The 56452-nt window shown below is 71.4% G+C and carries 52 protein-coding genes (2 of these 52 cut by a window edge); 29 read left to right on the plus strand and 23 right to left on the minus strand.

Annotation, left to right across the window (positions count from 1 at the left end; genetic code table 11):
- Positions 1–87: the 5' end (the start) of a hypothetical protein gene (locus tag ACSUPV_RS24360; protein WP_382617322.1), read on the minus strand. Its footprint begins 336 nt before the window's first position; 87 of the gene's 423 nt are visible here — the first part of the coding sequence; it begins with the start codon at positions 85–87; the stop codon falls past the left edge of the window.
- A 153-nt stretch (positions 88–240) separates the two neighbouring features.
- Here ACSUPV_RS24360 and ACSUPV_RS24365 point away from each other — a divergent pair, with 153 nt between their 5' ends.
- A complete protein-coding gene (locus ACSUPV_RS24365; RefSeq protein WP_037758795.1) occupies positions 241–1083 on the plus strand; it encodes a MurR/RpiR family transcriptional regulator in 843 nt (280 codons plus the stop codon).
- 104 nt (positions 1084–1187) lie between these two features.
- The gene (locus tag ACSUPV_RS24370; protein ID WP_436948547.1) at positions 1188–1769 is read left to right on the plus strand and encodes a hypothetical protein; all 582 of its coding nucleotides are present in this window, start codon (positions 1188–1190) and stop codon (positions 1767–1769) included.
- A 71-nt stretch (positions 1770–1840) separates the two neighbouring features.
- On the opposite strand, the gene ACSUPV_RS24375 is transcribed toward ACSUPV_RS24370, so the two are convergent.
- Positions 1841–3202: a diaminopimelate decarboxylase gene (locus ACSUPV_RS24375; protein WP_436948548.1), complete on the minus strand. Its 1362-nt coding sequence runs from the start codon at positions 3200–3202 to the stop codon at positions 1841–1843.
- 135 nt (positions 3203–3337) lie between these two features.
- Here ACSUPV_RS24375 and hutU point away from each other — a divergent pair, with 135 nt between their 5' ends.
- The 7 genes from hutU to ACSUPV_RS24410 all read left to right on the plus strand — a co-directional run bounded on the left by hutU (position 3338) and on the right by ACSUPV_RS24410 (position 12434).
- Positions 3338–5002 carry a urocanate hydratase gene (gene hutU / locus ACSUPV_RS24380; RefSeq protein WP_382617305.1) on the plus strand — a complete coding sequence of 555 codons (1665 nt, stop codon included), beginning with the start codon at positions 3338–3340 and terminating at the stop codon, positions 5000–5002.
- Positions 4999–6216 (plus strand): allantoate amidohydrolase, encoded by a 1218-nt coding sequence (locus ACSUPV_RS24385; RefSeq protein WP_031119248.1) that lies wholly within the window; start codon positions 4999–5001, stop codon positions 6214–6216. Before hutU ends, ACSUPV_RS24385 begins: the two co-directional genes overlap by 4 nt.
- Complete coding sequence (locus ACSUPV_RS24390) at positions 6213–7547, plus strand: formimidoylglutamate deiminase (RefSeq protein WP_436948549.1); 1335 nt, start codon at positions 6213–6215, stop codon at positions 7545–7547. The genes ACSUPV_RS24385 and ACSUPV_RS24390 overlap by 4 nt, the downstream gene beginning before the upstream one ends.
- Positions 7544–8833 carry an imidazolonepropionase gene (gene hutI, locus ACSUPV_RS24395; RefSeq protein WP_031119246.1) on the plus strand — a complete coding sequence of 430 codons (1290 nt, stop codon included), beginning with the start codon at positions 7544–7546 and terminating at the stop codon, positions 8831–8833. The genes ACSUPV_RS24390 and hutI overlap by 4 nt, the downstream gene beginning before the upstream one ends.
- 327 nt (positions 8834–9160) lie before the next feature.
- Complete coding sequence (locus ACSUPV_RS24400; protein ID WP_359786814.1) at positions 9161–11365, plus strand: glycoside hydrolase domain-containing protein; 2205 nt, start codon at positions 9161–9163, stop codon at positions 11363–11365.
- Between the two features lie 34 nt (positions 11366–11399).
- The gene (locus tag ACSUPV_RS24405; protein ID WP_436948550.1) at positions 11400–11705 is read left to right on the plus strand and encodes a hypothetical protein; all 306 of its coding nucleotides are present in this window, start codon (positions 11400–11402) and stop codon (positions 11703–11705) included.
- A 15-nt stretch (positions 11706–11720) separates the two neighbouring features.
- On the plus strand, positions 11721–12434 hold the full coding sequence (locus ACSUPV_RS24410; protein ID WP_436948551.1) for a hypothetical protein: 714 nt from the start codon (positions 11721–11723) through the stop codon (positions 12432–12434).
- A gap of 77 nt (positions 12435–12511) precedes the next feature.
- Here the strand turns inward: ACSUPV_RS24410 and ACSUPV_RS24415 are convergent, their stop codons facing one another.
- Positions 12512–13438, minus strand: a complete 927-nt coding sequence (locus ACSUPV_RS24415) for an RNA polymerase sigma factor SigF (protein WP_031119242.1) — start codon at positions 13436–13438, stop codon at positions 12512–12514.
- A gap of 238 nt (positions 13439–13676) precedes the next feature.
- Between ACSUPV_RS24415 and ACSUPV_RS24420 the strand changes: the two genes are divergently transcribed.
- The 4 genes from ACSUPV_RS24420 (at position 13677) to ACSUPV_RS24435 (ending at position 17000) form a co-directional block, all read left to right on the plus strand.
- On the plus strand, positions 13677–14054 hold the full coding sequence (locus tag ACSUPV_RS24420) for an STAS domain-containing protein (protein WP_031119241.1): 378 nt from the start codon (positions 13677–13679) through the stop codon (positions 14052–14054).
- Positions 14055–14296: 242 nt separating this feature from the next.
- Positions 14297–14851, plus strand: coding sequence for an ATP-binding protein (locus ACSUPV_RS24425; protein WP_031119240.1), 555 nt, complete (start codon positions 14297–14299; stop codon positions 14849–14851).
- 214 nt (positions 14852–15065) lie between these two features.
- Positions 15066–15764 carry an LPXTG cell wall anchor domain-containing protein gene (locus ACSUPV_RS24430; RefSeq protein WP_436948552.1) on the plus strand — a complete coding sequence of 233 codons (699 nt, stop codon included), beginning with the start codon at positions 15066–15068 and terminating at the stop codon, positions 15762–15764.
- Positions 15765–15986: 222 nt separating this feature from the next.
- Positions 15987–17000: a hypothetical protein gene (locus tag ACSUPV_RS24435; protein WP_436948553.1), complete on the plus strand. Its 1014-nt coding sequence runs from the start codon at positions 15987–15989 to the stop codon at positions 16998–17000.
- A 62-nt stretch (positions 17001–17062) separates the two neighbouring features.
- Here the strand turns inward: ACSUPV_RS24435 and ACSUPV_RS24440 are convergent, their stop codons facing one another.
- On the minus strand, positions 17063–18601 hold the full coding sequence (locus tag ACSUPV_RS24440) for a peptide MFS transporter (RefSeq protein WP_031119237.1): 1539 nt from the start codon (positions 18599–18601) through the stop codon (positions 17063–17065).
- A gap of 516 nt (positions 18602–19117) precedes the next feature.
- Between ACSUPV_RS24440 and ACSUPV_RS24445 the strand changes: the two genes are divergently transcribed.
- Both ACSUPV_RS24445 and ACSUPV_RS24450 read left to right on the plus strand, forming a co-directional pair.
- Complete coding sequence (locus ACSUPV_RS24445) at positions 19118–19795, plus strand: response regulator transcription factor (RefSeq protein ID WP_010034575.1); 678 nt, start codon at positions 19118–19120, stop codon at positions 19793–19795.
- A gap of 28 nt (positions 19796–19823) precedes the next feature.
- Positions 19824–21101 carry an ATP-binding protein gene (locus ACSUPV_RS24450; protein ID WP_436948554.1) on the plus strand — a complete coding sequence of 426 codons (1278 nt, stop codon included), beginning with the start codon at positions 19824–19826 and terminating at the stop codon, positions 21099–21101.
- 22 nt (positions 21102–21123) lie between these two features.
- On the opposite strand, the gene ACSUPV_RS24455 is transcribed toward ACSUPV_RS24450, so the two are convergent.
- Entirely contained in the window at positions 21124–21630 is a 507-nt protein-coding gene (locus ACSUPV_RS24455; RefSeq protein ID WP_031119233.1) for a GtrA family protein, read from the minus strand.
- A gap of 163 nt (positions 21631–21793) precedes the next feature.
- Here ACSUPV_RS24455 and ACSUPV_RS24460 point away from each other — a divergent pair, with 163 nt between their 5' ends.
- The 4 genes from ACSUPV_RS24460 to ACSUPV_RS24475 all read left to right on the plus strand — a co-directional run bounded on the left by ACSUPV_RS24460 (position 21794) and on the right by ACSUPV_RS24475 (position 25098).
- Positions 21794–22933 (plus strand): 5-(carboxyamino)imidazole ribonucleotide synthase, encoded by a 1140-nt coding sequence (locus tag ACSUPV_RS24460; protein WP_031119232.1) that lies wholly within the window; start codon positions 21794–21796, stop codon positions 22931–22933.
- Positions 22930–23457 (plus strand): 5-(carboxyamino)imidazole ribonucleotide mutase, encoded by a 528-nt coding sequence (gene purE, locus ACSUPV_RS24465; RefSeq protein WP_359794359.1) that lies wholly within the window; start codon positions 22930–22932, stop codon positions 23455–23457. The genes ACSUPV_RS24460 and purE overlap by 4 nt, the downstream gene beginning before the upstream one ends.
- A 5-nt stretch (positions 23458–23462) precedes the next feature.
- Complete coding sequence (locus ACSUPV_RS24470; RefSeq protein WP_382618430.1) at positions 23463–24641, plus strand: dipeptidase; 1179 nt, start codon at positions 23463–23465, stop codon at positions 24639–24641.
- Between the two features lie 241 nt (positions 24642–24882).
- Positions 24883–25098, plus strand: a complete 216-nt coding sequence (locus ACSUPV_RS24475) for a DUF397 domain-containing protein (RefSeq protein WP_078650664.1) — start codon at positions 24883–24885, stop codon at positions 25096–25098.
- Positions 25099–25326: 228 nt separating this feature from the next.
- Here ACSUPV_RS24475 and ACSUPV_RS24480 read toward each other — a convergent pair whose 3' ends face one another.
- The gene (locus ACSUPV_RS24480; protein WP_031119229.1) at positions 25327–25659 is read right to left on the minus strand and encodes a hypothetical protein; all 333 of its coding nucleotides are present in this window, start codon (positions 25657–25659) and stop codon (positions 25327–25329) included.
- A gap of 173 nt (positions 25660–25832) precedes the next feature.
- Entirely contained in the window at positions 25833–26687 is an 855-nt protein-coding gene (locus tag ACSUPV_RS24485) for a helix-turn-helix domain-containing protein (RefSeq protein ID WP_037758813.1), read from the minus strand.
- Between the two features lie 359 nt (positions 26688–27046).
- Here ACSUPV_RS24485 and ACSUPV_RS24490 point away from each other — a divergent pair, with 359 nt between their 5' ends.
- The gene (locus ACSUPV_RS24490) at positions 27047–28180 is read left to right on the plus strand and encodes a dipeptidase (RefSeq protein WP_436948555.1); all 1134 of its coding nucleotides are present in this window, start codon (positions 27047–27049) and stop codon (positions 28178–28180) included.
- Between the two features lie 18 nt (positions 28181–28198).
- On the opposite strand, the gene ACSUPV_RS24495 is transcribed toward ACSUPV_RS24490, so the two are convergent.
- Positions 28199–28591, minus strand: a complete 393-nt coding sequence (locus ACSUPV_RS24495; protein ID WP_436948556.1) for a VOC family protein — start codon at positions 28589–28591, stop codon at positions 28199–28201.
- Between the two features lie 14 nt (positions 28592–28605).
- Positions 28606–28977, minus strand: coding sequence for a VOC family protein (locus ACSUPV_RS24500; RefSeq protein ID WP_436948557.1), 372 nt, complete (start codon positions 28975–28977; stop codon positions 28606–28608).
- A 132-nt stretch (positions 28978–29109) separates the two neighbouring features.
- Here ACSUPV_RS24500 and ACSUPV_RS24505 point away from each other — a divergent pair, with 132 nt between their 5' ends.
- Entirely contained in the window at positions 29110–29619 is a 510-nt protein-coding gene (locus ACSUPV_RS24505) for a CGNR zinc finger domain-containing protein (protein WP_031119224.1), read from the plus strand.
- 105 nt (positions 29620–29724) lie between these two features.
- On the opposite strand, the gene ACSUPV_RS24510 is transcribed toward ACSUPV_RS24505, so the two are convergent.
- Positions 29725–31068, minus strand: a complete 1344-nt coding sequence (locus tag ACSUPV_RS24510) for a UDP-glucose dehydrogenase family protein (RefSeq protein WP_031119223.1) — start codon at positions 31066–31068, stop codon at positions 29725–29727.
- Positions 31069–31256: 188 nt separating this feature from the next.
- On the opposite strand from ACSUPV_RS24510, the gene ACSUPV_RS24515 reads away from it, so the two are divergent.
- Both ACSUPV_RS24515 and ACSUPV_RS24520 read left to right on the plus strand, forming a co-directional pair.
- Positions 31257–32414, plus strand: coding sequence for an acyl-CoA dehydrogenase (locus ACSUPV_RS24515; RefSeq protein WP_436948558.1), 1158 nt, complete (start codon positions 31257–31259; stop codon positions 32412–32414).
- 406 nt (positions 32415–32820) lie between these two features.
- Complete coding sequence (locus tag ACSUPV_RS24520) at positions 32821–33099, plus strand: tyrosine-type recombinase/integrase (RefSeq protein WP_436949936.1); 279 nt, start codon at positions 32821–32823, stop codon at positions 33097–33099.
- A gap of 27 nt (positions 33100–33126) precedes the next feature.
- On the opposite strand, the gene ACSUPV_RS24525 is transcribed toward ACSUPV_RS24520, so the two are convergent.
- Positions 33127–33684 (minus strand): acyl-CoA thioesterase, encoded by a 558-nt coding sequence (locus ACSUPV_RS24525; protein WP_037758822.1) that lies wholly within the window; start codon positions 33682–33684, stop codon positions 33127–33129.
- Between the two features lie 119 nt (positions 33685–33803).
- On the opposite strand from ACSUPV_RS24525, the gene ACSUPV_RS24530 reads away from it, so the two are divergent.
- A complete protein-coding gene (locus tag ACSUPV_RS24530) occupies positions 33804–35105 on the plus strand; it encodes an LCP family protein (RefSeq protein WP_051648407.1) in 1302 nt (433 codons plus the stop codon).
- Between the two features lie 60 nt (positions 35106–35165).
- Here ACSUPV_RS24530 and ACSUPV_RS24535 read toward each other — a convergent pair whose 3' ends face one another.
- The gene (locus tag ACSUPV_RS24535) at positions 35166–35531 is read right to left on the minus strand and encodes a four-helix bundle copper-binding protein (protein WP_031119218.1); all 366 of its coding nucleotides are present in this window, start codon (positions 35529–35531) and stop codon (positions 35166–35168) included.
- A gap of 200 nt (positions 35532–35731) precedes the next feature.
- Positions 35732–37207 (minus strand): LCP family protein, encoded by a 1476-nt coding sequence (locus ACSUPV_RS24540; RefSeq protein WP_078650666.1) that lies wholly within the window; start codon positions 37205–37207, stop codon positions 35732–35734.
- A gap of 127 nt (positions 37208–37334) precedes the next feature.
- Between ACSUPV_RS24540 and ACSUPV_RS24545 the strand changes: the two genes are divergently transcribed.
- The gene (locus ACSUPV_RS24545) at positions 37335–38378 is read left to right on the plus strand and encodes a glycosyltransferase family 2 protein (protein WP_031119216.1); all 1044 of its coding nucleotides are present in this window, start codon (positions 37335–37337) and stop codon (positions 38376–38378) included.
- A 52-nt stretch (positions 38379–38430) separates the two neighbouring features.
- Here the strand turns inward: ACSUPV_RS24545 and ACSUPV_RS24550 are convergent, their stop codons facing one another.
- Entirely contained in the window at positions 38431–39978 is a 1548-nt protein-coding gene (locus ACSUPV_RS24550) for an LCP family protein (protein WP_436949937.1), read from the minus strand.
- Between the two features lie 76 nt (positions 39979–40054).
- Between ACSUPV_RS24550 and ACSUPV_RS24555 the strand changes: the two genes are divergently transcribed.
- Positions 40055–40792: a hypothetical protein gene (locus ACSUPV_RS24555; protein WP_436950001.1), complete on the plus strand. Its 738-nt coding sequence runs from the start codon at positions 40055–40057 to the stop codon at positions 40790–40792.
- 34 nt (positions 40793–40826) lie between these two features.
- Here ACSUPV_RS24555 and ACSUPV_RS24560 read toward each other — a convergent pair whose 3' ends face one another.
- From ACSUPV_RS24560 to ACSUPV_RS24580, 5 genes are all read right to left on the minus strand, one after another.
- Positions 40827–42599, minus strand: coding sequence for an LCP family protein (locus ACSUPV_RS24560; protein WP_436948559.1), 1773 nt, complete (start codon positions 42597–42599; stop codon positions 40827–40829).
- Between the two features lie 221 nt (positions 42600–42820).
- A complete protein-coding gene (locus ACSUPV_RS24565) occupies positions 42821–44509 on the minus strand; it encodes an LCP family protein (protein WP_436948560.1) in 1689 nt (562 codons plus the stop codon).
- A gap of 90 nt (positions 44510–44599) precedes the next feature.
- Complete coding sequence (locus ACSUPV_RS24570) at positions 44600–46342, minus strand: LCP family protein (protein WP_436948561.1); 1743 nt, start codon at positions 46340–46342, stop codon at positions 44600–44602.
- A 239-nt stretch (positions 46343–46581) separates the two neighbouring features.
- The gene (locus ACSUPV_RS24575; RefSeq protein ID WP_436948562.1) at positions 46582–47796 is read right to left on the minus strand and encodes an LCP family protein; all 1215 of its coding nucleotides are present in this window, start codon (positions 47794–47796) and stop codon (positions 46582–46584) included.
- A gap of 169 nt (positions 47797–47965) precedes the next feature.
- A complete protein-coding gene (locus ACSUPV_RS24580; RefSeq protein WP_436948563.1) occupies positions 47966–48721 on the minus strand; it encodes a TIGR03089 family protein in 756 nt (251 codons plus the stop codon).
- Positions 48722–48871: 150 nt separating this feature from the next.
- On the opposite strand from ACSUPV_RS24580, the gene ACSUPV_RS24585 reads away from it, so the two are divergent.
- Both ACSUPV_RS24585 and ACSUPV_RS24590 read left to right on the plus strand, forming a co-directional pair.
- Positions 48872–50332: an N-acetylmuramoyl-L-alanine amidase gene (locus ACSUPV_RS24585; RefSeq protein WP_436948564.1), complete on the plus strand. Its 1461-nt coding sequence runs from the start codon at positions 48872–48874 to the stop codon at positions 50330–50332.
- 144 nt (positions 50333–50476) lie between these two features.
- Positions 50477–51559, plus strand: a complete 1083-nt coding sequence (locus ACSUPV_RS24590; RefSeq protein WP_436948565.1) for a sugar phosphate nucleotidyltransferase — start codon at positions 50477–50479, stop codon at positions 51557–51559.
- Positions 51560–51664: 105 nt separating this feature from the next.
- On the opposite strand, the gene ACSUPV_RS24595 is transcribed toward ACSUPV_RS24590, so the two are convergent.
- The 4 genes from ACSUPV_RS24595 to ACSUPV_RS24610 form a co-directional block, all read right to left on the minus strand.
- Positions 51665–52666: a DNA-3-methyladenine glycosylase family protein gene (locus tag ACSUPV_RS24595; protein WP_436948566.1), complete on the minus strand. Its 1002-nt coding sequence runs from the start codon at positions 52664–52666 to the stop codon at positions 51665–51667.
- Between the two features lie 75 nt (positions 52667–52741).
- Positions 52742–54058, minus strand: a complete 1317-nt coding sequence (locus ACSUPV_RS24600; RefSeq protein WP_382618310.1) for a coenzyme F420-0:L-glutamate ligase — start codon at positions 54056–54058, stop codon at positions 52742–52744.
- Positions 54055–55014: a 2-phospho-L-lactate transferase gene (cofD, locus tag ACSUPV_RS24605; RefSeq protein ID WP_359794425.1), complete on the minus strand. Its 960-nt coding sequence runs from the start codon at positions 55012–55014 to the stop codon at positions 54055–54057. Before cofD ends, ACSUPV_RS24600 begins: the two co-directional genes overlap by 4 nt.
- A 55-nt stretch (positions 55015–55069) precedes the next feature.
- Positions 55070–55576 (minus strand): cysteine dioxygenase, encoded by a 507-nt coding sequence (locus ACSUPV_RS24610; RefSeq protein ID WP_031119202.1) that lies wholly within the window; start codon positions 55574–55576, stop codon positions 55070–55072.
- A gap of 659 nt (positions 55577–56235) precedes the next feature.
- Between ACSUPV_RS24610 and ACSUPV_RS24615 the strand changes: the two genes are divergently transcribed.
- Positions 56236–56452, plus strand: partial view of a WhiB family transcriptional regulator gene (locus tag ACSUPV_RS24615; RefSeq protein WP_010034659.1) — the 5' portion only. It continues 47 nt past the right edge of the window; 217 of the gene's 264 nt are visible here — the first part of the coding sequence; it begins with the start codon at positions 56236–56238; its stop codon lies off the right edge, out of view.

The raw sequence follows: 56452 nt of genomic DNA on the forward strand, positions 1-56452 counted from the left end.
CGCGGACTCGTACTCCTCGCCCAGTTCCCTGCGCGCGTGCAGGGTGGCGTCGAGTTCCTTCTTCAGGTCGGTGTCCCGCGCGTCCATTCCGGTCATGTCACCCACGGTAGGAAGCGCCGGCGCCGGCCGCACTGGGGTTAGCCCCCCTGTCGGACTGGGGGAACGCCCTGCCGTCGCTTGCCGGGCTGCATATGCTCATGCAGAATCCTCAGCTACTGAATAGGCGAGGGGGAGCACGCCATGAGCGCGACCGACAGCCCTGCCGCGCGGCTGCAGGCGCTCTTCGAGGGCCACCGGCTGACGCCGACCCAGCGGCGCATCGCGCACAGCATGGTGCGCCGCGCCGCCGACGTGCCGTTCCTGTCGAGCGTGGAGCTGGCCGAGCTGGCCGGGGTCAGCCAGCCCTCCGTGACCCGCTTCGCCGTGGCCCTGGGCTTCGACGGCTACCCGGCCCTGCGCCGCCACCTGCGCGAGGTCGCCCCGGCCGAACCCGCGGCGGAGGCGGGGTCCGCCAACGAGTACCAGCAGGCCGTCGAGGCCGAGATCGAGAACCTGCGGCACCTCGCGGAGGCGCTGGCCGACCCGGGGCCCGTGCAGCGGGCCGGGCGCCTCCTCGCGGCCTCCCGCCCGCTCCCCGTCCTCGGGCTGCGGGCGGCGGCCGCCCAGGCGCACGGCTTCGCCTACTTCGCCGCCAAGGTCCACCCCGACGTGCGGCTCCTCAACGAGGGCGGCACGATGCTCCACGACCGCATCGACGCCGCCGCCCGGGCCGGCGCGACCGCACTGCTCTGCTTCGCGCTGCCGCGGCATCCCCGCGAGGTCGTCGACACCCTCGCCTACGCCAAGGAGGCCGGGCTGACCGTCGTCACGGTCGCCGACTCCGCGTTCGCGCCCGTCGCCAAGGTGTCCGACCTGCTGCTGCCCGCCGCCGTGGGCACCGGCCTCGCCTTCGACACGGCCTGCGCCCCGATGCTGCTCGGCCGGGTCCTGCTGGAGGCGATGTGCGACGACCTGCCCGAGGCCCAGTCCCGCCTGGAGGAGTTCGACACGAAGGCGGCGGCACGGGGCCTGTTCGTCGACTGACGCACCCGCTCCCGGTTCTCATCCTCGTCTCACGTTGCGTCGCTAATCTGCGTCTTCTACAACACTCTTCAGACGCTTCGGGTACCGGACGGAGGCTGATCGACATGCGCGGAGGACATGGACTGGCCCGGGTGGCCGTCGTCGTACGGGCGGGTGCCGCACCGTTGTGGTGGCTGGGAGTGCTGGCGGCCGGCATCGGCCTGCTGCCCGAAGGACTCACCGGCCGCCGCATCGGGGTGCTGACGGGAGCGGCCCTCTTCCTCCTGGCGGCGGCCGTGGTGGGCGCCGCAAGGAGGAAGCGCTACACGGCCCTGGCCGCCTCGGCCGCCCGGGCCGGCAAGCACGACGTGCTCCAGGACCGCGCGGTCACGGCACGCAACTGGCGTCGCGCCCACCGCTGGTGGCTCCTGCTGGCCTTCCTGGCCGCCCTGGGCACCTCCTTCGCGCTGCCGGCCGCGGGCGGCATGCTGCTGGCCGGCTGGGGAGCGGGCCTGTGGCTGAAGGCGGCGTGGCTGGGCCGCCGCGAGCGTGCGGACGAGGTCCTGCTGTGGGTCCGCGTGGACTGGCTGCGCGCGGGCGTGGCCCGCCCGACGGGCAAGCAGGTCAAGGCGTTCCGCAGCACGGGCATCGCGGCGGGCGACGCGGCCCCCGGCGGAACGCGGCGGAGGACACCGGCCCTCGTCTGACCCCCTTGGGGGCGCGGGGAACCGCGCGACCGGCCACCACGAGGCCCGCACCCCGCGCCCCACGGCACCTTTCACGGCGACCCCGTCAGCCCGTCCGCCCGCGCCCCGCCGGACTCGGCGACGACCTCTGCCACGGTCTGGGCCTCCCGCACCACGGCGAACCGCCCCCCGGGCCAGAACCCGTACACCGCGGGCCGCACCAGCGAGTTGTACGCGTAGTGATGCGCGAAGTAGTACGCCCCCGTGTCCAGCGCCGCCGCGTAGTCCCCCTGCTCCAGCAGCGGCATGGACCGCCCTTCCGCCAGCAGGTCCCCGGCGAAGCACGCCGGCCCCGCCACGTCCTGCACCACGACGGGCCCGTCCTTCGCCCGCCCCTTCGCGTCGTACGCAGCGATCCGCAACGGCCAGCTGCCCGGCGCGTACACGGTCCGCGCGGCCACCTGCACCCCGGCGTGCGTCACCGCGACCGCCCGCCCGCCGGAGGTCTTCGCGTACTCGACCCGCGCCACCACCGTCCCGTGCTTCGCCAGCAGGGACCGCCCGAACTCGGTGACCAGCCCGTACCGCCCGTCGAACAGCCCCGGCACCGCCTCGGCCAGCATCCGCGCGTACTGCGCGTACGTCGGTGTCGTCGCGTCCGACGCGAAGTTCACGGGCAGTCCGCCGCCGATGTCGAGCGTGTCGACCTGCTGCCGCCCGGCCCGCCGGTTGATCTCCTCGGCGAGCCCGTACGTCTCCGTCACGCCTTGCACCATCAGCGACAGCGGGATCCCCTGGGAGCCCGTGTGCGCGTGCAGCCGGGTCAGCCACGGCCGGTCCAGATACGCCTGCACCACCCACTCCCGGGCCCCCTCGTCGCGCAGCGCCACCCCGAACTTCGAGGTGGCCGTCGCCGTCGACAGCGCCTCGATGGAGCCCCCGCCGACCTGCGGGTTCACCCGGATCCCCAGGGATGAGCGGCTGGTCCGCGACCGCATCAGCGCGTCGAGGCGCGCCAGCTCCTGCGGATTGTCCGCGTTGACGGCGATGCCCAGGGACAGTGCCTCGCGCAGCTCGGCCGGCGTCTTCGCCGGTGAGTCGAGCACCGTCCGCTCCGCCGGCAGCCCGGCCGCCCGGGCCAGCGCCAGTTCGCCCGGACTCGCGACCTCCGCGCCGATGCCCTCCTGGTGCAGCAGCCGCAGCACCGGTACCAAGGGGGTCGCCTTCACCGCGAAGGCGTGCAGCACGGGAGTGCCCGGTGCCGTCACGGCGTCGAACGCCGCCCGCAGCTGTGCCGCCGACTCCCGGATGCCGGTGACGTCCAGCAGCCCGACGATGGGGCTGTCGGGCCCGAGCAGCCCCTGCTCCACGGCGGCCCGCACCGCCTCGTCCCGCCGGGCCGCCCGACCGGCTGCAAAGTCGCGTGCCTCTTCTTCCGCGATGTGTGCGCCCATGCGTCCAGCCAAACACCCACGGCACCGCCGCGCCGACCCCCGGACGTATTGACTAGCACTATTCAGGCGACCAGGATGTGAATAACCGCAGCAACAACCCGCCGGGAGCACCACGCACCCACCAGGAGGCAGACCATGTCCGGACCCCGCCCCGTCCGAGCGCCGCGCGGCACGGAACCGAGCGCCCTCGGATGGCAGCAGGAAGCCGCCCTGCGGATGCTGCAGAACAACCTCGACCCGGAGGTCGCCGAGCACCCCGACCAGCTCGTCGTCTACGGCGGCACCGGCAAGGCGGCCCGGGACTGGCGCTCCTTCGACGCGATGGTGCGCACGCTCAAGGGCCTGAAGCAGGACGAGACCATGCTGGTCCAGTCCGGCCGCCCGGTCGGCGTCATGCAGACCCACGAGTGGGCCCCGCGCGTCCTCATCGCCAACTCCAACCTCGTCGGCGACTGGGCCACCTGGGAGGAGTTCCGCCGGCTCGAACAGCTCGGCCTGACCATGTACGGCCAGATGACCGCCGGCTCGTGGATCTACATCGGCACCCAGGGCATCCTCCAGGGCACCTACGAGACCTTCGCCGCCGTCGCCGCGAAGAAGTTCGGCGGATCGCTGGCGGGCACGATCACGCTGACCGCCGGCCTCGGCGGCATGGGCGGCGCCCAGCCCCTCGCCGTGACCATGAACGACGGCGTCGCCCTGTGCATCGACTGCGACCCGCGCGCCATCGAGCGGCGCATCGAGCACCGCTACCTGGACGTGAAGGCCGACAGCCTCGACCACGCGCTCCGGCTGGCGACCGAGGCCCGCGACGCCCGCCGCCCGCTGTCCATCGGCGTCCTCGGCAACGCCGCCGAACTCGTGCCGCAGCTCCTCGCCATGGGCGCCCCCATCGACATCGTCACCGACCAGACCTCGGCGCACGACCCGCTGTCCTACCTGCCGCTCGGCGTCGACTTCGACGAGATGGCCTCCTACGCCGCCAAGGACCCGGCCGGCTTCACCACCCGGGCCCGCGAGTCCATGGCCCGGCACGTCGAGGCCATGGTCGGCTTCATGGACGCCGGCACCGAGGTCTTCGACTACGGCAACTCCATCCGCGGCGAGGCCAAGCTCGCCGGATACGACCGGGCCTTCGCCTTCCCCGGCTTCGTCCCCGCCTACATCCGCCCGCTGTTCTGCGAGGGCAAGGGCCCCTTCCGCTGGGCGGCCCTCTCGGGCGACCCGGCCGACATCGCCAAGACGGACAAGGCGATCCTCGACCTCTTCCCGGAGAACGAGTCCCTGGCCCGCTGGATCAAGATGGCCGGGGAGCGGGTGCACTTCCAGGGCCTGCCCGCCCGCATCTGCTGGCTCGGCTACGGCGAGCGGGACAAGGCCGGTGAGCGGTTCAACGACATGGTCGCGAGCGGGGAGCTGGCCGCCCCGGTCGTCATCGGCCGCGACCATCTCGACTGCGGCTCCGTCGCGTCCCCCTACCGGGAGACCGAGGCCATGCTCGACGGCTCCGACGCGATCGCCGACTGGCCGCTGCTGAACGCCATGGTGAATGTGGCGTCCGGCGCCTCCTGGGTGTCCATCCACCACGGCGGCGGCGTCGGCATGGGCCGGTCGATCCACGCCGGGCAGGTGACGGTCGCCGACGGCACCCCGCTCGCCGGGGAGAAGATCCGCCGCGTCCTCACCAACGACCCCGGCATGGGCGTCATCCGGCACGTCGACGCCGGGTACGACATCGCCGAGTCGGTCGCCGGCGAGCGCGGTGTCCGGGTCCCGATGCGCGAGGGTGACGAGGCGTGACCTTCCACAGCATGTGGGCGGAGCTGCTGCCGATCGGCCGGAGCTCCGCCTCCGGCGGCTACCGCCGCTTCGCCTGGACCGGCGCCGACCGGGACTGCCGGGCCTGGTTCGAGGAGCAGGCCACGGCACGCGGGCTGACGTACGAGGTCGACCGGAACGGCAACCAGTGGGCCTGGCTCGGGGACCCCGCCCGGGGCGACGCCGTCGTCACCGGGTCGCACCTCGACTCCGTACCGGACGGCGGCGCCTTCGACGGGCCCCTCGGAGTGGTGTCCGCCTTCGCCGCGCTGGACGAACTGCGCGACCGGGACGCGCGGATCACCCGCCCCCTCGGCATCGTGAACTTCGGCGACGAGGAGGGCGCCCGGTTCGGCCTCGCCTGCGTCGGGTCCCGGCTCACCGCCGGGCAGCTCACCGTCGCGGACGCCCACCGGCTGACCGACGGGGACGGGATCACCCTGCCCCGGGCCATGGAGGCCGCCGGACACGACCCGGACGCCATCGGGCCCGACCCCGAACGGCTCGCCCGCATCGGCGCCTTCGTCGAACTGCACGTCGAGCAGGGCCGGGCTCTGGACCTGTCCGGCGACCGGGTCGGCATCGCCAGCGCCATCTGGCCGCACGGCCGCTGGCGGTTCGACTTCCGGGGCGAGGCCAACCACGCCGGCACCACCCGCCTCGCCGACCGGCGCGACCCCATGCTGTCCTACGCCGAGACCGTCCTCGCGGCCCGCCGGGAGGCCGAACTCGCCGGGGCCGTCGCCACCTTCGGCAAGATCGCCGTCGAGCCGAACGGCGTCAACGCCATCCCCTCCCTCGTGCGCGGCTGGCTCGACTCGCGCGCCGCCGACCAGGACAGCCTGGACGCCGTGGTCGCCGGCGTCGAGAAGGCGGCCGGGGAGTACGCCGCCGCCCACGGCGTCGATCTCGCCGTCACCCGGGAGTCCTTCACCCCGGTCGTCGAGTTCGACCACGCCCTGCGCGACGAACTCGCCCGCATCCTCGGCACGGACAGCGACCTCAAGGTCCCCGTCCTCGGCACCGGCGCCGGACACGACGCCGGGATCCTGTCCGGGAGCATCCCGACCGCCATGCTGTTCGTGCGCAACCCCACGGGCGTCTCGCACTCCCCGGCCGAATCCGCGACCGAGGACGACTGCGTGGCCGGAGTGCTCGCCCTCGCCGACGTACTGGAAGGACTGGCGTGCAGGTGACGCAGACGTACTGGCTGGAGCACGCCTGGCTCGACACCCACGTCGAACCGGGCGTCGCCCTCGACGTGGGGGACGGGCGCGTCACCGCCGTCCGGACCGAGGTCACCGCCCCGCCACCCGGCGCCGAGATCCTCCGCGGACTCACCCTGCCCGGCCTGGCCAACGCCCACAGCCACGCCTTCCACCGCGCCCTGCGCGGCACCGCCCAGGTCGGCTCCGGCACCTTCTGGACCTGGCGCGAGGTCATGTACTCCGTCGCCGACCGGCTGACCCCGGACACCTACCACGCCCTCGCCCGGGCCGTGTACGCCGAGATGGCCCTGGCCGGCATCACGGCCGTCGGCGAGTTCCACTACGTCCACCACGCCCCCGGCGGCACCCCCTACGCCGACCCCAACGCGATGGGCGAGGCCCTCGTCGCGGCCGCCGCCGAAGCCGGCATCCGCATCACCCTCCTCGACACCGCCTACCTCTCCTCCGGCTTCGGACAACCGCCCACCGCCCACCAGCTCCGCTTCTCCGACGGCACCGCGGACGCCTGGGCCGAACGCTGTTCAGTTCTCAAGGAACGGGATCACGCGCGGATCGGAGCGGCGATCCACTCCGTACGGGCCGTGCCCGCGGAGCAGTTGGCGACCGTGGCGCGCTGGGCCGAGGAGCGGCGGGCCCCGCTCCATGTGCACCTGTCCGAGCAGACCGCCGAGAACGACGCCTGCCGGGAAACCCACGGGTGCACCCCGACCCAGCTCCTCGCGCTGCACGGCGTGCTCGGCCCGCGCACCACCGGCGTCCACAACACCCACCTCACCGCCGAGGACATTTCCCTCATCGGCTCCAGCGGCACCGGCACCTGCATGTGCCCGACGACCGAACGGGACCTGGCCGACGGCATCGGACCCGCCGTCGCCCTGCAGAACGAGGGCTCCCCGCTCTGTCTCGGCTCCGACAGCCACGCCGTGATCGACCTGCTCGAGGAGGCGCGGGCGATGGAGCTGAACGAGCGGCTGCGCACCCGCACGCGCGGTCACTGGACGGCGGCGGCCCTCCTGCGGGCGGCCTCCGCCGACGGCCACGCCGCCCTCGGCTGGGACGACGCGGGCGCCCTGGAGCCCGGCGCGCGCGCCGACTTCACGACGATCGCCCTCGACTCGGTCAGGACGGCAGGGCCGCTTCCGCGGCTCGGGGCCGAGACGGCCGTATTCGCCGCGTCGGCAGCAGACGTGTCGCATACGGTCGTGGCAGGTCGGCACGTCGTACGGGACGGGGTCCACCGCCTCGTCCCCGATGTGCCGCGAGCCCTCGCGGACGCCGTCGCAGCCCTGCGCGGCTGACCCCGGGCCGCGTCTCCGCGCGGCCCGCCCCCGGACCCGACCCCACCGCCGACCAGGCCACCAAGGACGCCATGAGCAACGCGACGACCGTCAGCCCCGCCCACTCCGCGAGCACCGCAAGCACGCTCATCACCAACATCGCCGCCCTGGTCACCAACGACCCCTCCCTAGGTGACGGTTCCCCCCTCGGACTGGTCCAGGACGCGGCCGTCGTCATCGAAGGCGACCGCATCGCGTGGACCGGTGATCACAGCAAAGCACCCGCCACTGACAATCGCGTCGACGCCGGCGGCCGGGCCGTCGTCCCCGGCTTCGTCGACTCCCACTCCCACCTCGTCTTCGCGGGCGACCGGACGCAGGAGTTCAACGCCCGGATGTCGGGACGGCCGTACAGCGCGGGCGGCATCCGCACCACGGTCGCGGCCACCCGGGCGGCGAGCGACGAGGAACTCGAGGCCAACCTCACCCGTTACCTCGACGAGGCCCTCCGCCAGGGCACCACCACGCTGGAGACCAAGTCCGGCTACGGCCTGACCGTCGAGGACGAGTCCCGGGCCCTGCGCATCGCCGCCGCCCACACCGACGAGGTCACCTACCTCGGCGCGCACATCGTGTCGCCGGACCACGCCGAGGACCCGGCGGCGTACGTCGCCCTCGTCACCGGCGAGATGCTCGACGCCTGCGCCCCGTACGCCCGCTGGATCGACGTCTTCTGCGAGCGGGGCGCCTTCGACGGCGACCAGGCCCGCGCGATCCTCACCGCGGGCAAGGCCAAGGGGCTGCACCCGCGCATCCACGCCAACCAGTTGTCGTACGGCCCCGGCGTGCAACTCGCCGTCGAACTCGACGCGGCCAGCGCCGACCACTGCACCCACCTCACGGACGAGGACGTCGACGCGCTCGCCAACAGCGACACCGTCGCCACCCTCCTGCCCGGCGCCGAGTTCTCCACCCGGGCGGAGTGGCCGGACGCCCGCCGTCTGCTCGACGCGGGCGCCACCGTCGCCCTGTCCACCGACTGCAACCCGGGCTCGTCCTTCACCTCGTCCGTGCCGTTCTGCGTCGCGCTCGCCGTACGGGACATGGGGATGACCCCGGACGAGGCCGTCTGGTCGGCCACGGCGGGCGGCGCGGCGGCCCTCAGGCGCACCGACATCGGCCGCCTCACCCCGGGCGCCTACGCCGACCTGGCGCTCCTCGACGCCCCGAGCCACGTGCACCTGGCCTACCGGCCGGGCGTCCCGCTGGTCACCGGCGTGTGGCGGCGTGGCGAGCGGGTGCTCTGACCACCGAACCCGTCCGAAGGTTGTGCACGTTTTCCATACCGAGTGGGTCACGAACCCACGACAAAGAGGAGTTTACGGTCCGCCACACCAACACCTCCCGCACATAAGGGACTTGACCCCCCTCGGATCGCAGGCGGAAGATCGCGCTCAGTCGCTCCGCGCACCGTGACCCGTGCGTCGGCCGATGGCGACGAGGGGGGTTTCTTCGCTGTTCCCCCCGAAACGGGGGGTGTCGTCTGGTGTGCGGACCGTTCGGCGTGTGCCGCGGCGCACTCGATGACAGCGCTTTCCTCCCCGCCTCACCTTCCGGACGACAGGAGGAAGCCCATGGCAGACGAGATGGTCCAACGCGCCCAGAGATTCATCAACACGACCTACAACAACGGCGCCACACTGGGCATATCCAAGCTGGACGAGAACGGCCAGACCGGCTGGCCCGTGATGTACGCCCTGACCCGGGCGCTCCAGTACGAGATGGGCATCACCGCCCTGTCCAACTCCTTCGGCCCGACCACCCTCGGGAAGCTGGGGGAGCTGTACGGCAAGCTCGACGAGACGACCATCCCGTCGGCCAACTTCTGCCGCATCATCCAGTCCGCCCTGTACTGCAAGGGATACGACGGCGGCGAAATCGACGGACAGTACAACGACCGGGTCAAGGACGCGGTCGTGAAGCTGCACCAGAACATGGGCGTGTCCGGCGTCTACCCGGGCAGCTCCCTGTGGCCGAAGGTGGTCAAGGGCCTGTTCAACATGGACGCCTACGTCACCGTGAACAACGGCTCGGACACCATCCGGTCCATCCAGCAGTGGTTGAACGGCAAGTACATCCTGCGCAAGGACTTCTACGTCATCCCCTGTGACGGCCACCACTCCCGCGACGTGGCCAAGTCGATGCTGTTCGCGATCCAATACGAACTGGGCATGGCGGACGGCGTCGCCAACGGCGTCTTCGGGCCCGGCACGCAGTCCGGTCTGAAGTCCCATACCGTCTCACTCGGTTCCACCGGCGTCTGGGCACAGCTGTTCACCGCGGCCATGATCCTGAACAAGCGGAACGTAGCCTTCGGCAGCTTCACCTCGGCGGTGCAGTCCGGTGTGGAGACCTTCCAGTCCTTCAGCAAGCTCCCGGTCACCGGCAAGGGCGATTTCCAGACCTGGGCCTCGCTGCTCGTCTCCTACGGCGACCAGTCCCGCAAGGGCACGGCCTGCGACGGCGTCACCATGATCACGCCCGCGCGGGCGCAGGCCCTGAAGGACGCCGGCTACAAGTACATCGGCCGCTACCTCTTCAACCCGTCCACGACGGACCTGCCGGAGAAGCAGATCCAGCCCGGCGAGCTGGCCACCATCAAGGAATACGGGCTGAGCTGCTTCCCGATCTTCCAGACGTGGAGCCGGTCCGCCGACTACTTCAGCCCCAGCCAGGGCGCCGCCGACGCGTTCCGCGCGATCGAGTGGGCGAAATACCACGGTTTCAAGCCCGGCACCATCATCTACTTCGCCGTCGACTACGACGCCATGGACGGCGAGGTGACGGACTACGTCATCCCGCACTTCCGCGGGGTCATGCGCACGATCGGCGAGAACTCCAGCTACGGGGTGGGTGTCTACGGCCCCCGCAACGTCTGCCAGCGCGTCGCCGACGCCGGCTACGCGGCGACGAGCTTCGTGTCCGACATGTCCAGTGGCTTTTCCGGCAACCTCGGCTACCCGCTGCCGACCAACTGGGCGTTCGACCAGATCTCGACCATCAAGGTCGGCTCCGGCGCCGGTCTGATCGAGATCGACAACAACATCGTCTCCGGCCGCGACTTCGGCCAGAGCGACTTCGACGCCGGCGCCGACCTCGGCGGCTTGGACACCCGGCTCGACGAGGCCGCGTACCGGAGCCTGATGCTCCAGGACGTGAAGGCCTATCTGGAGTCGATCGGTGTCCCCGAGACCGGCGGCGACGGCTGGACCGACAAGGACTGGGCCACGCTGGGCGGCATCTCCACCACGGAGGCGTTCAACGAGGTGGTGGGCGCGGACTGGCTCTTCACCTCACTGGCCCGCACGCTGCGGATGCGCAAGGCCCTCATCCAGGCCCCGGTCCTGTGGGAACTGCGCAAGCTCAACCCCCTGGACTTCGCCTCCGACGCGGCGGTCAAGGCAGGTCAGCTGGACGACTGCAGCACCGGGTGGGGACAGATCTTCGCCGCGACCGCCATCAAGGCCCGTAACTACTGCATCGGCGAAGGCATCATCAACGGCGAGGGCCTGGACTACAACTCCAAGACCGACCTCCGCACCGTCTGGGACAAGCTGCACAACGACGAGGAGTACAACGTCCGCACCGTCGCGTACGTGCTGCTCTGGAACTCGGAGCTGCTCGGTATCGACCGGCCGGACCTGAGCGGCGACATCCATGTCACGGAGGCGGTGCTCGCCCAGTACAACGGCACCGGACCGGACGCCGAGCAGTACGGACGAGAGCTGATGGGCCTGTACAACGTCCTCGAGCAGTACAACGCGTTGTCGCGCGCCTAGCGGCACCACCGGCGAACGAAGGAAGGCTGGACCGATGACCAGACGGTGGCAGGTGGCCCTGGGAGTCAATGTCCTTCTCGGCATCCCGGGCGTGATACCGATCTGGATGCTGTGGTTCCTCGCAGCGAGTTGGGCGAGCGGCCCCGAGCCGACGGACAACGACCCGATGGTGCTCTGGCTGCCGATCGCGGCCATCGTCGTCGTCCCCTACCTCCTGCTCTGGCTGTCCGTGAACCGCTCCCTCGCACGCCGGAGTTCGCTCACCCCACGGATCTACTGGTGGATCAGCGCCCTGGCCACCTTCCTGCCGACCACGGCGCTGATCATCTACTCACCGTAAGAAGGGAACCAAGACGTGCACACCGACAGGCGCGACAGCGTGAACGGGATATCGAGACGAACCCTGGTGAGAACCGCCGGCGTGATCACGGCCGCGGCCGCGGCCGGCTCCGTCGCCCCCGTCGCGGCGACGGCCGCTCCCGCCCACGCCCCCGTGACCGCACCTGGGAAAGCCCCCACCTCGGCCAACGGCTGGCCCCTGGAGAAGCAGGCCAACCACGTCTCCACCGTCTGGACGCGCCCCGTCTCGGGCACGGGCCTGGAGGTCGACGTCCGGATCGGCGACGTGGAGGCGATCCTGCTCCATGTCGTACGGCGCTACCACTACGAGGTCGAGCAGCTGCCCCGCGTGGACCTCGCGGGCTGGCAGCCGATCGGCGGCCTGAAGAAGAACGAGCCGGAGTCCAACCTCGCGTCGGGCACCGCGGTGCGGATCCGCCCGGGCGCGGGCGCGAGCGGCAGCCTCTTCCCGCTCCAGGTGCTGACGGTGCGCGACATCCTCGCCGACTGCGACGGCGTGGTGCGCTGGGGCGGCGACGACGACCCGGCCGACGAGTCGCTGTTCTACATCGACCGCGGCCCGGACGACGCGTCGGTCCGCGAGCTCGCCGACCGGCTGCGGCTGGCCGAGGCCACGCCCGGCGAGGGCGCCGGCGTCACGGTGGACGTGCTGGCCCCGTCCCGGCGCGACCGCGCGAAGCGACTGGCGAGGGAGCAGCGGGCGGGCTGAACCCGTACGGCACGCGCCTGGGGGCGGGCCCTGAGGCCCGCCCCCGAAGGACGGCGTCACCCGGTGAGGATCCGAGATCACTCCTCGACGGTCAGCCCCTTGCGCAGCCGTACCAGCGTCCGCGACAGCAGACGCGAGACGTGCATCTGGGAGATGCCCAGTTCCTCGCCGATCTCCGACTGGGTCATGCCGGCGACGAACCGCAGCGACAGGATCTTCCGGTCGCGCGGGGGGAGTTCGGCTATCAGCGGCTTCAACGACTCGACGTACTCGATGCCTTCGAGTCCGTGGTCCTCGTAGCCGATACGGTCCGCGAGCGCGCCCTCGGAGTCGTCCTCCTCCGGCTGGGCGTCCAGCGAGGAGGCGGTGTAGGCGTTCGACGCGGCCATGCCCTCGACGACCTCGTCGTTGGAGATGCCGAGCCGCTCGGCCAGTTCGTGCACCGTCGGGGCGCGGTCCAGCTTCTGCGCCAGCTCGTCACCGGCCTTGGCCAGGTCGAGCCGCAGCTCCTGGAGCCGCCGGGGCACGCGCACGGACCACGAGGTGTCGCGGAAGAAGCGCTTGATCTCGCCGATGATGGTCGGCATGGCGAACGTGGGGAACTCGACACCGCGGGACAGCTCGAAGCGGTCGATCGCCTTGATCAGGCCGATGGTGCCGACCTGGATGATGTCCTCCATCGGCTCGCTGCGGGAGCGGAAGCGGGAGGCGGCGAACTTGACCAGCGCGAGGTTCAGTTCGACGAGCGTGTTGCGGACGTACGAGTACTCGGGTGTCCCTTCCTCCAGCGACTCCAGCCGCTCGAAGAGGGTCTTGGACAGGGCCCGTGCGTCGACCGCGTCGACTTCCTCGTACGGGGGGATGTCCGGAAGTCCGGAGAGAAGGTCGTCCTGTGTGACGAGCATCTCGTCCTGCTCGATGGGATCCAGATGTTCCGGAGGGGGTGTCGACGTCGCTTTCTGGGTACGCGATGCGTCGAGCCGGGGTGACATGATGTCCTCCATCGTTCTCGGCATATGGCTGCCGGAGCCAGTACGTGCACTGCGGTGTGCGGCGCCTCCAAAGCCGGCCGTGTCGGTTACGTGTCCTTACTAGGCCTACCCGCTTTCCCGAGCCCACCGCAAGTGCGTTCTGTGGGCATATGTCCGTTTGTGTGTAGTTGTTCGGGTGTCGAAGCGTGGCGGGAAGGCGTAGTGTTCGAGGGCGTCAGTAACAGCCACGACGTCGGGAGAGAGAGACGGCATGGACCGCGGGACGGTCGGCAGCGCACAGTCTGGCCGGCTTCTGGTGGAGGTGCGGGAAGAGGGCTCTAACGCCGTCGTGACCCCGGCGGGTGAATTGGATCACCACACCGCCGATCTGTTGCGCGAGCCGCTCGACGACTGCCTCGCCAAGGGATTCAAGCGCCTGGTCATCGACTGCGCGCGCCTGGAGTTCTGCGACTCCACGGGGCTGAACGTGCTCCTCGGCGCCCGGCTGAAGGCGGAGGCCGCCGGTGGCGGCGTGGCGCTGGTCGGCATGCAGCCGGTAGTGGCACGCGTGTTCGAGATCACGGGAGCGGATGCGGTCTTCAGCGTCCATGACACCCTTCAGGCGGCCCTGGCCGACGAGTCGGGCTGACCGGCGGTGCGTCGGCGCGCCGCGACCCGGCCGTCCCTCTGTGACCCGCCTCCCACCCCCGTCACGCCCTTCCTGCCGAATACGGGGGTGTTCTGCCGGTCCGCCCGGGCAGGAGACATCCTGAACCTGTCGGATGCCAGGGGTGTGGGGGCGCCGTGAAACCGACCTGCCGCGCACTGCGTGACTGACTGTGTACTGAATTTTTCAATCGTGAACTGGTGAATCGGTGAGGTGAAGCGCTGATGAGCACCACCCGGCCTTACTCGCCGGGCGACCGCGGGCCGGAGCCCAGCGGCGCTTCCGGGGCGTCCGAGGGTGGCGTGGCGGCGGCCGGTGCGGCCGGCGAGGGCGTGGCGGAGCCGTCCGGAGCCGCGACGCCGCCGGGGGGCCGGCAGGTGCGCCGGCTGAGCTTCGAAGGCGAGAGCGGCGTGGTCCCGCTCGCGCGCGACTTCACCCGTCAGGCCCTGTACGCGTGGGGCTGGCTGCCCGCGGCCTCCGCCGACCAGCGGGCCGCCGCCGAGGACGTGCTGCTCGTCGTCTCCGAGCTGGTCACCAACGCCTGCCTGCACGCCGAGGGGCCGGACCAGCTCTGGATCACCTGCGACAACAAGGTGATCCGCATCGAGGTCTCCGACCGGGGCACCGGCCAGCCGGCCCCCCGGACGCCCCACCGGGCGGGACGTCCGGGCGGCCACGGCATGTTCATCGTCCAGCGGCTGTGCCTGGACTGGGGCGTCGTGCGCACGCCCGGGGTCGCCGGCAAGACGGTGTGGGCCGAACTGGGCGCACCCGCCTGACCCGGCAGCCCTGTGGGTGTGACGGGCCTTCGCGGTCGATCCGGATCCCCGACTTCCCACCGAATCTCCTCCGCGCATCCCCTCACGCGTCACTCACCACACCCCGGATCGCCACAGATCCGGAGTGCCCTGTGTCTTCCTTCCTCAACTCCCCGGGCGTACCTTGACGGCCCGATCTGATACGCCGTCAGAAAACAGGAAGGGGAGCGGCACCGTGTCGTACCGGAAACGAACCGCCGCGCTCGCGTCCGCCGCGGCCCTGGCCGGCTCGGCGGTGTGGATGGCCGCCCCCGTGGCCCGGGCCGAGGTCGTCGACGTCAACTACCAGTGCAAGACGCCGATCGGTGACAAGAGCGCCGTCTCGCCCATCGACATCAAGGGCGTGAAGAGCGGCAGCGGCTACCGGATCACCATGTCCTGGCAGAAGGGCGTCTCCTCCAGCCCCGTCGAACTCGGCAAGGGCGCGATGACGCCGAGCGCCACCGTCGCCCTGGGCGGTGCCGACAGCGGCACCCTGACAGTGACCGGCCCGGCCAACGACGCCGCGATCCCGGCCAACACGCCCATCAAGATCAACGACCTGAGCGGGACGTACACGCCGAAGAAGAGCGGGGCAGTCACCTTCACGGCGGGCGTGCTCACCATCAAGGCGCTCGGCACGACGACCACGTGCACCCCGACGAACGACCCGGGTCCGTCCCTGACCCTCGACGTCACGGCCGCGGGTGGCGGCACCACGGGCTCCGCCCAGGGCGGCGGCTCCGGCTCGGGCTCCGGCGACGAGCTCCCGCAGACCGGCCCGGAGGACTCGGCCGTCGCCCTCGGCACCCTCGGCGGCACGGTGCTGCTCGCCGGGGCGGCGGGCGCGCTGTGGCTGACGCGACGCCACCAGGGCGCGCGGACGGGTCGTTGAGCGCAGGCCCGGGCCGGTGAGCACTCGCCCAGACCGGTGAGCGCGGACGTACGCCCGGCCGACCGTCCGCCCGGCCCCGAGGTCGGGTCCGCCGAAGCCGACACCCACACCGAAGCGAACGCCCGCCGAGGCCGAACGCCCGCCGAAACGGCACTCACCCACCGAAGCCGTACCCACGCCACCCCCGGTCCCCCGCCGTCCGCCCGCCCGCAGGAGCCGCCGATGCCCCACGCCGGCCGCCTTTTCCGTCTGTCACTGCCGGTTCTGCTGGCGCTCCCGCTGGTCCTGGTGGGCGCCGGGCCCGTGGGCGCGGTGGATCGGCCCGTCGTCGAGCTGTCCAGGTCTCAGGCCGGGACGGGTGGGTCGATCACCGTCACCGGGAGCGGCTGGCGGCCGCGTGCCCTGCTGACGCTGCTGGTGTGCGGGCAGGCCGAGCCGGACCGGGGCGTCACCGGCGGCACCAACTCCTGCGCCAACGCCGACGGCCGGGCCGTCACCACCGACGCCGAGGGACGCTTCCGCCGGGAACTGCCCGTCGTGGAGCCGCCGGTGCCGTGTCCCTGCGTGGTGCACGTGGCGACGGTGACCGGAGCCGGGGCCGAGGCCGACGCCGCTCTCCACGTCGCCGGGCACGCGGTCGAGCCGCTGCCCGCGGAACGGTCCGGCGGGCGGCTGTCCCTGCTCGCGGACACCCGGCTGCGCGGCTCAGACGGGCTGCTGACCTGGTTCGGCTCCCCACCCGCCCGGACCCTGGAGGTCACCGTCGGCAACGTCGGCACGTCCCCCGTACGGAACCCCGTCTTCCAGGTCGGCACCTCGCACGGCGTGTTCGCCCCGCAGTGGCAGGACCAGCGCTGGCGCGGCACGATCCGGCCCGGCGGGAAGGCGCGCATCGAGCTGCCGGTGGAGCTCGCCGCCGGGGCGCACGGCGACTACACCGTGTCCCTGAAGTACGGCGGCAAGGTCCTCGCCGAGCACCCCTGGGGCGTGGGCCGCCCGTGGGGCGTGACGCTGTTCTGGGCCCTGGTCCTCCTGGTCGTGCCGGCGGCGCTGTTCCGCGCGGGGCTGGCCGTGGTCGACCACGTACGGCCACGCCACCCCGGCCACGCGGCCCGCCCCGCCCGCCGTCTGCGGCTGCCCGCCGCCCGCCGGCCCTCGGCCCCGCCGTGGTTCGCCCCGGACGCCGACCCTCCGGGACCGGGAAACCATGAAGCGGAACGGGAAACCATGAAGTAGGGCCGCCGCACCCCGAGGTGCGGCGGCCCTACTTCATGGTTTCCCCGGTCCGGTGAGGCGCGTCAGTGGACGTCGCCCATCAGGGACTTGACCTTCCTGCGGTACATGTACACCGCGACACCCGCGAGGGCGGCGAGCACCGCCTCCACGGCGACCGCGCCGGTGCCGCTCAGGTCCACGCCACCGACGGCCGGGTTGGAGAGCAGGCCCGTCACCGAGTCGCCCGCCGTGACCGCGAGGAACCAGACGCCCATCATCTGGCTGGCGTACTTGGCCGGGGCCATCTTCGTCGTCACCGACAGGCCGACGGGGGAGAGGCACAGCTCGCCGACGGTCTGGATCAGGTAGATGCCCACCAGCCACATCGGGCTGACCAGCGTGTCGCCGTCGGCCATGCCCATCGGCAGCAGGAAGAAGAAGAACGAGACGCCGATGAAGAACAGCGCCGCGGCGAACTTGGCGACGGTGCTCGGCTCCTTGCCCTTGCGGTTCAGCCACAGCCAGAACCAGGCGAAGACCGGGGCCAGCGCCATGATGAACACCGGGTTCAGCGACTGGTACCAGGAGGACGGGAAGTCGAACCCGAGCAGCGAGCCGGAGGCCTTCGTCTCACCGAACGCCTGGACCGTGGAACCGCCCTGGTCGTAGATCATCCAGAACACGGCGGCGGCGACGAAGAACCAGATGTAGCCGGTCATCTTCGACTGCTCGACGTCGCTGAGCTCCTTGTCCCGCTTGATGCGGATCAGCACGCCGGCCGGGATGATCAGCCCGATCACCGTCAGCGGGATCATCGCCCAGTTGAGCGTGAAGTGGCCGGTGAAGCCGACGACGCCGTAGAAGACGGCCGCGACGATCAGCCACAGCAGGCCCTTGCGCAGCCAGGACGCGCGCTCCTCGGCCGCCAGCGGCTTCGGCACGACGTTGCTCTGCGGGCTCAGGTTGCGGGTGCCGATGAGGAACGCCGCGAGACCGATGCCCATGCCGACCGCGGCCAGGCCGAAGCCGAGGTGCCAGCTGACCTGCTGGCCGACGGTGCCGATGATCAGCGGCGCGAAGAAGGCACCCATGTTGATGCCCATGTAGAAGATCGTGAAGCCGCCGTCACGGCGCGGGTCGTCCGGCCCGTCGTAGAGGTGGCCGACCATCGTCGAGATGTTGGCCTTCAGCAGGCCGGAGCCGAGCGCCACCAGGGCCAGACCGGCGAAGAAGGGCGCCTGGCCGCCGGGCAGGGCCAGCACCAGGTGGCCCGCCATGATCGTGACGGCCGCGATCGCCACCGTCCTGCGCGGCCCCCAGACCCGGTCGCCGAGCCAGCCGCCGGGCATGGCGAGCAGGTACACCATCGACAGGTACACCGAGTAGATCGCCGTCGTCGTGGCGAGGTCCATGCCGAGACCGCCGCCCATGCTGCCCTTCTTGGCGTCCGGGCCGCCGGAGAGCAGGTACACGACGAGCAGGGCCCGCATGCCGTAGAAGCTGAACCGCTCCCACATCTCGGTCATGAAGAGGGTGGCCAGTCCGCGGGGGTGGCCGAAGAAGGTCTTCTCGGAGCCCGGGGTGCCCGGGCGGGCCGAGTCCTTCGTCAGGCTGGACGCCATGGTCGTTCCTTGCTGCTCGGGACGCGCCCCGCGACAGCGGTGGTGCGCCCGGTGGGGGCTGCCGGCACCGGTGCGTACGGCCGTCCGCCCGACGCCTACGGGGGTCCGCTCCGGGTCACGGAGCGGTGGGCGGTCGCCACCGGGATCCACACCTCTACGCGCGTCGCCGCACGAGGAGGCCCGGCCACAGGTCGTTTCACGTTCGGGGCCGGCGGGAAACCGGCCCGGACACAAAAGAGACCTCCAGGGCAAAAGGCCTCCGAAGGTCGCCGTGCTGTAACAGGCGTTGATTCACCATACGGCAGGACACTGTCGCATATGGAAGGACTTGAGACACGGATCACAGGTGTCAGGGGAACCACAGGCCCCCTTTCCAAGGTCCTTACCAGGATCGCACCCCAAAGGCAGAGGTACGGACGCCTTCCCGGGGAACGTAAGAAACGGGTATGCCATCGGTAAGAATCAAGGCTTCCGGTCACACCCCAGCTCAGGGCCTCGCAGGTCTACCATCACCTCATGACCCGAGTACTGCTCGCCGAGGACGACGCGTCCATCTCGGAGCCGCTGGCCCGTGCTCTGCGCCGGGAGGGCTACGAGGTCGAGGTGCGTGAGGACGGACCCACCGCTCTCGACGCCGGAATGCAGGGCGGCGTCGACCTGGTCGTGCTCGACCTGGGTCTGCCCGGCATGGACGGTCTGGAGGTGGCCCGCCGCCTGCGTGGCGAAGGCCACAGCATTCCGATCCTCATCCTGACCGCGCGCGCCGACGAGGTGGACACCGTCGTCGGGCTCGACGCGGGCGCCGACGACTACGTCACCAAGCCGTTCCGGCTCGCCGAGTTGCTCGCCCGCGTCCGGGCCCTGCTGCGCCGCGGTGCCGCCGAGCCGCAGCAGCCGCCCGCCACGCACGGCGTGCGCATCGACGTCGAGTCGCACCGCGCCTGGATGGGCGAGGAGGAGCTCCAGCTCACCGCCAAGGAGTTCGACCTGTTGCGGGTGCTGGTGCGCGACGCGGGCCGGGTCGTCACCCGCGACCAGCTGATGCGCGAGGTCTGGGACACCACCTGGTGGTCGTCGACCAAGACCCTCGACATGCACATCTCCTGGCTGCGTAAGAAGCTCGGTGACGACGCGGCCAACCCCCGCTACATCGCCACCGTGCGCGGTGTGGGTTTCCGATTCGAGAAGAGCTGAGCCGCGAGGCAGGCTCGGGTAACAGGACATGCGCCGCCGACTGATCCAGTCCACGCTCGCCGTGGTCCTCGTCGTGATCGCCGTCTTCGGCGTCTCCCTCGTCATCGTCGAGACCCGGACGATCAGCAACAGCGCCCAGGAGCGGGTGGAGTCCGAGGCGGTCCGGCTGGCCAGCATCGTCGACAGCCGGCTCTTCGGCGCGCAGCAGGTCGACGCGGAGGTCCTGCGCGACCAGGTCACGCAGGACCGCTACTACGCGGTGATCCGGCTCCCCGGCGAGGCACCCATCGAGGTCGGCACCAAGCCGTCCGGTGACGTCATCGAGGCGACCGCGCCCGGCGAGGAGGGCGAGACGGTCACCGTCCAGGAACCGCGCTCCTCGGTGACCCGGGAAGTCGGCCGCACCCTGCTGATCATCGCGCTGGTCGCGCTGCTGGCGGTCGTGGCCGCGGTGCTGCTCGCGGTCCGCCAGGCCAACCGGCTGGCATCACCGCTGACCGACCTCGCGGAGACGGCCGAGCGTCTCGGCTCCGGCGATCCGCGCCCCCGGCACAAGCGGTACGGCGTGCCCGAGCTGGACCGGGTGGCGGACGTGCTGGACGGCTCCGCCGAGCGCATCGCGCGCATGCTGACCGCCGAACGCCGTCTGGCCGCCGACGCCTCCCACCAGCTGCGGACGCCGCTCACGGCCCTGTCCATGCGGCTGGAGGAGATCACCCTCACCGACGACCCGGACACGGTGAAGGAGGAGGCGACGATCGCGCTGACCCAGGTCGAGCGGCTCACGGACGTCGTCGAGCGGCTGCTGACCAACTCCCGCGATCCGCGCACCGGCTCCGCCGTCACCTTCGACCTCGACGAGGTCATCCAGCAGCAGCTCGCCGAGTGGCGGCCGGCGTACCGCAGCGCGGGCCGGGCCATCGTCAGCTCCGGCAAGCGGCATCTGGAGGCGGTGGGCACGCCCGGCGCCGTCGCGCAGGTCCTGGCCGCGCTGATCGAGAACTCGCTCATGCACGGCGGGGGCACGGTCGCGCTGCGCACCCGCGTCACCGGCAACCAGGCCGTCATCGAGGTCACGGACGAGGGCCCCGGGGTCCCGGCCGACCTGGGCGCCCGCATCTTCGAGCGGGCCATCAGCGGCCGCAACTCCACGGGCATCGGCCTGGCCGTGGCCCGGGACCTGGCGGAAGCGGACGGCGGCCGCCTGGAGATGCTCCAGACCAAGCCCCCGGTCTTCGGCCTGTTCCTGTCCCGCACGCCGGTGCGCAAGAACCCGGAGAACGACAGGGAGCCGATGGTCCGCTAGGACCTGGGCACCCCGGGGCGGGCTACGGCACGCGCTGCTTCGTCCGGGACTGCCGGGACCGTTCCCGCTTCAGGATCGACTCGGCGTCCGCCACGGCCTCCCGCGCGGGCAGCGCGCGGAACACCCACGTGCGGTACGACCAGAAGCGGAACAGGGTCGCGACGCCGATGCCGAGGAACTTGAAGATGTTGTTCTGCAGCGGGGTGTCCCAGCCGAAGCCGTACGTGGCCGTGTACAGGACACCGTTCTCGATGACCAGCCCGACCGCGCTGAACAGCAGGAACAGGCTCATCTCGCGTGTGCGGCGGGTCTTGTCGCGGTCGCGGTAGGTGAAGTAGCGGAAGCCGACGTAGTTGAAGATGATCGCGACGACGGTCGCGATCACGCTCGCGCGCACCACCTGGAGGTCGGTCACATGCCGCACCAGGTTGAACACGAGGAGGTTGACGAGCACGCCGGCCCCGCCGACCGCGCCGAATTTGGCGACTTCCCGACAGAGCCGTCGGAGCCGCGAGGCACCATGTCCCATGGTCGTGCAGGCCCCCGTCCGTCGGTTGGCGTCAACCCAGCCATGCTAACCACCCTCCCGCGCGATCTTCCTGCGGACGGCGGTGGACGGCCGGAGATGGTCCGGGCAGGGCCGGGCGGGGACAGGAAACCGGCCACCTTGGCGCGGCCGATACCCTGGGGGAGTGACGTTCCCGGTAGTCGGCATGGTCGGCGGGGGCCAGCTCGCTCGTATGACACACGAGGCAGGCATCCCGCTGGGCATCAGGTTCAAGCTTCTCAGTGACACCCCGCAGGACTCCGCTGCGCAGGTCGTGAGCGATGTCGTCGTCGGCGACTATCGCGACCTCGACACGCTGCGCGAGTTCGCACGCGGGTGCGACGTGATCACCTTCGATCACGAACACGTACCCACCGAGCACCTCCGGGCCCTGGAGGCGGACGGCATCCCCGTGCGCCCCGGCCCGGACGCGCTCGTGCACGCCCAGGACAAGGGCGTGATGCGTGCGAGGCTCGACGCGATCGGCGTGCCCTGCCCGAGACACAGGATCGTTTCCGATCCGCAGGACGTGGCCGCGTTCGCGGCCGAGGGCGACGGATTCCCCGTCGTCCTCAAGACCGTCCGCGGCGGGTACGACGGCAAGGGCGTGTGGGTCGTGGACTCCGTGGAGGAGGCCGCGGACCCGTTCAAGGCCGGGGTGCCCGTGCTCGCCGAGGAGAAGGTCGACTTCGTCCGCGAGCTCGCCGCCAACGTCGTCCGCTCCCCGCACGGCCAGGCCGTGGCCTACCCGGTCGTGGAGTCGCGGCAGGTCAACGGCGTCTGCGACACGGTCATCGCCCCGGCGCCCGACCTCGACGAGGCCCTCGCCCTGGAGGCCTCCGAAATGGCGCTGAACATCGCCAAGGAACTCGGTGTCGTCGGCCACCTCGCCGTCGAGCTGTTCCAGACCCGCGACGGCCGCATCCTCGTCAACGAGCTGGCGATGCGCCCCCACAACTCCGGCCACTGGTCGATGGACGGCGCGGTCACCAGCCAGTTCGCCAACCACGTCCGCGCGGTCCTGGACCTGCCCCTGGGCGACCCGCGCCCGCGCGCCACGTGGACGGTCATGGTCAACGTCCTCGGCGGCGACTTCCCGGACATGTACTCGGCGTACCTGCACTGCATGGCCCGCGACCCGCAGCTCAAGATCCACATGTACGGCAAGGACGTGAAGCCCGGCCGCAAGGTCGGTCACGTCAACACCTACGGCGACGACCTGGACGACGTGCTGGAGCGCGCCCGTCACGCTGCCGGCTACCTGAGAGGCACCATCACCGAATGAGCCCTGTTGTTGGCATCGTCATGGGGTCGGACTCCGACTGGCCCGTCATGGAGGCCGCCGCCAAGGCCCTCGACGAGTTCGAGATCGCCTACGAGGTCGACGTCGTCTCCGCGCACCGCATGCCGCGCGAGATGGTCGCCTACGGCGAGCAGGCCGACGAGCGCGGGCTCAAGGTGATCATCGCCGGGGCCGGCGGCGCCGCCCACCTGCCCGGCATGCTCGCCTCGGTGACGCCGCTGCCGGTGATCGGTGTGCCCGTGCCGCTGAAGTACCTCGACGGCATGGACAGCCTCCTGTCGATCGTGCAGATGCCGGCCGGCGTCCCGGTCGCCACGGTCTCGGTCGCCGGCGCCCGCAACGCCGGTCTGCTGGCGGCCCGCATCCTCGCCGCGCACGACGAGGAACTGCGCGGCCGGATGCGCGAGTTCCAGCAGGAGCTCAACGACCAGGCCACCGAGAAGGGCAAGCGCCTGCGCTCCAAGGTCGAGGGCACGGGCGGCTTCGGCTTCGGCGCGGGGAAGTGACGACGATGACCTCCGGTGAGGCGGCCCGGGAACTCCTGCGGGAGTTCCCGGTCGTCGACGGGCACAACGACCTGCCCTGGGCGCTGCGCGAACAGGTCCGCTACGACCTGGACGCCCGGGACATCACCGCCGACCAGTCCGCCCACCTGCACACCGACCTCCCGCGCCTGCGGGCCGGCGGTGTCGGTGCGCAGTTCTGGTCGGTGTACGTCCGCACGGACGCGCCCGACCCGGTCGCGGCCACCCTCGAACAGATCGACTGCGTACGGCAGTTGCTGACCCGTCACCCGGAGGACCTGCGCCCCGCGCTGACCGCCGCCGACATGGAGGCCGCGCGCCGCGAGGGCCGTATCGCATCCCTCATGGGCGCGGAGGGCGGCCACTCCATCGCCAACTCCCTGGGCACCCTGCGCGGTCTGTACGGACTCGGCGTGCGCTACCTCACGCTCACCCACAACGACAACGTGGACTGGGCGGACTCCGCGACCGACGAGCCGCGGGCCGGGGGCCTCACCGCGTTCGGCCGGGAGGTCGTACGGGAGATGAACCGCCTCGGCATGCTCGTCGACCTCTCCCACGTGGCCGCGACGACGATGCGGGACGCGCTCGACGCGAGCTCGGCCCCGGTGATCTTCTCCCACTCCTCCGCCCGGGCCGTCTGCGACCACCCGCGCAACATCCCGGACGACGTCCTGGAGCGGCTGCCCGCCAACGGCGGCATCGCGATGGTGACGTTCGTGCCGAAGTTCGTGCTCCAGGCGGCCGTCGAATGGACCGCCGCGGCCGACGAGAACATGCGCGCCCACGGCTTCCACCACCTCGACACCACCCCGGCGGCCATGAAGGTGCACCGGGCCTTCGAGGAGCGCCACCCGCGCCCGGTCGCCACGGTGGCGACGGTCGCCGACCACCTGGACCACATGCGCGAGGTCGCCGGCGTCGACCACCTCGGCATCGGCGGCGACTACGACGGCACAGCCTTCACCCCCGACGGCCTGGACGACGTCTCCGGCTACCCCAACCTGATCGCGGAACTCCTCGACCGCGGCTGGTCGAAGGCCGACCTGACCAAGCTGACCTGGAAGAACGCGGTCCGCGTCCTGGACGCGGCGGAGGACGTGGCCCGGGCACTCCAGGAGACACGGTCGCCGTCCCACGCGCGCATCGAGGACCTGGACGGCTGACCGCCGCCGCGATCGTGACCTTGGCCGGTGTACGCACCCTGCCGCCCGGTTCGCAGGCGCGGGCCGGCGGCGGGCTGTTGAAGGGCCGCTACGGCGGGTAAGACCGTGGTGGACGTACCGCGTTATCGCAGTTTCTCGGATCGAGCCTGGCGTTGACGGGGCCCGAGCCGCCCGGGTGCGATCTCCCGGCGCCGGGCGAGCTGCCAGGAGTGGCAACTCGGCGTTGCGAGAGGGGGCGGCATTGGCTGAGGATCGTGGTGCGGTTTCTTGGCGCAAGAGCAGTTACAGCGGCGGCAACAGCGGGGAACAGTGCTGCGAGATGGCCGTGGTGTCCGGGGAGATACTCGTTCGCGACTCGAAGTGCCCGAGCCGCGTGGTGCTGGTCTTCACCCCGGACGCCTGGCGGACGGCGCTGGCGTGGATGTCCCGCCCGGTGCCGGACCGGGCGGCGCCATGAACGCATCGGACGCGGACGGACGTGAGATGAGCAGCACCCGCCATGAGCGGTCGAAGAGCAGGGAGCCCGGACTCGTCGGCTACTGCGTGGTGACCGGTGCGCTCGCGTCGGCTGCGGGTGCCGGCGCCTCGCTCCTGGGCGGGGCCCTGTGGACGCGGCTCACCATGTGGGTGGCGGTGCTGGTCGGGGTGTCCGCCGTCGCGGGCTGGTGGTGGGTGCGCTCGCCCGCTACCGCACGTCATTGGACCGTTGATCTTCTGGTGCGTCCGGCAACAAGGGACGTACCGTCTCGAAGAGCCTGATGAACGCGCGGACCAGGAGCGGTCCCCCGCCGACGCTCCCGATCCAGCAGATCTCCGGGGGCACGCCCATCCGGATGCCGGCGTAGGCCACGAGGGTGGAGACGGCCGAGGAGAACACCACCAGCGCGGCGAGGTTGCGGACCACCCGTATGAGGTCGTCCACATGGGCCCGGCGGCGCCGGATGACCTGCTCGGTTTCCGCCTTCCTCAGCCGGAGCAGACGAGCGCACGCCTCGCGGCCGGCGATCGCTCTCCGCACCAGTGCGGCCTCCTCGGAGCCCTGGGGCGGGCGACCGGGCCCAGGGGCGGCCGCCGGGCGCGTCGAGCCGGCGCGCGCCTTACCGGGGGACGGCTCCGTCCTGCGGCGCCTCTTCCTCCCCTTTTCCGTCGTCATGGCTTCCCCTGGGCCCCCGAGGCACGCTGAACCGACGGTCAGGTGCGGTGGAATTGATCGATGAGTTCGTCGAGCAGCGCCACCGTGTCGTCCTCGGTCAGCGCCTTGTTGCGCAGGTCTTCGAAGCACTCCTGGTACCGGGCGACCAGTTCACGGTCGTCCCGGTTCGTCAGCATGCCTCCCGGGCCTGCCATGTAGAGGACGTCCTCGTCGGCCTGGAAGCCGAGGAGGAAGAAGGTGCTGTCCAGGCTGTCGTGCGCCCCCGCGGTGAACGGCAGTGCCCGGAGCGTGGCCCGGTTCTCGGTGATCAGCTCCTTGATGAAGCCCAGTTGGCGGCGCATCGTCGCGGGCCCCCCGACCTGACGGCGCAGGGCGGCCTCGTCGAGGATCATCTCCACTTCGGGACCGTCTTCCTGAAGGACCCGCTCCTGCCGCGCCATGCGGAGGTCGACGTGCTGCTGCGCCTTGGGGTTGGGCTGGCCGGCCTCGAACAGGGCGGACACGTAGTCAGCGATCTGCAGGTGACTCGGGACGAGGCTGGGGTGATACCCCTTGATGGCGTTCGCCGCGCTCTCGTACCCCAGGTACTGGGCGAACGGCTGGCTGATGATGTCGTTGTATTCGGACCACCACGACTGGCCCTTGCTGCCCCGGGCGGCCTCCTCCAGCTCCGCCACCAGATCCGGATCTTCCACCCCGTATTCCTGGAGCATGGCCCGCAGGTCCGTGACGGACAGGCTGACCGACCCCGCCTCGATCCGGATCAGCTTGGACAACGACCACTCGAGCACGTCGGCTGCCTGCCGTTGGGTCAGACCACGCTTGTCGCGGGCCGCTTTGAGGGCGAGACGCAGCTTGCGGCGGTTGAGGCTCGGGTCCACGGACCTGGGCATGGCGCTCCTTCGGGAGAGTGACGGCGGCGAACAGCACTTGGCGTGCCGAAACTTTCCCATCCTACGCGGTCGAGTCGACGGTCATCCAAAAGAGTGACTCGAATGGCCGTATGCTTGACGCTGCCGTCGCTCTGGAGATACCCGAACGACACATGTCTAATCGACCTGAGCTGGAGTAGACCTGATGAGTGGCGCAGGTCACATCAGCGGTCTCAAGAAGTGTGAACTCCCGGGACTCACGCGTCCACAGGGGGATCCGAAGCACCCCGGCGCCGTACCCCGAACGCCCCGCCCGCCAGGAACAGCCCACCGCTCCGTGCGACGGTGACCGTACTGCACGACGACCGTACGGAGCCGCCATGGCAGACCTCCAGGACGACCTGCGCCCCACCACCGCGGCCGGCGGGCTCGACGACCTGGCCGGGCCGTACCCCGAGGAGGCCGTGGTCGCGGCGGAGTCCTACGAGCCCGTCTCGGACCCGGACGGCGAGCCCCTGACCCGGGCGCACGCCATCCTCGCCGCGCACCCCGTCGCCGACGGCTACAACGGACTGCCCTGGGCCCTCAAGCGCCTGTCCTCCTACGACCTTGAGCTCGGCGAGAGCATCGTCGACACGGACGTCCCGCGCCTGCGCGGCGGCCATGTGGGCGCTCTGTTCTGGTCGTTGCACCTGCCCGAGGGGCTGGACGGGGACCGGGCCGTCGGCGCCACGCTGGAGCAGCTCGACCTGGCCAAGAGCGTCGTCCGCACCTGCGACGAGGGCCTGCGGCCCGCCTGTACGGCCGGGCAGGTCGCGGACGCCCGCAACTGCGGCCGCGTCGCCGTGCTCCTCGGTCCCGCCGGGGCGTCGGCCGTCGGCGACTCGCTGGGCATCCTGCGCCAACTGCACGTCCTCGGCCTGCGCGTGCTCACCCTGACCGGGGTGTCCTGGGCGAGCGAGGCGGGACTGACCCGGTTCGGCGAGGAGGTCGTACGCGAGATGAACCGGCTCGGCGTGATCGCGGACCTCTCCGGCGCCTCACCGCAGACCGTCCGCCGCGTCCTGAGCCTGTCCCGGGTACCCGTGCTGTGCAGCCGCTCCGCCGCCCGGGCGATCCGCCCCCACCCGGCCAACCTTCCCGATGACCTGCTGGCGGAGCTGGGCGCGGCCAAGGGGCTGTGCCTGGTGCCGCTGACCGCCGAGCAGACCGGCCCGACCGTCCGCGACGTCGCCGACCACCTCGACCACATCCGCGAGGTCGCCGGAGCGCACTGCGTCGGACTGTCCGGCACCTACGACTCCGGAGCCGCCCACCCGCAGGAGCTCGGCGACATCTCCTGCTATCCGCAGCTCATCGCCGAACTGCTTCGACGCGACTGGGACGAGGCCGACGTGGCCCTGCTGACCTGGGGCAACGTCCAACGCGTGCTGCGCGGCGCCGACTTCACGGCCCGCGCGGCCCAGCAGCGGCGCGAGCAGTCGACGGCGACGATCGCGGAGCTGGACGGCTGACGCGCCCTACAGGGCGTGTCAGTCGTGCTCGATCCGGCACAGGCAGAACGGATGCCCCACCGGATCGGCGTACACCCGGAAGTCCTTCTTCTCGTAGTCCTCCTTGTTCAGCACCCGCGCCCCCAGCGCCAGCACCCGCTCCTCGGCCGCGTCGATCTCCTCCCACGTCGACCCGGCGTCGAAGTCCAGGTGGAACTGCTGGGCGTTGCGGTCGGCCTGCGGCCACTCCGGCGGGGTGTACCCGGGGGAGCGCTGGAAGGCGAGGCGCGGCCCGCCGGGGACGCGCAGCACCACCCAGTCGGGGTCGTCGTCCTCCGGCGTGCCGCCGCCGATCCTTGCGTAGAAGCGGGCCAGCTCGCGCGGCTCGGGGCAGTCGACGACCACGGAACGGAAACGTGCCACGGCGGACATGGGGCCTCCCGGTGTCAGCAGGCGCAGAGGCAGAACGGGTGCCCCGCCGGGTCGGCGTAAACCCGGAAGCTCCGCTCCCGGTCCTCGGCGTCCAGCGGCTTCGCACCGAGCGCCAGCACCCCCTTCTCGGCCGCGTCGAGGTCCTCCACATCCAGGTCCAGGTGGAACTGCTGCGAGTGCTCGGGCGACGGCCACCGCGGCGGTACGTACCCGGGGGCGGCCTGGAAGGCCAGCGCCGGGCCGCCCGGCACCTTCAGGTCGACCCACTCGTCCGTTCCTTCCGTCTCCACCGTCGGCGTGCCCCCGAGCACCTCGGCGTAGAAGCCCGCCAGCGCGCGCGGGTCGGGACAGTCCAGGACGACGACGCCCATCTTGGCGAAAGCCATGACTTCCTCCTCGAAGTCGCGGTTATCCCTCTTGCTGTTACCCACATAGGGGGAGTAACCGGTAACTGTTACTGCATGCTCCCGCATAGGCGGTAACCTCGCAAGGGGAATCGCGAGAGGTACGGTCCAGCCATGACGGAGAGATCGCCCGCACCCGGCGGCCTGGTCCTGGTCGAGGCCCTAGTGAACACGCTGGACATCGAGTCGGGCGCCGACGCGCTGGACACGCCGGAGGGCCGGGCGCGCATCGGGATCACCCGGGACGACGAGGCAGAAGCCGCCCGCGCCCTGCGCGAGTCACTGCGCGCCGTCCTCCTCGCCCACGCCGGCCACCCGCCCCACCGCGAGGTGCCCCCGCTCGGCGACCTCCTGGCCGCGGCGCCCCTCGTCGTCACGGTCGACCCGGCGGACGGCTCCGCCGCCCTCACCCCCGCCGACGGGAACTCCCTGCACGCGCGCGTGGCCGCCGCCGTCGCCGAGGCCCTCGTCGCCGGCACCTGGACCCGCCTCAAGGCCTGCGAGGCCGCCGACTGCCACTGGGCCTACTACGACCGCAGCCCGGCAGGCCGCGGCCGCTGGTGCTCCATGCAGGTGTGCGGGGCCCGCGCCAAGATGCGCCGCTACCGGGCCAAGGGGGCGTGACCGCGCCCCACGCCCCGGCCCGGTGGGGCAGAATGCAACAAGACGCCGGTTCGGCCGACTGAGCCTCGGCCGAACCGGCGTCGCCTGTTCTCGTGTCCTGAGCGCCTACGCCTTCGGGCGCCCCATCGCCCGGTACGTCCAGCCGGCCTTGCGCCAGCGCTCCGGATCCAGGGCGTTGCGGCCGTCCAGGATGACCCGGGCCGCCGCGACCTCGCCGAGGGCCTCCTCGTCCAGCTCGCGGAACTCCCGCCACTCGGTCAGATGCAGCACGATGTCGGCGCCGCGCACGGCCTCCAGCGCCGAGTCCGCGTAGCCGAGGGTCGGGAAGACCCGGCGGGCGTTGTCCATGCCCTTGGGGTCGTACACCGTGACCTGGCCGCCCTGGAGGTGGATCTGCCCGGCCACGTTCAGCGCGGGCGAGTCCCGCACGTCGTCCGAGTCCGGCTTGAAGGTCGCGCCCAGCACCGCCACGCGCTTGCCGAGGAACGGCCCGCCGCCCAGCGCCTGCCGGGTCAGCTCCACCATCTGCCCGCGCTGGCGCATGTTGATCGAGTCGATCTCCCGCAGGAACGTCAGCGCCTGGTCCGCGCCCAGCTCACCCGCCCGCGCCATGAACGCCCGGATGTCCTTCGGCAGACAGCCGCCGCCGAAGCCGATCCCGGCCCGCAGGAACTTCTTGCCGATCCGGTCGTCGTAACCGATCGCCTCGGCCAGCTTCGCGACATCACCGCCCGCGGCCTCGCACACCTCCGCCATGGCGTTGATGAAGGAGATCTTCGTCGCGAGGAAGGAGTTCGCGGACGTCTTCACCAGCTCGGACGTCGGGAAGTCCGTGACCACGAACGGCGAGCCCTCCGCGATCGGCGTCGCGTACACCTCCCGCAGCAGCTTCTCGGCCCGCTCGCTGCGCACGCCCACCACGATCCGGTCCGGGTGCAGCGTGTCGTCGACCGCGAAGCCCTCCCGCAGGAACTCCGGGTTCCAGGCCAGCTCGGCGTCCTCCCCGGCGGGCGCGTGCGCCGCCAGGTAGGTCGCCAGCCGGTCGGCGGAGCCCACGGGCACGGTCGACTTGCCGACCACCAGCGCGGGCCCGTGCAGATGGGGCGCGAGCGAGGCGAACGCGGAGTCGACGTACGACATGTCGCAGGCGTACTCGCCGTGTCGCTGCGGCGTGTTCACGCAGACGAAGTGCACATCGCCGAAGGCACCGATCTCGGCCCAGTCCTGCGTGAAACGCAGCCGGCCGCTGGAGCCCTCGAACCCGGCGACGTGCCTGCGCAGCAGCTCGTCCAGGCCCGGCTCGTACATCGGGGCCTCGCCCCGCTCCAGCATCTCGATCTTCTCGCGCACGACGTCGAGCGCGAGTACCTCGAAGCCCAGCTCGGCCATGGCCGCCGCGTGTGTCGCACCGAGATAACCGGTGCCGATCACGGTGATCTTCAGGGCCATGGATGCTCCAGGGGTCTACGGCATGTGGTGCGCGCCCGAGCATAGCCGGGGCATGGCAGCGCGCTTCACTGGGCAACTTTCCCGCTGTCGCCTAGCTCACGTATCACTCCTGTGGGCGACCCCATAAACTTTTGATTACTTAACGGTAGTTAGCGCCACCATCGCAGCGTTTTGGAGCGTGAGAGACCTTGGCCGGATCGGCTGACTTCGACCTGTACCGCCCGTCCGAGGAGCACGACATGCTCCGCGACGCCGTCCGCTCGCTGGCCGAGGCGAAGATCGCGCCGCACGCCGCCGCCGTGGACGAGGAGGCCCGCTTCCCCCGCGAGGCCCTGGAGGCGCTCGTCGCCAACGACCTGCACGCGGTGCACGTACCCGAGGAGTACGGCGGCTCGGGCGCCGACGCGCTGGCGACCGTCATAGTGATCGAGGAGGTCGCCCGCGTCTGCGCCTCCTCCTCCCTCATCCCGGCCGTGAACAAGCTCGGCTCCCTGCCGGTGATCCTCTCCGGCTCCGAGGAGCTGAAGAAGAAGTACATGGCCCCGCTCGCCAAGGGCGACGGCATGTTCTCGTACTGCCTCTCCGAGCCCGACGCCGGCTCCGACGCCGCCGGCATGAAGACGAAGGCCGTCCGCGACGGCGACTTCTGGGTCCTCAACGGCGTGAAGCGCTGGATCACCAACGCGGGCGAGTCCGAGTTCTACACGGTCATGGCGGTGACGGACCCGTCGAAGCGCTCGAAGGGCATCTCCGCCTTCGTCGTCGAGAAGTCCGACGAGGGCGTCTCCTTCGGCGCCCCCGAGAAGAAGCTCGGCATCAAGGGCTCCCCGACGCGCGAGGTCTACCTCGACAACGTCCGCGTCCCCGCCGACCGCATGATCGGCGAGGAGGGCACCGGCTTCGCCACGGCGATGAAGACCCTCGACCACACCCGCATCACCATCGCCGCCCAGGCCCTCGGCATCGCCCAGGGCGCCCTCGACTACGCCAAGGGCTACGTCCAGGAGCGCAAGCAGTTCGGCAAGCCGATCGCCGACTTCCAGGGCATCCAGTTCATGCTCGCCGACATGGCCATGAAGATCTCGGCCGCCCGCGCCCTGACCTACCAGGCCGCCGCCGCCTCCGAGCGCGGCGACGCCGACCTCACGTACCAGGGCGCCGCCGCCAAGTGCTTCGCCTCGGACGTGGCGATGGAGGTCACGACGGACGCGGTGCAGCTCCTCGGGGGGTACGGCTACACGCGGGACTATCCGGTGGAGCGCATGATGCGCGACGCCAAGATCACGCAGCTGTATGAGGGGACCAACCAGATCCAGCGCATCGTCATGGCGCGCAACCTGCCGTAACGGATGGTGAGCTGAGACCGAAGGGCGCCCCGAGTCGGGCGCCCTTCACTCTTTTCCCGGAGCGGTACCGCTGCATGCTCTGGGTCATGGCGGGCTGCGGGCTGCGGCTCGGAGAGACCATGGGGCTCGGTCGTGATCGCATCTCATTCGCCGACCGGCTGATCACCGTCGACCGGCAGGTCGCCTGCGACGGTGACACGGGATCCGGGCGGTACGGCAGAATGCGGCTCCGGCACGTCAAGTGGCGTGAGCACGGAGAACAAGGGCGCCGTGTTCCGCTGCCGGACGTGGTGGCCATCGCACTGCGACGTCACCTCCGGGACCACGGCACCTGGGGCGATGAGGAACGCTGTTCCCCAATGCGACAGGCACGGGCCTGCTCTACCCGTACTACTGGTACGGGAGGATCTGGCGTCCCGCACTCGCGGCAGCCGACGTCGACTACTTCAAGCCACACAGCCTCCGGCACTTCTACGCCGCATCCCTCCTGAGCCAGGGCGTGCCGGTCTCAGAGGTTTCAGCCTGGCTGGGGCACACGTCGGTGAGCTTTACCGAGCGGTACTACGCGGGCCTGATGCCGGACGCCCCGGATCGGGCCCGACTTGCGATCGACGGGGCCTTGCGAGCCGACCGACTGGAGGCGCCGGGGCGGCGTGGTGGCCGTGGCGTCCGCATGACGGGCTGAGGCCGTGCCCGGTTTGCCTCGCCCCAGTCAGTCCTCGAACCCCTCAGCCGCCCGCTTCTCCCTCAGCTCCATGATCGCGCGGCGGCGGGCCAGGCGGTGGGTGCGGCGGATCTGGGCCTCCTGGTAGCGGCGCTTGTCGCGTTCGGTCTCCGGGAGGACCGGGGGCACCCGGCGGGGCTTGCCGTCGGCGTCGACGGCGGCGAAGACGAGGTAGGCGGAGCCGACCTGCGTGGGCGGCGCGGACTCGTTCCAGCGCTCGGCCAGCACCCGGACACCGACCTCCATGGAGGTCCGGCCGGTCCAGTTCACCTGCGCCTTGACGTGGACCAGGTCGCCGACGCGGACCGGCTCCAGGAACGCCATCTCGTCCATGGACGCCGTGACGGCCGGCCCGCCCGAGTGCCGCCCGGCCACGGCACCCGCCGCGTCGTCGACCAGCTTCATGATCACGCCGCCGTGCACGGTCCCCAGCAGGTTCGTGTCGTTGTGGGTCATGATGTGGCTGAGGGTCGTGCGGGACGCCGAAGTCGGCTTGCCCGGGATATCCGGACTGCCGGAATCCGCAGCTGGGGCCTGGTCTGTCATGGCCCCTACCTTATGCCGAGGCGGCATGAGGGGGTTTTGTGTCAGCTTCGCCACAGCCGTGCTCTGATTTTCCGACGACTCTTGTATGGCGCACTACGGGGACCTGCACACTGGGGCGCATGAACAATTGGCCCGAGGGATGGTCCGACGACAACCGCGGCAGCCGGTACGGACGCGGCAGCGCGAGCGCACAGCCCGAGAGCGCCCGTGTCATGCGGCAGGTCCGCCGCGGCCCGGCGCCGTCGCCCGGGCAGGGTGCCTACGGCGGCGCACCGCAGTACGCGGGCGGCGTGCCGCAGCAGCCGTCGTACGTGGACGGCGGCTACGCCGAGCCGCCCGGCGCCTACGACAGCGGCTACAACACCGGCCAGGTCTACGGCTCCCCCGGCGGCAGAGGCCCCGGTGGACCGGGCGGCGGCGGGTACGAGCCGCGCCCCGCGCCGAACTGGCGCCGCCGCATCAAGGTGACGGCGATCACGCTGGTGACGGTCCTGGTGGTGACGAGCGTCGCCACGTACTTCTGGGCCGACTCCAAGCTCAACCGCGACGTCGACCTGTCGAAGGTCATCGACCGGCCGGAGGCGGGCGAGGGCACGAACTACCTGATCGTCGGCTCCGACAGCCGCGCGGGCATGTCGGCCGAGGAGAAGAAGAAGCTGCACACCGGGTCCGCCGAGGGCAAGCGCACGGACTCGATGATGATCCTGCACACCGGCAGCAACGGCCCGACGCTGATCTCGCTGCCGCGTGACTCGAACGTCACGATCCCCTCCTACAAGGGCTCCGACTCCGGCAAGCTCTACCCGGCCACGGGCCGTCAGGTGAAGCTGAACGCGGCGTACGCGGAGGACGGACCGGAGCTGCTGGTCCGCACGGTCGAGGCCAATACGGGGCTGCACATCGACCACTACGTGGAGATCGGCTTCGGCGGCTTCGCGAACATCGTGGACGCGGTCGGCGGGGTCGAGATGGACATCCCGCAGGACATCAAGGACACCAAGTCCGGCGCGGACCTGAAGAAGGGCAAGCAGACCCTCAACGGCGAGCAGGCCCTCGCCTTCGTCCGTACCCGCTACGCGCTCGCGGGCTCCGACCTGGACCGCACGAAGAACCAGCAGAAGTTCCTCTCGGCCCTGGCCAACCAGGTCGCCACCCCGAGCACGATCCTGAACCCCTTCAAGCTGTACCCGACGATGGGCGCCGGCCTGGACTCCCTCGTGGTCGACAAGGACATGGGCCTGTTCGACCTGGCGTCGATGTTCTGGGCGATGAAGGGCGTCAGCGGCGGCGAGGGCAAGTCGATGAACATGCCGATCTCGGGCAACTCCGCGAACGGCAACCTCCAGTGGGACACCGCGAAGGTGAAGACGCTGGTGAACCAGCTGAAGAACGACGAGAAGGTCACCGTCTCGGGCAACTGAGCCCGAAGCGGCGGAAGGGGGCACCCGGGCGGGTGCCCCCTTCGCCGTGAGCGGCGGTCCTCACATCGTGGCGGCCGACATCTTCCGGCACATCTCGGCGCAGGTGCGACACGCCTCGGCACAGCGCATCATCTGCGCGTCGTCCGGCATGGACATACACGCCTCGGCGCACATGTCACAGGCCCGGGCGCACATCGCGCACATCTCGGCCGCGAGTGGCGAGCGGCGCATCATCATGTCGGCGCACATGCGGGTCATCTCGGCGCAGTCCATGACCGCGCGCATGACCTGCATCTGGGCCTGGCCACCCATCTGCATGCAGGAGCTCATGGTCTCCTCGCACGTGCTGTGGCAGGACATGCACGCCTGGACGCAGTCCTGCATCTCCTTGCTCATCGGGGTGGCCGTGGTGGGCTGCTGGGTCATGGTTCCTCCCGGGGACGGCGGGGGCCGGGGGTCGGTCCCCGTGCCCTTCCGTCCTACGCCTGTGCGGCGCCGCCCGCCAACGGGGCGGAAGGAACCAATCCGCCAAGCGTGCGTCACGGCCCGTCGGCGTCCGTGACCAGAGCCATGGCCTTCGGACGGGAGGTCGGCCCGTGCCGGCGGACGAGGCCCGGCCGCCTCCCTCACGTGCACGCCACCTCGTCCCCCCGCACCACCCCGAACTCCCCCTGCCCCGGATCCTCGGCCCGTACCTTGCGGACGCGTTCGAAGTCCGCCCCCGCGATGACCTTCAGGGTCGGGCCCAGGCCCTTGACCGGGCGCAGTTCGCTGCCCGGGAGGGCCGTCGCGAGGGACTTGGCCGAGCGGTCCCAGCGGGGGTCGTAGGCGACGACCGTGCGCTTCACGTCGCGGGCGGTGGCGTTCACCGGGGCCCGCGTCGTACGGAAGCCCGTTGACGCGAGGGCCGCGTTCACCCGGCGGCCGAGGCCGGGCGTGCGCGTGCCGTTCTCCACCTGGACGCGGATCTGCTGCGGGGCCACCGACACGATGCGGGCCGCGGCGCGCTGCCGGTGCACGGACAGCGGCTGGTCCTGGCGCAGGGCGTGGAAGAGGCGCTCCGCCTTCACGGGGTCCCACTTCAGCGTGGAGCCGACGCCCTTCACGGCGTATCCCATCCGCCCGATCGGGACGGTGGTGAACTCGGAGGAGGAGGGGGAGAAGTTCCGCATGGCCCGGCCGAGGTCGAGCATCTCGTCCGTGCCGAAGCCCTTGTCGGCCCGCACCGAGCCGAGCACGGCCCGGGTCACGTCCCGGAACTTCATCGGGTTGAGGAGGATCCCGGAGGATGTGACGCGTTCCACGAGCGCCGCCATGAAGCGCTGCTGCCGTTTCATGCGGCCCAGGTCTGACGCCCCGTCGACGTGGCGGGCGCGCACGTACTGGAGTGCCTGGCCGCCCGCGAGGGTGTGCCGGCCGGCGGGGAGGTCCAGGCCGGTGTAGCTGTCCTTCAGGGGGGCGGCCGTGCAGATCTGTACGCCGCCGACGACGTCCACCGTCTTCATGAAGCTCGTGAAGTCGACCTCCAGGTAGTGGTCGATCTTCACCTTGGTCATGCTCTCCACGGTCCGCACGGTCAGCTGCGGCCCGCCCTCCGCGTACGCCGCGTTCAGCTTGACCGGGTGCCCGCCGTGCCGTTCGCCCGTCGTGCGGTCGACGTGCGGGGGCATCACCGCGTACGAGTCGCGCGGCAGGCTCACCACGCTCGCCCGTTCCCGGTCCTCGGAGATGTGCACGATCATGATCGTGTCGGTGCAGTGGCAGGGTGCCCCGCCCAGCCGGTACTTGCGCCGCTCCTCCTTGCTGATCTTCTCGCGGTCGTCGGTGCCGACGAGCAGGACGTTCATGCCGTGGCCGGCCTGGGGCCGGTTCTTCATGTCCTTGAAGGGGTCGACCCGGGCGATGTCCGCGTCCAGGCTGGTCACGACCGCGTGTCCGATGCCGGCGGAGGCGAGGACCACCACGGACAGTGTGGTGACGGCCCGCATGCCCCAGCGCGGCTTCCGGCGCCGTGCGGGCGGTGCGGGCCGGCGGGGGGCGGGTGGCTGGGGGCGGCGCTGGGGTGCGGCGGTGGACCGAGGGGACCGCGGCGGCGTGGGCATGGGGACACCTCCGGACGACGGCCGTACGTGGGATCCGTGAAACCGTAGGCCGATACGATCTGCGGCCCGCGGTACCGCCCCGGCGGCGCGCAACGCTATCCCCCGTTCGCGGTAACGTGAGCCCCCTATGAACGCCAATCCCGACGTGCGGCTCCCCGCCGTTTCCGTGATCATGCCTGTCCTCAACGAGGAGCGGCATCTGCGGGGAGCAGTCCAAGCGATCCTCGCGCAGGAGTACGCCGGCGAGATGGAGGTCGTGATCGCCCTCGGTCCGTCCACGGACCGCACGGACGAGATCGCCGCCGAGCTCGTGGCCGAAGACCCGCGTGTGCACACCGTCCCCAACCCCACCGGCCGTACGCCCGCGGCGCTGAACGCGGCGATCAACGCCTCCCGGCATCCGATCGTGGTCCGGGTCGACGGCCACGGCATGCTCTCCCCGAACTACATCGCCACCGCGGTACGGCTCCTGGAGGAGACCGGCGCGCAGAACGTCGGCGGCATCATGCACGCCGAGGGCGAGAACGACTGGGAGCACGCCGTCGCCGCCGCGATGACCTCGAAGATAGGTGTGGGCAACGCCTCGTTCCACACGGGCGGGGAGGCGGGCCCGGCCGAGACGGTCTACCTGGGGGTGTTCCGGCGCGAGGCGCTGGAGCAGCAGGGTGGCTACAACGTGGAGTTCATCCGCGCCCAGGACTGGGAGCTGAACTTCCGCATCCGTGAGGCCGGCGGGCTGGTCTGGTTCTCGCCCGAGCTGAAGGTGTCGTACCGGCCGCGGCCGAGCGTGAAGGCGCTCGCCAAGCAGTACAAGGACTACGGCCGTTGGCGGCACGTCGTCGCCCGCTACCACGAGGGTTCGATCAACCTGCGCTACCTCGCCCCGCCGACCGCCGTGTGCGCGATCGCGGCCGGGATCCTGGTGGGCGTGCTGCTGACGCCGTGGGGCTTCGTGGTGCCCGGCGGCTATCTCGCGGCGATCCTGCTGGGTTCGATCCCGGCGGGCAAGGGGCTGCCGCTGAAGGCGCGGCTGCAGATCCCCGTGGCGCTGGCCACGATGCACATGTCGTGGGGCTGGGGCTTCCTGACCAGCCCGCGGGCGCTGGCGAGGAAGGTCATCGCGTCCCGGCGCCCGTCGGTCCGGGCGGACGCCGACGCGGCCACCGGCTGACCCCAGGCCGCAGGGTTTCGGGCCCCTTCCTCTCGGGAGGGGCCCGTCTTCGTCACCAGGTGAAGCCGGGGTTGACGTGCATGCACGCCTTGTCGTCCGCGCCATTGAGCGCCTCGGCCGACTTCGGGGTCCTGTCGTTCCGCTTCGGCGCCTTGTAGTCGGAGCCGGTACGCCAGTCGGCGCCCACGATGAGCGTGATGCCGGAGACGTCGGTCGACCGCTTCACCGAACTCAGCGGGATCCCGAGGGCCTCGGCGACGCGCTGGGCGTCGCCCTCCAGGTCGGCGCTCGGGTAGCGGACGACGGTCCGGTCCTCGCTCCATGAGCCCTCGGTGTCGGCGACGGCCTCGGTGAAGCCCTCCTCCTTCAGCAGCCCGGCCACGGTGCTTGCGCGTCCGCTCGCCGGGGCGAGGGTGTCGGTGCGGGTGCCGTTGCGGACCTGGACGGCGATCTCGTCGTCGGCCGCGGCCGGGTCGGCGGAGGCCTTCTCCTCGGCCTTCTTCGTCTTGTCCTTGCCGTCCAGGGCGATGTCCTCGCGCACCAGCCGGAACAGTTGCTCGGCGTCCTCCGTGGGCTCCACGCGGGCGCCGACGTACCGGTTGGGCATCGTGGTCATGGTGATGCGCTCCGGCTCCACCTTGCGCAGCTCGGTGCTGAGGTCGTAGAGCTTCCTGACGGTGTCGAGGCCCGGGTCGACCGTCATGGCGCGGGTGGCCTCCTCGGCCAGTCTGCGCAGCTGGTTGGGGCTGCTGAGGGTGGCGTTCTCGCGCAGTTGGCGGACCATCGCGTTCATGTACATGTGCTGGGCCTTGGCGCGGGCGAGGTCGCTGCCGTCCTCGAAGCCGTAGCGCGTGCGCAGCCACTGCAGGGCCTGCTCGCCCTGGATGTACGAGGTGCCCTTCTCCAGTTTCAGGCCCGAGCCCTTGCCGTCGGAGGTGCGGGAGTGGATGTTGGCGTCCACGCAGACGGGGACGCCGCCGACGGCGTCGGCCATCGAGACGACTCCGGCGAAGTCGACCATGATGAAGTGGTCGATGTGGATGCCGGTGAGCTCCTGCCAGGTGGCCACCGTGCAGCCGGGGCCGCCGTGGCCGAGGCTCTGGTTGGTCATCGTCCGGCCCTGGGTCGCCGGGTAGACCTTGCCGTCGTCCGGGTCGGTGCACTTGGGGATCTTGACCAGGGTGTCGCGGGGCATGCTGATGACCGACATGTTGGTGCGGTCGGCGGACAGGTGCAGCAGCATCTGGACGTCGGCCAGGGGAGTGGCGCCGAACGTCTCGCGGGCGCCGCCGAGTTTCTGGTTCTCCTCGGTGTCGCGGGCGTCGGAGCCGATGAGGAGGATGTTCAGCGGGGTCTGGCCGGCGGCGTTCGGCGTCGGGGCGGCGACCTTGTTGTCGCCGAGGTTCAGGGCGTCCTTCTTGATGTTGCCGTTGAGGTGCCGGTAGTAGAAGTAGCCCGTCCCGGCCGTGCCGAGTATCAGCACGGCGAGCACCACGGCGGACCACTTCAACGCCCGCCGCCTGCGCCGGGGCCGGCCCCCGCGCCGCCGCCCGCCTCCCTCGCCGCCGTCACCGCCACGGCCATCCGCAGAGGACCCCACGCCCGCGGCCGAGGCCCCCTCATGACCGGCGGACTCGGCGCCGCGGGCCGGTCCGCTGTCACCGCCGGGCGTCTTCGTGCCGCGGGCCGACCTGCTGTCGCTGCTCGGGGTCTTCGTGTCGCGCGCGGGCCCGCTGTCACCGCCGGGCGCTTTCGCGCCGCGGGCCGACCTGCCGTTGTCGCTGGGCGTCTTCGTGCCGTGGGCCGGTCTGCTGTCGTTGCTCGGGGTCTTCGTGTCGCGCGCGGGTCCGCTGTCATCGCCGGGCGCTTTGGTGTCGCGGGCCGACCTGCCGTTGTCGCTGGGCGTCTTCGTGTCGCGGGCCGGTCTGCTGTCGTTGCTCGGGGTCTTCGTGTCGCGCGCGGGTCCGCTGTCACCGCCGGGCGCTTTCGCGCCGCGGGCCGACCTGCCGTCGCCGGGTGTCTTAGCGCCCCGCGTGGGCCTGCCGTCGCCGCCGGGTGTCTTAGCGCCCCGCGTGGGCCTGCCGTCGCCGCCGGGTGTCTTAGCGCCCCGCGTGGGCCTGCCGTCGCCGCCGGGTGTCTTAGCGCCCCGCGTGGGCCCGCTGTCACCGCTCGGCGGTTTCGCGCCGCGCGTCGGCCCGTCGTCGACGCTCGGCGTCTTCGTGTCCGTCCTCGTGTTCCCCGTCGGCATGCCGTCGCCCTCGGGCGACCGCGTGCCCGTCGGCTCGTTTCCGCCCGGGACCGGTTCGTGGTGGACGCTCCGTCGCGTTCCGTCCTCCCGCACACCGCTCTGCGTCACTTTCCCCGGTCCTCTCCGCCCCCCACGCATGCAACAGGCCCGCCCTGCCTCCTGTTAGACGCACGACGGGCCTGTCAGTTGCCCTCAGCGGGTCAACTCGCGCACGTGACCTTGTCGGCCGTGGACTTCTCCACGTCCGGCGCCTCGACCGGGGCGTTGAGCTTCACACCGGCGCCCTTGAAGTCCCTGCCGAGGGTCAGGGTCATCGTGGGCAGCCCCTGGGCGTTGGTCACGCTCTCGCCGGGCTTGAGCGCCGCGCCGGACAGGCCCATGATGTCGGCCAGTCGGCGGGCCTGGTCGGCCTGGCCAGGGGCGTACTCGAGGGTCGTCCTCGCCAGTGCGGCGGGCGCGTTGCCCCCGTTCTCGGACTTGGTCACGCCCTCCTCGACCTGGAGGTACTGCAGGGTCTTCTGTGCGCTGCCGGCGACGGCACCGCCGTTGAGGATCCGCACCCGGACCTCGGAGGCCGGGGCCTTGGTGCCCTTGAGCCGGGCGGCCTCGGCGTCCTTCTCCTTCTTCTGCTGCTTCTTGACCTCGGTGAACGAGACGTCGTTCTTGATCATCTCGAAGACCTGGGGGGCCTGTGCCTCGTTGAGGACGACCGTCGCCTTCACCGTCTCCGCGGGGTTGTCCTTCACCGGGACCGTCGTGAAGGTGATGTTCTTCGTCGGCACCTTCTTCAGTTCCAGCGCGATGTCCTTGAGCGTGCCGACGTTCCCGATCGCCTTGTCCACCGTCAGGGCCTTCGTGGCGGCCTCGGCCAGCTTCAGCAGCTTGGAGGGGCTGGTGAGGGTGTCACTGGAGGACATCTTGCGCATGAGCGAGCCCAGGAACTGCTGCTGCACCTTGATCCGGTCGAGGTCGCCGCTGTTGCCGAAGCTCTTGCGCGTGCGGACGAACGCGAGGGCCTGCTCGCCCTCGACGGTCGACTCGCCCGCGGGCAGGACGAGTTTGGACTGCTTGTCGTTGACGGGCTTCTCCACGCACACCTCGACCCCGTCCACCGCCGTGGTCAGCGTCTTCACCGCGTTGAAGTCGGCCATCATGAAGTGGTCGACCTCGATGCCGGTGTTCTCCTTCACCGTGCGCATCGTGCAGCCCGGGTCCCGGCCGCTCTCGCCGAGGCTCCGGTTGAAGCGGACGCCCCGCAGCCCCGGGACGACCTTCTCCGAGCCGTCCTCCAGCTTGGTCGGGCAGTCGGGGATGTCCACGATCAGGTCGCGGGGGATGCTGAGCGCGGTCGCGTTGGAGCGGTCCTCGGCGACGTGCAGCAGGATCGTGGTGTCGGCGTGCCCGCTGCTGCCCTTGTCGCCGTAGCCGCCGTTGCCCTCGCCGGTGCGCTTGTCGGTGCCGATGATGAGGATGCTGAAGGCCTCGTCCTTGCTGAAGTTGCTGGCACCCGCGCTGCCGACGTCGGTCGTCGTGACGTTGCCCTCCAGGTGCTGGAGGTAGAAGTAGCCGGCCGCGCCGACGCCGACCAGCAGGAACGCCATGGTGCCGCCGGTCCACACCAGGACCTTCCTGGTCTTCTTAGGCTTCTGCTGCACCGGCCGCCGCCCGCCGCGCCGTCCCGGCGGCGGCTCCTCGGGAGCGCCGCGCCGCCTGCGCTGCGGCGGGACGTCGGTGCGGGTGGCACCCCCACGGGGAGCCCCGGTGCGCGAAGTCGCCGTACGGGGCGCCGCCGTACGCGGAGCGGCCGTGCGGGGCGGCGTCGTACGGCCGCCCGCCGACCCGCGCGTCCCGGTGCCCGACGACTGCGGTGCGGAGGGGGCCAGTCGCAGTTCGTATTCGCCGGTGTTCGGATTGAGTACCCACTGGTCTGCGGGGTCGATCTGATCCCCCCGCCCACGGCGTTGCGCGTCCACGGTTGTCCGATTCCTCCGTCGGGGCACGCGGCGCCCTCTCCCCCCCCGGAAGGCGCACGGGTACTTGGTCATCACAGAAGCACTGGATCGCTCACACTATCCGCCCAGTTGAACGCCGGTGTGCACTGAATGACAAATTCAACATCCATACATGGGGGCAATCCGTCCCAAGTCAGCGCACGGGAGTTCGACGGTTCCGTGTGCGGGTGCGTCGCGGGTCGCTACCAGCGGTACGGCGCGTACACGTCCATGCACGGACCGGTGTCCGACCCGTTGAGCGCGTCCGTGTCGCCGGGCAGGTCCTCGGAGTTGGGCGCCGGCTGCTTCGGATAGGCCGTGCCCGTACGCCAGTCGGCGCCCACGACGACGGTGACGCCGGAGACGTCGGTCGACCGCCGCACCGAACTGGCCGGGATCCCCAGGGCCTTGGCGACCCGCCGGGCGTCGCCCGCCAGCTCGGCGCTCGGGTAGCGCACGACGGTGCGCTCCTCGGACAGGGCGCCGGAGGGGTCCGCGGCGGCCTTCGTGAAGCCCTTCCCGACGAGCGCGTCCGCGACGGCCCGCGCCCGGCCGCCGACCGGGCCGAGGGTGGCGGAGCGTGTGGCGTTCCGCACCAGGACGCCGATCTCGCCGTCCGCCGCGGCCGGATCCCGGGAGGGCCGCTCGGCGTCCTGCTTGGCGCCCGGCTTCCCGCCCTTGCCGTCGAAGGGCACGTCGTCGCGGATCATGGACCACACGCGGTCGGCGTCGGCCCCGGCCGGCACCAGGTGGTTGGCGTCCTGCGGATCCTGGGCCGTGGGCAGCGTCGTCATGGTGATGCGGTCCGTCGGCACGGTCCTGAGCTGCGTGCCCAGGTCGTACAGCCGCTTCACCGTGCCGATCTCCTCCGACACGTGCAGCGACCTCGTGGCCGCCTCCGCCAGGTCCGTCAGCCGGCCGGTGTCCGTGAAGACGTTCTGCGCCTTGAGCGTGCGGATCATCGCGTTCATGTACATGTGCTGCGCCCTGGCCCGCAGCGGGTCGCTGCCCCAGGCGTGGCGGGTGCGCAGCCACTGCAGCGCCTGCACGCCCTGGACCTTCTTCCGGCCGGCCGTCAGCTTCAGGCCGGAGCCGCCGGGCACGCCGGGCAGCGGCCGGTCCCACACGTTCTGCCGGACGCAGACCTCGACCCCGCCGATGGCGTCCGCCATGCGCACCACGCCCGCGAAGTCGATCGTCATCCAGTGGTCGATGTAGGTGTCGGTGAGGTTCTCCCAGGTCGCCAGCGTGCAGCCCGCTCCGCCGCGGGCCAGCGAGGCGTTGATGATGGTGTTGACCGGCGGGTACGTCTTCCCGGTCGCCGGGTCCGTGCACTTCGGTATGTCGACGCGGGTGTCGCGCGGCACGCTCACCACGGAGGCGCTCCTGCGGTCCGCGGCCAGGTGGATGAGCATCTGCACGTCACCCAGCGGCGGATTGCCCCGGCTGTCCCGGCCGCCGCCCAGCGTCACGTTCTCGTCGGAGGCACGGCTGTCGGAGCCGATCAGCAGGATGTTCAGCGGCGTCTGCCCGGCCGCGTTCGGCCCCGTCCTCGCCGCCCCGGAGGCGCCGCTGCTGCGCCGGCCCTTGTGGATGTTGCCGTTCAGGTGCTCGTAGTAGAGGTATCCGGCACCCGCGGTCACGAGGACCAGCAGGGAGAGGGCCGTCGCCGACCAGCGCAGGGCGCGGCGCACGCGGCCGGGCCTGCCTCCCGAAGCGCCGGAGCCGCCGGAGCCGCCCGGGCGTCCGGTTCCGCCGGATCTGTCCGGCCTGCCCGGACCGTCACCGCCGGGGGCCGGTGCCCGGTCGTGGCCGCCCTGGTCCTGGACCGGCACCCGCGGCACGGCACCCGGCTTCGCGCCCTCCCCGTACACACCGCTGCTGCGCGCCATCTCTCCCGCTCCGCACCCCGCCGCGCTTCCCGCGCGTCATCGGACAAGGCCTGTCGTACGCCCTGTGAGACGCACGACAGGCCCGTCAGGTCACTGGGCGCACTCGACCTTGTCCGCCGTGGACTTCTGCACGCCCTCCGGCGCCTTCGACGGAGCGGTGAGGGAGACGCCCGCGCCCTTGAAGTCCTTGCCGAGGGTCAGGGTCATCGCGGGCACGCCCTGGGAGTTGGTGACGCTCTCGCCCGGCTTCATCGCGGACCCGGGCAGGCCCATGAGGGCGGCGAGGCGGCGGGCCTGGTCGGCCTGGTCGGGGGCGTACTCGAGCGTGGTCTTCGCCAGCTCGGCGGGCGCGTTGCCGGCGTTCTCCGACTTGGTCACGCCCTCCTCGTTCTGCAGCCAGCTGAGCGTCTCCTGCGCGCTGCCGGCGACGGCCCCGCCGTTGAGGACCCGCACGCGGACCTCGGAGGCCGGGGCCTTGGTGCCCTTCAGCCGGGCGGCGACCGCGGCCGCCTCCTTCTTCTTCTGCTCCTTGACCGCGGTGAACGAGATGTCGTTCTTGATCATGTCGAAGACCTGCGGGGCCGACGACTCGTTGAGCACGACCGTGGACTTGACTTTCTCCGCCGGGTTGTCGATCACCGGGGTCGTGGTGAAGGTCAGGTTCTTGGTGTCGAGCTTGCCGAGCTCCATGCCGAGGTCCTTCAGCTTGCTGATGCTGTCCAGCTGGGAGTCGACGGTCAGCGCCTTGGTGCCCGCCTCGGCCAGCTTCAGCATCTTCGAGGGGCTCGACAGCGTGTCGTTGGACTTCAGCTTGCGCATCAGCGCGCTCAGGAACTGCTGCTGGAGTCCGATCCGGCTCAGGTCGCCGCCGAAGCCCACGGCATGGCGGGTGCGGACGAAGGCGAGCGCCTGCTCGCCCTCGATCGTGTGGGTGCCCTTCGACAGCTTCAGGTGCGAGTCCGGGTCGTCGATGTCCTTGCCCAGACAGACCTCGACACCGCCGACCGCGCTGGTCAGCGTCTTGACGGCGTTGAAGTCGGCGACCATGAAGTTGTCCGGCTTGACGCCGGTCAGCTCGGTCACGGTCCGCATCGTGCAGCTGGGCGTACGGCCGTCCTGGCCGAGGCTGGTGTTGAAGCGGACGCCCTGCGTGCCGGGGATGATCTTCTGCGTCCCGTCCTCCTGCGTGGTCGGGCAGTCCGGCACGTCGACGATCAGGTCGCGGGGGATGCTCAGCGCGGTGGCGTTCGAACGGTCCTTGGAGACGTGCAGCAGGATCGTGGTGTCGGCGTGCCCGACGCTGCCCGCGTCGCCGTAGCTCTCGTTGCCCTTGCCGGTGCGCTTGTCGGTGCCGATCAGCAGGATGTTGATCGCCTTGTCCTTCTGGAAGCCACCGGTGCTCGCGCCGTCGTCGGAGACGGACGCGATGTTGTTGTTCAGGTGCTCGATGTAGAAGTACGCGGCGCCCGCGCCGGCGACCAGCACGAACGCCATCGTGCCGCCGGTCCACAGCAGGGCCTTCCTGCCCTTGGAGGCCTTCTTGACGGGCCGCCGCCCGCGCCGCCCCGGCGGCGGCTCCTCCGGCGCCCCGCGGCGCCTGCGCGGCGGCGGCACCGCACGGCCGGGGGCCCCGGGCCGCGGGCGTCCGGGCGCGTCCGTACGGGCGCGGGCCGGCGGGTCCGTGTCCGCGGCGGGTGGCTTGCGCGGTCCGGGAACGCCCGACTGCGGGCTGGAAGGGGCCAGTCGCAGTTCGTATTCGCCGGTGTTCGGGTTGAGCACCCACTGGTCTGCGGGATCGACGTCGTCCGCCCGCCCTCGGCCTTGCGCGTCCACGGTTGCCTAGTTCCTCCGTCGGGGCACGCGGCGCCTTCCCCTCCAAGGCGCTCGGGTCTCGTCACACAGTGCGCGACCTCAGGACCGTCCTCAGAGCCGGGCGCACCGGATCGCTCACACTAACGGCCCAGTTCAGTGCCGAGCGACGACGGTGACAAATTCCACGTCCCTACACCTGGGCAATTCGCCCATTTCTCAGATGAAGAGTTCGTTGCCTTGGAGTTACCTTGGTGTCCGCTTTACTCACAGGTGTCCTCGGCTGCCGTGTTCCCCCGGAAGGTCGGTGGAGGAGAAACGGTGACGACGGGCTTCGTGAACGGCCCCGGATGCGAATCCTCGTACGACCCGTCACGCGAATCGGTGGGCCTCAGCGGAGCGGAACCACGCGGTACGTTTCCCGCCACGACCACCGGTGTGTCCGTTCGGAGCCGCTCGAACAGCTTCTCGGCCTCGGGCTCCACGAGTTGGTCGCGATTGGCGTCGAATGCGTACGACTCCCGGGGCACGGTCAGAAATTGCACTTGTTCCATGGGGATGTCGCGCAGCCCGCGCACGAGTTCGTACAAACCACGAAGGCTCGCCAGATCCGGGTCGGTTGTGAGAGAGGACGTGGCGGCGTCGAGCACGGGGTACAGCTTCGCCGGATTCAGCAGGACGTCATTGCTGCGCACCTTGTTGACGAGCGCTCCGAGGAATCGTTGCTGCCGCTCCATCCGCTCTGTGTCGCTGCCGTCGCCCAGGGACTTGCGGGCGCGGACGTAGCCGAGGGCCTGCTCGCCGTCGAGCGTCACCCGCCCGGCGGGCAGCCTCAGCTTGGCGGCCCGGTCGTCGATCGGCTCCCGCAGGCACACCTCGACGCCGTCGACCGCGTCGACCATCTTCTTGAAGCCGTGGAAGTCCACGACGACGTGATGGTCGACGCGGATGTCCGTGAGCTTCTCGACGGTCCGGATGGTGCACGCGGAACCGCCCACCTGGAACGCCTGGTTGAACTGGGCGAACCGGGGCGCGCTGCGGGACCCGTCCGGCCGCCTGCAGCCCGGCAGGTCCACCATCAGGTCCCGGGGCAGGGAGACGGCGGTGGCGCTGTCCCGGCCCGCCGACAGGTGCAGCAGGATCGTGGTGTCCGACCGCTCGGTGCCGGAGTCCCGGCCATAGCGGGCGTTGTCCTCGCCCTCGCGCGAGTCCGAGCCGATCAGCAGGATGTTCCGCGCGTCCTTCACCAGCGAGGTGGGCCGCTCCTTCTCGTACCGCGCGAGTTCGGCCGCGGCCGCCTCGTCGGGCGTGATGTTCCCGCTGAGCTTGGCGTAGACGGCCCATCCGGCTCCCGCGGCGGCCACGACGAGGCCGGTGACGGCGAACGCCGCGGTGCGCACGCCCCGCCGCCGACGCCGCCGCACCAGCCCCCGCCCGCTGGCCGAGGCCCCGGCCGCAGGCCCAACCCTGCCACCCACGACAGCACCACCCCTCCTGACGTAGGAGACCCGCACGCCCTGCTCCTACGACCATGGCGCGGATGGGGGGTGGGAGGTGGGTGGGGGTGGGCTGAACGGGGGAGGCGGCACCAGGGGGGCACCCGCCGAGCAGCGCGACGCCTCGCAGTCCGCCGCTGCGGAGAACGGCCTACCGGGCGATGGCCGTGACCCGCTCGCTCTCCACCCGCTTGTCCAGCACCCCGTCCCCGGCCCGGTCCAGGTTCCGGCACAGCACCACGGAACCCCCGGTCGCCAACGGCCCGTACAATCCCGCGTTCAACCCCTCCCACGTGTCGTACGGCAACCCGGACAGGATCCGCGAGCCGGGTCCGGTCAGCCCCAGCCCCGACGCCTCCGCCCGGGCCCGCTCGACCACCTCCGCCCCGCTGAACTCCCGCCCCGCCACGATCAGCGCCGGCTCCTCGGGATCCACCGGCGCGTACGCCACGAACCGGTCCCCCTGCCCCGGCACCTCCACCGCGTAGTCGACGAACCCCTCGGGCGGCTGCGGGAAGCGCCCCCCGAGCGGCCGCAGCGCCAGCGCGACCCGCGCCCCGGAGCAGGCCCGAGCCGCCTCCAGCGTGTCCGGCCCGCTCACCACGACGTCGGCCGCCCGCGCGTCCCCCGCCACGTCCGCGACGGCACCCACCGACGCACACGCCAGCAGCCACACCGCCGTCTGCCAGTGCGCGGGCAGCAGCAGGGCCACCCGGTCCCCGGGCTCGACGGACAACTCGTCCTGGAGCAGGTTCGCGGTCTTGGCCACCCAATTGGCGAAGGTGGCCACGGACAGTTCGACCCGTTCGCCCGTGGCGTCGTCGTAGAAGGTCACCAGGGGACGTCCCGGATCCGCGGCGAGCGCGGAACCCAGCAGGTCGGCAGGGGTGCGATCGGTGGCGTTCACCCGCGCAAGCGTACGCGGCGCACCGGCCTCCACCCAATGGTCCGGCCACCGCACCGCCGCGCCCGCGCCACCGGTTCGGCCGAACGCCGACCGACAGTCCGTCAACTCCCAAATGGACAGACTTATAGGACTATGTCCAAGATCAGGGGCATGCGTGGATTCCTTGCTTCCTCGATCGGTGTCACCTGTGCGGCCGCTCTGGCTCTCCCCCTCACCCCGCCCGCCCTCGCGGCGACGGCGAGACCGGTGCCGACCACGGAAGCCGTCACGGCAGCGAGACCCGCGTCCCACGCGGGGACACCGGCCACCACCGACCGGCGCGCGATCGAACCGCACGCCCCCGGCAGCACCCAGTCCCTCCCCCTGGAACCCCTCACCCGCAACCGCGCCACCCCCACCGCCCCCGCCACCGAACAGGGCCTGACCCGCCGCGCCGTACGGCACTTCTCCCTCGTCGGCGTCGTCTGGGACGACCCCGAGGCCGAACTGCACGGCCGCGTCCAGGTCCGCACCCGCGCCGCCGGCACCGGCACCTGGTCGGGCTGGCAGGACGTCGAGACGCACCACGCCGACCACGCGGCCGACCCGGGCACCCCCGAGAGCACCTCGGGCCGCGTACGCGGCGCCACGGCACCGCTGTGGGTCGGCGACTCCGACGGCGTGGAACTCCGGGTCCGAGCCGAGCCCCACAGCGCGGAAACCGACCCCGCGCACCCCCACACGGACACCCGCGACCTGTCCGCCGCGCCCCCGCTCCCCTCCGGCCTCCGCCTCGAACTCGTCGACCCCGGAGAGGGCGAGACGCCCCCGGACACCGCCGCGGACGGCCCCCGCACCGGCGGCCTGAACGCCGAGAACTCCGCCGCCGCCGAAGCCTCCGCCGCCAACGCCGAGCTCACGCCCCTCGGCGCCACCGAGATCGCGGCCCTGAACCGCGCCGAGACCGAGCGGGAGTTCTTCGCCCTGAACGGCGCCGAGCAGGCGGCGCAGCAGCGGGCGAGGCCGTACGTAGGCCCCCGCCCGCGCATCACCACGCGCCGCGGCTGGGGCGCGGACGAGGGGCTGCGCGAGCGCGGCTTCCGGTACACGAAGAAGGTCAAGGCGGCCTTCGTGCACCACACGGCCAGCGGCAACAACTACCGCTGCTCGCAGGTCCCGTCACTCATCCGCAGTATCTACCGCTACCACGTCAAGAGCATGGGCTGGCGGGACATCGGCTACAACTTCCTCATCGACAAGTGCGGAAAGATCTACGAGGGCCGCGCCGGAGGTGTGGCGAGGCCGGTCCTCGGCGCGCACACCCTGGGTTTCAACAACAACAGCATGGGGATCGCCGTCCTCGGGTCGTACGGCGCCACCAGGCCGTCGAAGGCCGCGGTCAAGGCCGTCGCCCGCCTGACGGCGTGGAAGCTGGGGCTGTACCGGATGAATCCGAAGGGAAAGACTTACCTGAAGTCGGCTGGTAGCAATCTCCACCGAAAAGGTAAGAAGGTACGACTGAACGTGATCTCAGGGCACCGGGACGGCTTCAAGACGGAGTGCCCGGGGCGCAAGCTCTACGGCAAGCTCGGCTCGGCCCGCTCCCAGGCGGCCCGCTACCAGGGCCGCTGAGTACACGTTCACTGCCGTCGGGGGGCAAGCGGGGGCATGGGGGCGGAATGCCGCACGGCCAGCGAAGGCGCCACGGAACGGTCTGCATACACTGACCGGCCGAAAGACAGTTCGGCCGGTCCCGGCAGGAAGCAGAGACGACACGTGACAGAAGCGATCCTCCTGGTCGGCGGCAAGGGCACCCGGCTGCGCCCGCTCACGGTGCACACGCCCAAGCCCATGGTTCCGGCGGCCGGGGTGCCCTTCCTCACGCACCAGCTGGCGCGGGCGAGAGCGGCGGGTGTCGAGCACATCGTCCTGGCCACGTCCTATCTGGCCGAGGTCTTCGAGCCGTACTTCGGGGACGGCTCCGCGCTGGGCCTGCACCTGGAGTACGTGACGGAGGAGGAGCCGCTCGGCACCGGCGGCGCCATCCGCAACGTCGCCTCCCGGCTGCACTCCGGCCCGGACGACCCGGTCCTGATCTTCAACGGCGACATCCTGACGGGCCTCGACATCCGGGCCCTCGTCGACACCCACGAGTCGACGGGCGCGGACATCTCCCTGCACCTCACCAAGGTCACCGACCCGCGGGCCTACGGCCTGGTCCCCACCGACGACACGGGCAGGGTGCTGGCGTTCCTGGAGAAGCCGCAGACGCCCGAGGAGATCGTCACCGACCAGATCAACGCGGGGGCGTACGTCTTCCGCCGCTCGGTGATCGACACGATCCCGGCGGGCAGGCCGGTCTCGGTGGAACGGGAGACGTTCCCCGACCTCCTCTCCGCCGGGGCGCACCTCCAGGGCATGGTCGACTCGACGTACTGGCTCGACCTGGGCACGCCGGCGGCGTTCGTCCGCGGCTCGGCGGACCTGGTGCTCGGCCGGGCCCCGTCGCCCGCCGTGCCCGGCCGCTGCGGCGACCGCCTGGTCCTGCCGACGGCGACGGTCGCGGCCGACGCGAAGCTTTCGGGCGGCACGGTGGTGGGGGAGGGCGCGTTCGTCGCCGAGGGCGCCCGGGTCTTCGGCAGCACGATCCTGCCGGGCGCCGTGATCGAACCCGGCGCGGTCATCACCGACTCCCTCATCGGCACCCGGGCCCGCGTGGGCGAACGCTCGGTCCTCACGGGCACGGTCATCGGCGACGGCGCGGTGATCGGCGCCGACAACGAACTCCGCGAGGGCGCCCGCATATGGTGCGACGCCCGCATACCGGCGGGAGCGGTCCGCTTCTCGTCGGACCAGTAGCGCGCAGGCCGCCGGGGGCGGGGTGCACCGTTGCCGCCTTAGCTGCGCCGGGTTGCGCAACGCCCCGCCCCCAGCACCAACGCAGAGCACCTCAGCCCCGACAGCTCAGAACTGCCCGATATCCCACCGCGGCATCTTCGGCGCCCGACGCCCCGGCACTCTCCCACTCAGCAGGATCAACCGAGCCGCCCGATGCCGCTGCCCCGCATACGGCTCCAGCAGCTCCAGCATCACGGAGTCATCCGCGTCCCGGTCCCCGGCCAGTGCCCACCCCACGATCCCGGGCAGGTGCAGATCCCCCACCGTCACCTCGTCCGCCGCCCCGTGACTGCGCTGCACCGTCTCCGCCGACGTCCACGGCCCGATCCCCGGCACCACTTCCAGCCGCGCCCGAGCCGCCCCGGGCTCCATCCCCACGGCCTCCTCCAGCCGCGCGGCGACCCGTACGGCCCGCAGGATCGTCGACGCCCGCTTGTTGTCGACCCCGGCCCTGTGCCACTCCCACGACGGGATCAACGCCCACGTCCGGGGCGCCGGCATCACGTACATCCGCCCGGGCGCGGGCCCCGGCGCCGGTTCCCCGTACTTCCGCACCAGCAACCGCCACGCCCGGTACGCCTCGTCGGTCGTGACCTTCTGCTCCAGGATCGACGGGATCAGCGACTCCAGCACGAGGCCGCTGCGCGTCAGCCGCAGCCCGGGCCGCCGATGCCGCGTCATCGCCAGCAGCCGGTGCCGCGGCACGAACGCCGACGGGTCGTCCGCCGCCCCGAGCAGCTCCGGCAGCCGCTCCAGCAGCCACCCGGCCCCGGGCCCCCAGGCCTCCCCGCGCACCCCACCGCCGTACGCGCACACCCGGAGCGTCCCGGGCCCGACGGGCGTGCGGCTGGCCCGCCACACCGACCCGTCCGGCATGGCCCGGAACGTCGGGTCGGCCGGCCCGCGCCGCAACGGCCCGAGCACCAGCCCGAGGTCCAGCGGCCCGTCGGGCATCCAGTCCCGCACCCGCCCGGGCCCCGCCGCCTGCCGCGGCACACCCGCGCCCACGGCGACGTGCCCCCCGCGCACGGTCGTACGGGTGGGGCGAGGAGCGAACCGTCCTGCCATGAGTGAACGTCCCTGGGTGAGGTTGCCGCGGTCGGAGGTGAGGGCCCTACGAGGGTAGGCCCCGGCCGGTGTCCGTCACCGCACCTCGATGAACGCGCCCGCGTCCCGCTCGGCCCGCGCCCGCGGTTCCTCCGCCGGATGCCCGACGGCCACCGCCCCCATCGGGTCCCAGTCCGCCGGCAGCCCCAGCACGTCGCGCACCACGCCCCGGCAGAACATCGTCGAGGACACCCACGCCGACCCCAGCCGCTCCCCGGCCAGGGCGACCAGGAAGTTCTGCACACCGGCACCGGCGGCGACGACGAACATCTCCCGCTCGGCTCCGTCCCGCCGGGCGTCGCCGTAGGTGTGCGAGCCGTCCATGACCAGGCAGGGCACGACGAGGTACGGCGCGTTCCGCAGGACGTCCCCGCGTCGCACCCGCTTGGCGATGGACTCCTCCGTCTTGCCGTCCCGCCGCAGGTCGGTGATCCAGGCGTCCCGCATCGCGTCGAGCAGTCGTGTCCGCGACTCCGCCGACTCCAGCAGCACGAACCGCCACGGCGTGGTGTGGTGCGGCGCGGGCGCCGTCACGGCCGCGGCCACGGCCCGCCGCACGGCACCGGGATCGACGGGCTCGTCCGTGAACGCCCGGACCGTGCGCCGCTGGGTCACCGCCAGCCGCACCGCCTCCGACGTGCCGAGGCGGAACATGTCGTCGCGGGCGCCGCGGACCATGGCCCGCGCCCCCTCGCCGTCCTCGTCCGCCACCACGTGTGGGAGCCCGCGCACCACGGCGACGGGCAGTCCGGCGGCCTTGCCCTTGACCAGGTCGCCCGCGGCGGCGAGTTCGTCGGCCGTGGCGACGACGGTGGCGCTGAGCGGATTGCCGTACGCGTCCACGCCGCCGCGCAGGTCGTCCAGCACGCGCACTCCGGCGGCGCCGATCGCGACGTCCGTGAGCCCCGCGCGCCAGGGGCGCCCGAACGTGTCGGTGACGACGACACCGACGTTGACGCCGAGGGCGTCCCGCAGGCCGGCGCGGATCGCGCGGGCGGAGGCGTCCGGGTCCTCGGGCAGCAACAGCACCGTCCCGGACGGGGTGTTGGACGCGTCGACCCCGGCGGCGGCCATCACGAGGCCCTGCCGGTTCTCGACGATCCGGAGGGCGCCGCGCCGGGCGACCACACGGACCGTCTCCGCGTCGATCGCGGCCTCCCGGTCCGCCGCCTCGACGATCCGGCCCTCCGCCTTGGACACGATCTTCGAGGTGACGAGCAGGACGTCCCCGTCCGCCAGGCCGGGCTCGGCGGCGGCTATCAGCTTGGCCAGGTCGTCCCCGGCCACGACCTCGGGCAGCCCGCCCAGGGCCCACACCCGGTACCCGCCGGGCCCCTGCTCCGCGCCGTTCACGCCCCCCGCACCTCCTCCGCCAGCGCCAGCGCCTCCCGGGCCATCCGCGTGGTCGCGTCGGCGTCCGTCATCATCAGCGGCACGGCCCGGCAGCGGATCCCGGCGGCCTCGACCTGCTCCACGGCGCCCGCGTCCACCGTGTCCACGAGCCAGCCGTCCAGCAGGCCCGAGCCGTAGTGCTCGGCCACCGCCGTCGCGGTCGACTCGACGCCCACGGCGGCCAGCACCTTGTCGGCCATGCCCCGCACGGGCGCGTCACCGACGATGGGGGACAGGCCGATCACCGGCACCCCGGCGTCGGCGATCGCCTCCCGGATGCCCGGCACGGCGAGGATCGTGCCGATGGAGACGACCGGGTTGGACGGCGGGAAGAGGATCACGTCCGCCTCGGCGATGGCGTCCAGGACGCCCGGGGCGGGCTTCGCCTGGTCGGCGCCGACCGGCACGACCGCCTGCGCGGGCACCGAGGCGCGCAGCCGCACCCAGTACTCCTGGAAGTGGATCGCCTTGCGCTCGCCGTCGAGCTCGACCGCCACATGGGTCTCGACCCGGTCGTCGGTCATGGGGATCAGCCGCACGCCCGGCTGCCACCGGTCGCACAGCGCCTGGGTCACCGCGCTCAGCGGGTACCCGGCGCCGATCATCTGCGTCCGCACGATGTGCGTGGCGAAGTCCCGGTCGCCGAGGCCGAACCACTCGGGCCCGACGCCGTAGGCCGCGAGCTCCTCCTTGAGGTGGAAGGTCTCGTCGGCACGACCCCAGCCCTGCTCCTCGTTGATGCCGCCGCCGAGTGTGTACATCACCGTGTCGAGGTCCGGGCAGACCTTCAGCCCGAAGAGGTGGATGTCGTCCCCGGTGTTGCCGATGACCGTGATGTCCGCGTCCGGCACGGCCCGCTTCAGACCACGCAGGAATCGGGCACCACCGATGCCGCCTGCCAGAACCACAATGCGCATGGGAGCCAGTCTTGCAGGCGCCTGTGACAACCGGTCGGCGGCTTGGGGGATCCGGTCAGGCGGTCAGCGCGCCCGGCTCGGGCAGGGCCTCGCAGTGCGGCGCGGTGTGCATCGGCATCTCCGTCAGCCCCGGGTAGTACACGTGCAGGCTGACCGCCGGCTCCAGTGCGTCGTTCACCACCTCGTGCACGTACCCCGGCGCGAACACGCGCTGCGCGCCCGGCCGCAAGGCGCGCGTGCCCCGTTCCGTGCGCTCGGTCAGCGTGCCGTCCAGCACGGTCAGCACGCCGGAGGAGCGGCCGTGGTCGTGCCTCCCGCTGCCCTGCCCGGGCACCCAGGACAGCAGCCACACCTCGTAACCGGGGCCGGTGCGCAGCCGGTGGTACCAGCGGCTGGTCGCGTCGTACCGGACGAGGTGCTCCCACTGGGAGCGGTCGGCGGCGATGGAGCGGGCGAGCCCGGCGAACTCGGCGACGGTGGCCGGGTGCTCGCGCGGTGTCTGGAGCAGGTGCGGGACTTCGAGGATGTCGCCGGCGATCTGGAGGTCGCTGTCGCTGTTCATGGGTGTGGTGGTTCCTCAGTGAAAAGAAGGTCAGAGGGAACGGCGGCCGAGAGACGGGTGGCTCGGCCTTCAGCTGGAGCGGGTGGGGCTCAACAGCTGGAACAGCAACAGCTACAGCGAGCGCGGGCAGCACCGTGGGACCCGGCGGTGCGGGTCGAGGTGGGTGCCAAGTTCGCGAGCATGCCCACAAGGACACCGGTTCACACCTCGACTGTCAACTCGGGACCCGGTATGTGGGATGAGGTTCACCTCATCCGGTCGATCGCTCAGATGAAAGGTTTGTTCATGGCCCGCCCGGGACACATGGCGTCCATCCGGGCGGACAAACCTCGTTGCGCACTCGTGATCCGACTGTGATCCGGTTCGCTTCGAGGGGCGTGTCGGAACGGGATCGAACTCCTGGGCGTCCTTCTCCGTAGAGGTCTGCGAGGGGTCCGGCGGAAGGCGTGAGCCCCGGTGGGCTCCGTCTGTGTGTCAGGTTTTATGGTGATTTGAACACTTTCCGCATGGGCTTGGTTCCGCAGAGTGAATAAGGGGCTCAATAGCAGATCTCGGCTTGACTCGCCCGGAGCAGCACACTTGTAATTTCACTCGTGTCGTTCAGCCGGAATCGGTAACGGCTAGATCACGGGGACGCGAAAGACAGACGAGGGGCGCACATGACCGAGACGGTGCAGCAACTGCTGGTCGACGACGCGGACGAGGAACTCGGCTGGCAGGAGCGCGCACTGTGCGCCCAGACCGACCCCGAGTCCTTCTTCCCCGAGAAGGGCGGCTCGACCCGGGAGGCCAAGAAGGTCTGCCTCGCCTGTGAGGTCCGCTCCGAGTGCCTCGAATACGCCCTCGCCAACGACGAGCGCTTCGGCATCTGGGGCG

This window comes from Streptomyces sp. SudanB52_2052 (assembly GCF_964272415.1).
Lineage (GTDB): Bacteria > Actinomycetota > Actinomycetes > Streptomycetales > Streptomycetaceae > Streptomyces > Streptomyces olindensis.

Bases quoted from the DNA above. Each gene is read 5' to 3' on its own strand.
- ACSUPV_RS24535 (WP_031119218.1), bottom strand. From the start codon at position 35,531: ATGACCCAGCAGCCCACCACGGCCACCCCGATGAGCAAGGAGATGCAG.
- ACSUPV_RS24420 (WP_031119241.1), top strand. From the start codon at position 13,677: ATGGACCGCGGGACGGTCGGCAGCGCACAGTCTGGCCGGCTTCTGGTG.
- ACSUPV_RS24505 (WP_031119224.1), top strand. From the start codon at position 29,110: ATGACGGAGAGATCGCCCGCACCCGGCGGCCTGGTCCTGGTCGAGGCC.
- ACSUPV_RS24610 (WP_031119202.1), bottom strand. From the start codon at position 55,576: ATGAACAGCGACAGCGACCTCCAGATCGCCGGCGACATCCTCGAAGTC.
- ACSUPV_RS24595 (WP_436948566.1), bottom strand. From the start codon at position 52,666: ATGGCAGGACGGTTCGCTCCTCGCCCCACCCGTACGACCGTGCGCGGG.
- ACSUPV_RS24510 (WP_031119223.1), bottom strand. From the start codon at position 31,068: ATGGCCCTGAAGATCACCGTGATCGGCACCGGTTATCTCGGTGCGACA.
- ACSUPV_RS24470 (WP_382618430.1), top strand. From the start codon at position 23,463: ATGACCTCCGGTGAGGCGGCCCGGGAACTCCTGCGGGAGTTCCCGGTC.
- ACSUPV_RS24370 (WP_436948547.1), top strand. From the start codon at position 1,188: ATGCGCGGAGGACATGGACTGGCCCGGGTGGCCGTCGTCGTACGGGCG.
- cofD (WP_359794425.1), bottom strand. From the start codon at position 55,014: ATGCGCATTGTGGTTCTGGCAGGCGGCATCGGTGGTGCCCGATTCCTG.
- ACSUPV_RS24440 (WP_031119237.1), bottom strand. From the start codon at position 18,601: ATGGCGTCCAGCCTGACGAAGGACTCGGCCCGCCCGGGCACCCCGGGC.
- ACSUPV_RS24585 (WP_436948564.1), top strand. From the start codon at position 48,872: ATGCGTGGATTCCTTGCTTCCTCGATCGGTGTCACCTGTGCGGCCGCT.
- ACSUPV_RS24365 (WP_037758795.1), top strand. From the start codon at position 241: ATGAGCGCGACCGACAGCCCTGCCGCGCGGCTGCAGGCGCTCTTCGAG.
- ACSUPV_RS24415 (WP_031119242.1), bottom strand. From the start codon at position 13,438: ATGGAGGACATCATGTCACCCCGGCTCGACGCATCGCGTACCCAGAAA.
- ACSUPV_RS24485 (WP_037758813.1), bottom strand. From the start codon at position 26,687: ATGCCCAGGTCCGTGGACCCGAGCCTCAACCGCCGCAAGCTGCGTCTC.
- ACSUPV_RS24540 (WP_078650666.1), bottom strand. From the start codon at position 37,207: ATGCCCACGCCGCCGCGGTCCCCTCGGTCCACCGCCGCACCCCAGCGC.
- ACSUPV_RS24495 (WP_436948556.1), bottom strand. From the start codon at position 28,591: ATGTCCGCCGTGGCACGTTTCCGTTCCGTGGTCGTCGACTGCCCCGAG.
- ACSUPV_RS24445 (WP_010034575.1), top strand. From the start codon at position 19,118: ATGACCCGAGTACTGCTCGCCGAGGACGACGCGTCCATCTCGGAGCCG.
- ACSUPV_RS24455 (WP_031119233.1), bottom strand. From the start codon at position 21,630: ATGGGACATGGTGCCTCGCGGCTCCGACGGCTCTGTCGGGAAGTCGCC.
- ACSUPV_RS24545 (WP_031119216.1), top strand. From the start codon at position 37,335: ATGAACGCCAATCCCGACGTGCGGCTCCCCGCCGTTTCCGTGATCATG.
- purE (WP_359794359.1), top strand. From the start codon at position 22,930: ATGAGCCCTGTTGTTGGCATCGTCATGGGGTCGGACTCCGACTGGCCC.
- ACSUPV_RS24375 (WP_436948548.1), bottom strand. From the start codon at position 3,202: ATGGGCGCACACATCGCGGAAGAAGAGGCACGCGACTTTGCAGCCGGT.
- ACSUPV_RS24405 (WP_436948550.1), top strand. From the start codon at position 11,400: ATGACCAGACGGTGGCAGGTGGCCCTGGGAGTCAATGTCCTTCTCGGC.
- ACSUPV_RS24435 (WP_436948553.1), top strand. From the start codon at position 15,987: ATGCCCCACGCCGGCCGCCTTTTCCGTCTGTCACTGCCGGTTCTGCTG.
- ACSUPV_RS24490 (WP_436948555.1), top strand. From the start codon at position 27,047: ATGGCAGACCTCCAGGACGACCTGCGCCCCACCACCGCGGCCGGCGGG.
- ACSUPV_RS24525 (WP_037758822.1), bottom strand. From the start codon at position 33,684: ATGACAGACCAGGCCCCAGCTGCGGATTCCGGCAGTCCGGATATCCCG.
- ACSUPV_RS24450 (WP_436948554.1), top strand. From the start codon at position 19,824: ATGCGCCGCCGACTGATCCAGTCCACGCTCGCCGTGGTCCTCGTCGTG.
- ACSUPV_RS24565 (WP_436948560.1), bottom strand. From the start codon at position 44,509: ATGGCGCGCAGCAGCGGTGTGTACGGGGAGGGCGCGAAGCCGGGTGCC.
- ACSUPV_RS24425 (WP_031119240.1), top strand. From the start codon at position 14,297: ATGAGCACCACCCGGCCTTACTCGCCGGGCGACCGCGGGCCGGAGCCC.
- ACSUPV_RS24530 (WP_051648407.1), top strand. From the start codon at position 33,804: ATGAACAATTGGCCCGAGGGATGGTCCGACGACAACCGCGGCAGCCGG.
- hutU (WP_382617305.1), top strand. From the start codon at position 3,338: ATGTCCGGACCCCGCCCCGTCCGAGCGCCGCGCGGCACGGAACCGAGC.
- ACSUPV_RS24400 (WP_359786814.1), top strand. From the start codon at position 9,161: ATGGCAGACGAGATGGTCCAACGCGCCCAGAGATTCATCAACACGACC.
- ACSUPV_RS24500 (WP_436948557.1), bottom strand. From the start codon at position 28,977: ATGGCTTTCGCCAAGATGGGCGTCGTCGTCCTGGACTGTCCCGACCCG.